We start from the raw sequence: 43,081 nt of genomic DNA on the forward strand, positions 1-43,081 counted from the left end.
TGCAGACGACGCAGGCGGCGGCTCGCACCTTTCCCCATGTCGCTGCGGCTTTCAGCGAATAGCTGGAATTCATTGGACATGATATGTCTCCATTTAGCTCTCGGGCTTCCCGCGACCAGGTCGGCCAGAGAGGTTGATATAACCACGGAGGATTCCGCGGGGGCGCGATTATGCAGGAAAAAGGCGCCGCGTGCCAGCAGAAAGGGCTTCAAGCCGCAAGCTACAAGCTGCAACACGGTTTGGGATTGGGGGTGGCCCGGAATGAAAGAGGCCGCGCACAGGAGCTGTGCGCGGCCTCAGGAGCTTCAATCTGGCAACAACGTGTTGAAGCTTGTAGCTTGTTGCTGATTTACACCAGCTCCAGCCGGTCGAACATGGCGCTCAGGGACTCTTCGTTGTTCACCCGGCGGATCGTTTCGGCCAGCATCGGGGCCAGGCTGAGTACGCGGATGTTGGCGCAGGCGCGGCCGGCCTCGGACAGCGGGATGGTGTCGGTGACTACCAGCTGGTCCAGAGCGCTGTTGGCAATGTTATCGATGGCAGGGCCGGACAATACCGGGTGGGTAATGTAGGCGTAGACCTTGGCGGCACCGTGGTCTTTCAGGGCCTGGGCTGCCTTGCACAGGGTGCCGGCGGTATCGACCATGTCGTCCACCAGGATACAGGTGCGACCTTCCACTTCACCGATGATGTGCATCACCTGGGATACATTGGCCTTGGGGCGACGCTTGTCGATGATGGCCAGGTCGGCATCGTTGAGTTGCTTGGCCAGGGCGCGGGCACGGACCACGCCGCCCACATCCGGGGATACCACCATCAGGTCATCGTGGTTCTGACGCTCGATATCCGCCACGATCAGCGGGGTGGCGTAGACGTTGTCCACCGGAATGTCGAAGAAGCCCTGAATCTGATCGGCGTGCAGGTCGACGGTGACAACCCGGTCGATGCCCACGGCAGTGATCATGTCGGCAACCACCTTGGCGGTGATTGGTACCCGTGCGGAGCGCACCCGGCGATCCTGGCGGGCGTAGCCGAAGTAGGGCATCACGGCGGTGATCCGGCCTGCAGAGGAGCGACGCAGGGCGTCGGCCATGACCAGCAACTCCATGATGTTGTTGTTGGTCGGGTTGCAGGTGGATTGCACGATAAAGACGTCTTTGCCGCGCACGTTTTCCTGGATTTCCACGGCAACTTCGCCATCGCTGAAGGTGCCCACATCGGCGTTGCCGATGGGCAGGTTCAGATGTTGAACCATGGCCTGGGCCAGTTCGGGATTAGCGTTACCGGTGAAAACGACGAGCTTGGACACTGGCGCCCCTCTTGAGTCGTGAATTTCGGGAGCCTCCGAGGAAAGGGGGGAGGGCTCCGGGCAAGAAAATGGCTGGGGTACCAGGACTCGAACCTGGGAATGACGGGATCAAAACCCGTTGCCTTACCAACTTGGCTATACCCCAACACTCGGTTTCAGGTCTGCACTATTTGCCTTTTCGTGCAGATTTGCCTGAATTCTGTGTCGCTCGAAACTTCGCCAGTGTCTCTCCCAGTATCTGGTGGAGAGGAGAAGTATTACAGCTTCGAGCAACGAAACCTGTCCAGTGTTGTGGCAACTGTTGCAGCAAATGCTGCCCCTGTTGCGGTCCGGTGAGGCGCGCAAAACAACAAGCGCCGGTGCCGGTCATACGGGCGTTACCCGTATGATGCCTGAGCCAGTGGAGCAATTCTCCGATTTCCGGAAAATGCCTGGTTGCTGCCGCTTCACAGTCGTTGCGAAAGTCGCGGGTCAGCACCACCTCAAGCGAGGCCGGTAATTTACTGACGGGGGTATCCCTTGTCAATTGCCGGTCGCCGAAAATTCGAGCAGTTGATACATGAATTCCTGGATGAACGACCAAAAAATCAGCATCCGGCAGAGAAACGGGGGTAATTTGCTCGCCAACACCTTCTGCCCAGGCACTTTTGCCGCGCACGAAGACCGGCACATCTGCACCCAGCGATAACCCCAGTTCCGCCAGGGTATCTTCGGACAGATTCAGCTCCCACAGTGAATTGAGCCCCAACAGGGTGGTGGCCGCATCGGAGGAGCCACCGCCCACACCGCCGCCCATGGGCAGGTGCTTTTCCAGGCGGATGCGGGCGCCGGCACGGCAGCCGGTATTAGTCTGGAGCAGACGGGCGGCGCGCAGTATCAGGTTGCTGTCGTCGGTGGGCACGTCGGCCTGGTCACATTCCAGGCTCAGGGTGTCTGCCGGGGCAAAGTGCAGGATGTCACCCTGGTCGAGCAGGGCGAACAGGGTCTGCAGTTCATGGTAGCCGTCCGGCCGACGGCCGGTAATATGCAGAAACAGGTTCAGTTTGCCAGGGGCCGGAAGGGTGAACATGGTCATTTTTCGGCGCCGGGCTGCCAGTCCTTGATCAACAGGGTGAAACGGTTGCCATTTTGCCGTGCCTTGATGCGATAGGGCAGGGTAATGCCGGCCACCGGCTGATAACGGTCGAATTCCAGGCTCCAGCCCAGTTGCTGCAGGGTTTGCAGTTGGCCGCTTTCGTCATAGTCGGCATCGCCACGAGCGCCGGGCCAGGGCAGCCCCCGGGCCCAGTACTGGAGGGCCGAGACCGGCAGCCAGAAGCCGGTCAGGTGCCAGGCCAGTTCCCCGGGGCTGCGTGCCTGATATTGGTCCTTGGCGGTAATCAGTTCCGCACGGCCACTGTCCCAGCGCAAATCGGCGCTACCGAATCCCAGGGGGCCGGAAAAGCGGATCTGGCCACGGTTGGGCTTCTGGGCCCAGTCGAAGGAGGCGCTGCCGCCGTCACTGGCGGTGCGGTAGCCAAGCTTGCCGCTCATTGTCCAGCGGTCGATCTGGTTCGGGTGCTCGAAGGTGCCAGTGACAGTGGGGCGCAGCTGGCAGGCACTCATGGCCAGAGTCAGCATGGCCAGGCTGATGATTCGGGTGGTGCTCAGGATCACAGGCGGGCTCCGAGTTTTTCCATGACTTCACGGATATGGGGGGCGTCGGGATTGGTTTCCAGGGTGTCGCGCCATACCTGGCGGGCCTGGTTCTGGGCACCCAGTACCCAGAGAACTTCGCCATAATGGGCGGCCACTTCCGGATCGGGGAATTTTTCATAGGCCCGGCGTAAATACTCGCGGGCGGCTTCCGGCTCGCCGCGCTTGTAGAGAACCCAGCCCATGGAATCCAGAATGGCCGGGTCATCCGGGCGCAACTCCAGAGCCCGGGAGATGTAATCGTAGGCTTCGTCCAGGCGCTGGGTGCGGTTGGCCAGGGTATAACCCAGGGCATTCAGGGTGCTGGCATCGTCGGGATTGATTGATAACACGTGCCGAAGGTCGGTTTCCATTTTGTCCAGATCGCCGATAGTTTCCGCGACCATCGCCCGGCTGTAGAGCAGCTCGGTATTATCGGGTTCTGCCTTCACCGCCCGGTCCAGCAGAGCCAGAGCTCCCTGGGGGTTGCCGGTGCTGCTACGCATTTCCGCTTCCGTAATGATCAGGCTGGTGCTCAGTTCCGGGTGCTTCCCGGCGAGGCTGGCCATCAGGGCGCTGGCTTGATCCTGATTGTCTAGCTGGTAAAGCAGGCGAGCGGCCTGAACGTTGGCGCGGACGGCTTGAGCGCCCTGGACTTTCAGGTAGTGATCCACCGCCTCATTCAGATTTTCCGCCTGTTCGGCGGCCTGCCCCAGGTAGAGGTGCATGTCGTCGGGACGATAGTTTTCAGACAACAGGGCCTGGAGTTCCTGACGGGCTGAGTTGGTGGCACCGGCTTCCAGCGCTAGCAGGGCCAAGGAGAAACGCAAATCCAGATCCTGAGGGTGCTGTTCAGCCAAGATGGATAGCTGCTTTTCTGCGTTTCTTGTGGCGCCGGTGGCCAGCAACATGCGGATATAGGTAATGCGAGGGCGCCGCGCATCCGGGTATTTGCGGACCAGTTTCTTGAGATGGCGAAGCGCTTTTTTTTCTTCGCCGAGTTTGTGTAGTAACTGAGCCTTGAGTAGCAGCGCATCTTCGTGCCGAGGCATCAGATCAAGTGCCCGTTCGTCAGCCTCCAGGGCGCCGGCATAATCGCCTTCCTGTTCAAGCCACAGTGCGCGGGCGTACCACAGCGGTGCCTGATCCGGATAACGGTCGGAGAGCTGTGCCAGCGCCTGGACCAGTTGCCGGTTGCCCTGGGCATCCAATCCTCGGGCTTGGCCGACCAGGCGACCCAGAGCTTCACCGCCGTGTTCGCCAAGCAGGGTGTCCAGGTAACGGCTGGCGGCGTCAATGTTGCCCAGCCGGATTTCCGACAGAATGGCCAGTTGCAGGGCCTCTTCGTTAGCAGGTTCCTGTTCCAGCCATAGCTCGCTCAGTGCCAGGGCCTGTTGGTGGTCTTCCAGGTAATGGGCCAGCTGGGCCGCCTGGCTGATCACTTGTGGATCGCCGGTGTTGTGGGCTGCCTGGCTGTAATAGGCCAGCGTCACCCCAAGAGATTGACGTTGGGCGGCCACTTCCGCCACCAGCAGGTCGGAAAGGGTCTCGCTATCGTAGCTCGGGGCGGCCCGGGTGGCCGCAGGGGGCTCGGGCTCGGCAGCTTTCGGGGCCGGTGACTTGGTGGCGCAACCGTTGAGTAAGAGGGCGCCGCAAAGTGGCAGAAAAAGGAATCGCGTCATTAAAGGGGGTATGCCTGTTTTATGGTCCGGCTATCATGGCACAGCGATCCGGGATTGCCCAAACCCGGGCTTTCTGTGCCGTTGATTCGCCGGCCCGTCATTGTTTTGGGGGGCGCTTTCACGCAAAATGCGTGACCCTTGCGTGGCCTGTTTTCACCGGGCTATTGCCTTCTGACGGGTGCGGCAGGCAGACAGTTCCATACTGATCGCTTCATGTACTGCCGCCCTTGTGTAAACCGGTGAGGAAAGTGGCCCGGGTCTGCTGCGGGCACGAGAGTCTATGAATCTAGTCGCTGTTGGCGTAAATCACACCACCGCGGATGTGGAGTTGCGTGAACGTCTGGCGTTTTCCACGCAGCAGGCGGAAGCGGCGCTGGCCAGCCTGCGAGACATGCCCGGGGTGCGCGAGGCGGCCCTGCTTTCTACCTGTAACCGTACCGAATTGTATTGTCTGGTTGACGAGACGGCGCCGGATTTTGCTGCCTGGCTGGCGCAAAGCCGCCATCTGCCGGTGGACAAGTTGGTGTCCGTGCTCTACCAGCACCAGGGCGAGCAGGCTCTCGAGCACATGATGCGGGTGGCCGGCGGCCTGGATTCGCTGGTCCTGGGTGAGCCGCAGATTCTGGGCCAGATGCGCGAAGCCTATGCCCGTGCCCATGAGGCGGGGTTGTTGAATGGCGAGTTGTCGCGGCTGTTCCAGGAAGTGTTTTCGGTGGCCAAGCGCATCCGGACAGAAACCGGAATCGGCGCCAATCCGGTATCCGTAGCCTATGCAGCGGTGTCCTTTGCCCGCCATATCTTTGCCGATCTGAAAAAGAGCCGTGCCCTGTTGATCGGGGCCGGTGAAATGATCGAACTGGTGGCCCGCCATCTGAGTGAGCAGCAGGTCAGCGAGATTATCATCGCCAACCGCACCCAGCAGCGTGCCGCGGAGCTGGCTGCCAGTGTTGGCGGGCGAGGAATCAGCCTGGAAGAGCTGCCGGTGGCTCTGGAACGGGCAGATATCCTGATTTCCTGTACAGCGGCGCCTCTGCCAATTCTGGGTAAAGGCATGGTGGAGCGGGCGCTGAAGAAACGTCGTCACAAACCCATGTTCATGGTGGATATTGCCGTGCCCCGGGATATCGAACCGGAGGTGGGGGATCTGGATGATGTCTATCTGTACACGGTGGATCACCTGCAGGAAGCCATTCAGGAAAATGTCCGAGCCCGTCAGCAGGCGGCCCAGGAGGCTGCCGAGCTGATCCGTGATGCCATAGTGCGTCACCGCCGCCAGCGCCGTGAGCAGGATGCAGTGAGCGTGTTGCGAGAGTATCGCCAGCAGCGAACCAGCCTTGCCGAGAGCGAGCTGGAGAAAGCGCTTCAGCAGCTGCAAAACGGCGCAGACCCGGAACAGGTGCTGCGCAAATTTCAGCACTCCCTGGTCAACAAGTGGCTGCATACGCCCAGTGTGACCCTGCGCAAGCTGGCTGCGGAGGGCCGGGCAGAATCATTGCTTTTGGCCCGCGAGTTGCTGCTTGACGACCCGGACTCCCCGTCCGAACCGAAATAAATCCCTCTGAGGGTCTTATGAAAGCGTCTTTGCAAGGCAAGCTGGAAAAGCTGGCCGACCGTTTTGAAGAATTGTCCGGTCTTTTGTCGGATCCGGAGATTATCGGTAACCAGAAAAAATTTCGGGACCTGTCCCGGGAATATTCGGAAATCGATCCGGTGGTGAAGTGTTATCAGGATTACCTGAAAGTCGCTGCCAATCTGGAGGCGGCCAGGGCAATGCAGGATGACAGTGATCCCGAGATGCGTGAAATGGGGCAGGAAGAAGCCCGTGAGGCGACGACCAGGATGGATGCGCTGGCCGACGAGCTGCAGAAACTGATGTTGCCCAAGGATCCTCGTGACGGCGCCAATGTGTTCCTGGAAGTGCGCGCCGGTACCGGCGGAGATGAGGCGGCGATTTTTGCCGGTGATCTGTTTCGCATGTACAGCAAATATGCCGAGCAAAATGGCTGGAAAGTCGAGTTGGTGAGCGCCAGCGAAGGTGAGCACGGCGGCTACAAGGAAGTGATTGCGCGGGTCATCGGTGATGGTGTCTATTCCCGCTTCAAATTTGAATCCGGTGCCCATCGGGTGCAACGGGTACCCGCGACGGAATCCCAGGGGCGCATTCATACCTCCGCGTGTACGGTTGCGATCATGGCGGAAGCCGAAGACCTCGGTGATATCCAGATTCGCACCGAAGACCTGCGTATCGACACCTACCGCTCCTCCGGTGCCGGTGGGCAGCACGTGAACACAACCGACTCCGCCGTGCGCATTACCCACTTGCCCACCGGCGTGGTAGTGGAATGCCAGGACGAGCGTAGCCAGCACAAGAACAAGGCCAAGGCCATGAGCCTGCTCAGCGCCAAACTGTACGATGCCCAGCAGAATGCGGCCCATGCGGAACAGGCGGCCGAGCGTAAATCCCTGGTGGGCTCCGGTGACCGTTCCGAGCGTATTCGTACCTACAATTACCCTCAGGGCCGGGTCAGCGATCATCGTATTAACCTGACGCTCTACCGGCTCGGTGAAATCATGGAAGGGGATCTGGATGAGCTGCTGGGTGCGCTGATGTCCGAACACCAGGCAGATTTGCTGGCGACACTGGGCGACAGCTGAGATGCGCATCGACACCGCGCTGCGCCAGGCCCGTGAGCGGCTGGCTGTTTCCCCCAGTGCGGATCTGGACGCCCAGATACTGCTTTGCCATGTGCTGGAGCGTCCTCGTAGCTACCTGTTTACCTGGCCCGAGCGGACGCTGAACGAGGAGCAACAGCAGCGTTTCGAATCACTGCTGATCCGTCGTGAGGCGGGCGAGCCGGTGGCCTTCCTGACCGGCCAGCGGGAATTCTTCGGGCACAATTTCCTGGTGACCGCCGATACGCTGATCCCGCGTCCGGACACTGAAACCCTGGTGGAGCTGGCTCTGCAACTGGGGCCGGCGGGCCCGGCCCGGGTGGTGGACCTGGGCACGGGTACTGGTGCCATTGGCTTGTCTCTGGCCCTGGAGCGTCCCCTGTGGCAGGTAACGCTGACCGACCTGAGTGCCGCCGCCCTGTCCGTGGCCGAGAGCAATGCCCGTCAGCTGGCCGCCCGCGTTACCTTGCAGCAGGGCAGTTGGCTGCAAGGTTGCGATGGCCCCTTTGACCTGATCGTCAGCAACCCGCCCTATATCGACCCGACGGATCATCATCTTCAAGAAGGCGATGTGCGCTTCGAGCCGCGTTCTGCGTTAGTGGCAGATCAGCGGGGCCTGGCGGACCTGGCCACCATCATCAATCAGGCCTCCACTCGGCTGGTTGCCGGCGGCTGGTTGCTGCTGGAACATGGTTACCAACAGGGTGGCGAGGTGCGTGCGCTGATGGAGGCGGATGGTTTTGACGCGGTGCGCACAGAGCGGGACCTGGGGGGGAATGAGCGGGTGACGTTGGGGAGGAAGTTGACAGTTGATAGTTGACAATTGACAGCGAAAAGCCAGAAAACCGAACCGTAGGGTGCACTGAGCCTAAGGCGAACTGCACCGTGGAATTCCAATACCTTCTCGGGCCTGCGAGAGAATCATGCTCAACGACGACCAGCTACTTCGCTACAGCCGCCAGTTGATGGTAGAGGAATTTGATCTGGCCGGGCAGGAAGCCCTGGCCGGGGCGAGGGTGTTGGTGGTGGGCTGTGGCGGGTTGGCCAATCCGGCGGCGTTGTACCTGGCCGGTGCCGGGGTTGGCGAGCTGGTGCTGGCGGATGATGATGCGGTGGAGCTGAGTAATCTGCATCGGCAGGTGGCTTTCCGGGGCAAGGATGTGGGCCAGTCCAAGGCCGAGGCCCTGAAGGCGCAATTGCAGGCGCTGAACTCGGACGTGTCGGTGCAGGCGCACACAGTGCGGGTGGATGCGGACTGGCTGGACCGGGAAGTGGCCTCGGCCACTGTGGTGCTGGACTGCACCGATAATTTCGCTACCCGGCAGAGTATCAATCAGGCCTGTGTGACTCACCGGACACCGCTGGTCAGCGGCGCCGCCATCCGCATGGACGGACAGTTGGCGGTATTCGATCTGCGCCAACCGGACAGCGCCTGCTACGCCTGCGTCTATGGTGACGGTACGGACGGCGACCTGGCCTGCAGTCAGGCGGGTATTGTCGGCCCGGTGGTGGGTATCGTCGGCACCTTGCAGGCCCTGGCCGCCATGCAGGTACTGCTGGGCAATCCAATGCCTGCCACCCTGCGATTGTTCGACGGGCGCACCCTGTCCTGGCGGGAAATGCGCTTCCACAAGGATCCGGCCTGCCCGGTCTGTTCCCGGCGATAGTTGCAGAGCAGGGGTGAACTGCGAGAAGCGAGCCTCAAAAGGCCCCCCACGACGCCCCCAGGTTTTGCTCCTCCCTCCTCGAAGCTGGAAGCTGTCACTTACACAGCGACACTGTTTCCCTTTTCTGCCCGGGCGTAGGCTTGAAAGTAGTCTACTGTGGAGGCTGAGGTGAGCGAGACACGAGCCCGACTGGCGTCCCTGCCCCTGTTTTCGGATCTTCCCGGTGCCGCTGTCACCGCCCTGGCGGATCTGGCGGAGCCTGTCTCCCTGCCTGTGGGAGAGGTGTTGTGCCGAGCCGGGGATACCCCGCGGTGGCTGTTCGTGCTGGTGAGCGGGCGGTTGCAACAAACGGTGGCTGATTCGACCGTGCCGATCAATCCCGGTGCCTTGATCGGTGCCAGTGAGTTGCTCGGAAATCACCCCTTTGCACAGGACATTCTGGTTCTGCGTGACAGCCAGTTGCTGCGTTTTCCTGCCGAGGCCCTGGAGCCTTTTCTTCTGGAGCATCCGCCGGTGCTGCTGGCACTGAGTCGCTACCTGTTACGTCAGCGGGAAGCATCGCGCCCCGGCCATGTTGCCCGCCAGGGGACTCTGTCTCTGGTGCCGGCCAGCCCCGGGGTGCCGGCAGCCACTCTGGGGGAGGAGCTGGTGGGGCGGCTAGGCGGTTGGCCTGGGGCGCGTATGGTCACCGAGGCCCATGTACTGGCGGAGCTGGGGCAGGACAGTCTTGCCGGGGATGATGATAGCGAACAGAAGCTGGAAACCTATCTGCATCGTCTGGAGGCGGCCCATCCCCATCTGGTCTATGTGGCCGATCAGGGGCAAGGCATCTGGGCCGAGCGTTGCCTGCGCCACGGTGACCGGGTACTGATGCTGGTGGAAGCCGGCGCCGAGCCGCGACCGGTGCCGGCCCTTGCCGGGTTGCCTGGGCCGTTGCTGGCACCGCTGGAACTGGTGTTGTTGTGTGCCCGGGGCGACGCCTCCCCGCATACCCGAGCCTGGCGGGAGCTACTGAAAGCGCGCAGCCATTATTATGTGCAGCCCTGGTACGGGCCGGATCTGGATGCCCTGGCCCGGCAGATTACTGGTCGTGGGCTGGGCCTGGTGCTGGGGGGTGGTGGCGCCCGCGGCTTTGCCCATATCGGCCTGATCCGGGCGCTGGAGCAGCTGCAAATGCCGGTGGACGTGATGGGAGGTACCAGCATGGGGGCCTTCGTCTCGGCCCTGTTGGCCTGCGGGTTCAGTGCGGTGGAAATGATGCAGGTGGCAAGGGATACCTTCGTTAGCCGCAACTACCTCAATGACTATACCTTGCCTCGGGTATCGCTGATCCGTGGCCGCAAATTCCATCAGCGTCTGCAATCGGTGTTTGGCGAGCGCACCATCGAATCCCTGTGGCGCAGCTATTTCTGTGTCTCCAGCAACCTGTCCAGCGGTGAAGCGGTGGTGCATGAGTTCGGTAGTCTGGCCACCTGGGTCGGCACCAGCATGTGTGTGCCCGGGGTGGCGCCGCCGGTGCTCTTTGAAGGTGAGTTGCTGTGCGATGGCGGGGTGGTGGATAACCTGCCTACGGATGTGATGCAGGCCATGGAGCGCGGTGCCATTATCGCCTCCAGTGTCAGCGCCCAGAGCGATATTGCCCTGGAAGAGATGAAATCCAGCCTGCCGGATCCGGGGGCGCTGTTGCGTCGCCAGCGTGGTGCCAGCTGGCCCGGCTTCGGCGAGATTCTCTTGCGTACCGCTACGCTCAACAGCGACACCGTGGTCTATCCTGCCTCGGTGGCGCGCTCCGATGTGTGTCTGCATATGCCGGTGACAGATGTGAATATGTTCGATTGGAAAGCCCTGGATGCGCTGGTGGAGCGTGGGTATCAGCATGCCTTGCAGGTACTGGAACCGCTGCGGGATGAGCTGTTGGGGGAGGGCTGAGTTTTTTTTGGTAGGGTGCACTGAGCCTAAGCGAACTGCACCATGTCGGCGGTGAAGATGGTGCAGTTCGCTTAGGCTCAGTGCACCCTACACAATAGGAAAAGCTTTGGTGGCGTCAGGTGAACAACGCCTGCAGCCCATTCTCTTTTGCCAGTGTCACCAGCCGCTGTCGTAGTGCCGGATCCACCTTGCCGTAGCCATCAATGATCTCGGCGATGTCCTGTTGCCGTTGTGCAGGAAGGTATTGGGCAACCCTGACCAGGGCATGCCACTGCTCTGTGGTCAGGGCGGCTTCCATGGCCCGTTCGATGGCAGCCCGGTCCAGCATGGCGGCTTGATTGCCCACTTCCTGCAGCAGCCCCGGGTCCATCATGCCGACCAGCGGCAATAACCGGCTCCACAGGCCATGCCGATCAGCGGCAGTGATGATATGACCGAGGATCTCCGGCTGCTGCCGAAGGACAGGCAGTTCCAGCAGCCGTTGCTGAGTAGCAGGCGACAGCTCGGCGATCACCGGAACCAGGTCTGGCCATAGCTGATGCTGTTCGGCCACCTTAATAATTCGCGCCAGCACGGTGGCGGGCTGGTTGGCCACCTGATCACCGAGCTGGTGTTTCAGTTCGTAGCCCAGGTTGCCGAGCAAGGCGATCACTTCCAGCATCAGGTCGTTGTCCGGGTCCGTGGCGAGCAGCACGGCCTGAGCCAGTCGTTCCCGGGGCAGTAATCGCACCAGGTGGTCCAGTCGGGTACGTGATTCCATGAACAGGGCAATGCGTAGCAGGTGGCCGTCGTCGTCCACCGCGTCCATGACGGCCCGGGTGGCGTCGTCGTCCAGGGCGTCGGCTACCCGGCCGAGCAGTATGAAGGCGCCCTCATCAATCAGTGCCAGGGCGGTGTCCACCAGCAGGGCCGCGGGCAGTTGGCGAATCAGTTCACGGCTGCGCTGGGGGTCAAGATGCTGGCAAACCCGGGCCAGAAACGAGGCAGGGAGGCGTTGGGCAATGGCTGCACCTCGATGGGACGGCATTTCTGTGGCGATACGGGCGGTGAGCAATGGTCCGGCACGGCGAGCCAGGGCAGCCATAAGAGGTGACGGTGCGATCGAGGTCCATTGCGCCCAGCGGCGGAACCGGTCTCGATCAGCGGTAAGGCACGTTTCCTCACAAAGATGGCGGAGCTGACGAAGGGCTTCCGGCGGGTAGACAGTCAGGTCCGCCAGTGACGACGCCGGCTGGTCCAGCAGGGCTGACAGTTTGCGCACCTCGATCTGGCTGGCCAGCATCTCAGTTCTCCCGGCCGGTAGCAGAACCCAGTAGCGGGCGCAGCAAGCGGGGCAGGGCAGCGCGTAGAGCCTGCTTCAGGGCCTGGTGCTGTCTTTGCTGACAGCCCTGAATCAGGGTCGCCAGCTGTTGCTGGCGGTCTCTGTCCAGCGTACCCAATTCCGCCAGGGTGCTTGGGGGGCAGCCCAGCGTGTCGGCCAGGGGGCCGGAATCGCTGTTGTCGCCGTTACTCTGCGGGTGTTTGCGTTTCACCATCATTGTCCTGGCGGATGGGAGGACTCTCCGGTGGGGTACTGTTTTGCTGTTCCGGTGTCAGGTTGAAACCGGGTTGGGTGATCTCTGGCTCGGAATCAGACAGGAAATAAACGGCCACCAGAATCAACAGGCAGATAATGATGGCGATGGAGAGAATATGGCGCATGGTCGGAACCTCCCTGGCTGAGCGCGAAGGTCGGCCTTGCAAGAAGCTGTGCTGGCCAACCTCTGTCACTCCAATATAGGCCCCTTTGTCGGGAGGGACAATGCGGGGCTCCCACGCACATGTTCAGGCAGACAGCTGAACAACCTGACTGTTTAGGTCCGTGATTTGCCGGGCCATGTCGGTAAGCAGGCTGTGAATCATGCCCGGGTTGGTGCGGATCAGGTCTTTGAACTGGTGCTTGGGCACCTTGACCACGGAGCAGCGTTGTTTTGCTCTCACCGTGGCGCTGCGCGGGGAGTGGGTGAGCAGGGCAATGGCGCCAAGCACCTCGCCTTCGCTGACACGGCCGACGACCACGTCATCCACCAGCACATCTGCCTGGCCTTCGAACAAGCTGAACACATAGTCTGCGGGCTCGCCCTGGCGAATGATCACGTCGCCGGGCTCGAAATAGGCAAAACCCGGTGTAGTGTGACTTTCTTCCGGTACATAGGCTGCCAGCAAGCGCACTAGCATGGCCTGCTGGATGGTGAGGATGCGGGTCCAAAGGCGTGCCAGCTGTTCATCGGCCAGTGCCGCTTCCACCAGTTTGACGGTGGGGTAGGCGGCCAGAAGCACGGCGCTTTCCGCGTAGTAGGTGACCTCATCGTTGCCAGCATCGGGGAGAATCATGTCCCCCTCGTCCCAGGTGAACAACTTGCGCTCCTGGCAGCGCATGCCCAGCATGCCGCCTTTCACCACATAGGTGGTATCGGCACACATACCCTGCTGGAAGGCATCCTCTGTGGGGGCCAGGGGAAAGGACTGGGGCTGTAGCGGGAGCTGCCCGATAAATTCATCGACCAGACGTTTGTACATGCGGGTCAGGGCGGAAAAGCCGCCACTGGCTTCGGCCACGGAAATCATGCAGTGCCTCAACAAACTCAGATTTTTGCCTGAGTATGCAGCAAGATGAGGCTACGAAACAGGGGTGAGTTGGCAGTTGCAGGGGGGCTATCTTGCTGTTTGATCAGGGAGCAACCCGCAGCGCGCTTGGCTCCCCGAGGTCATTGTTTTAGTAATCCCGTTCGCGGGAAGCAAATTTCGGTGGGGCTTTTTTCTGGTTGGCCTGCATGGCGCGGCGCTGGTTCTTGCTGCGTAACAGCTTGAATTGCAGCTTGCTTTCCACATCGAATGCCTGGGCTTCGGGGGCATTCCAGGTTTGCTGGAACAGACTTTTGGCGGCACTGATGCCGTCCGGTGAGCGACTCTTTATCGCCTCTGCCAGTTGTTCCGCCTCCGCCAGCGGGTCGTTGGCCACCCGTGTGACCAGGTTCAGGGTCTTGGCTTCTTCACCTTTGAACAGGCGGCCGGTCATGGTCAATTCCTTGGCCACATCCATGGGTACCAGCTCACGTAGGGTGACGCTGCCGGTCATGTCCGGTATCAGGCCCCACTTGATTTCCATGATGGACATTTCGCAGTCCGGGGTGCTGATACGGAAATCCGCGGCCAGGGCGATCTGCATACCGCCGCCGTAGCAGTAACCATGCAGTACTGTGATGACCGGAATGGGTAGTTCGCGCCAGCACCAGCAGACTTCCTGAAACAGGTTGGTTTTCTTGACGCCGTATTTGGTGAAACCTTTCAGCAATTTCAGTGGTTGCTTCATCACTGTGCCGAAATCCAGCCCGGCACAAAATGCCTTGCCGTCGCCTTGCATGATCACCACGCGCAGGCTCTTGTCTTTGCGCACGGCTTTGGCAGCTTCCACCAGACCCTCCATCATGGCGAAATCCAGGCCGTTGTACTTGTCGGCGCGGTTCAGAGTGACATAGGCAATGTCGTTTTTCTTTTCCAGGGTGACGCGGTTCTGGAATGTTTGAATGGTCATGGTTGGATCCTGTTAGGGGTCGGGCGTCTGAGGCCGGACGTCCGGCCCTGATCTTTATCCCAGTTTTTCCTTGAGCAACTGATTCAGTTGCTGCGGGTTCGCCTTGCCCTGTGTCGCTTTCATTGCCTGGCCCACAAAGAAACCGATTTTTTTCTTTTTCTTGGCATCATCAGAGTTGCGGTAATCCTCAACCTGGGGCGCGTTATTGGCGATGATGTCATCGACAATTTTTTCCAGCTCACCGCTGTCGCTCATCTGCTTGAGGCCCTTGGCCTCAATGATGGCATCCGGGTCGCCTTCACCGGCCCAGCAGGCTTCGAAGACCTGCTTGGCAATCTTGGAACTGATGGTGCCGTCTTTCAGGCGGGCAATCAGCTGGCCCAGTTGTTCGGCGCTGACCGGACTGTCGCTGATGTCTTTTTCTTCCGCGTTCAATCTGGCGGCCAGTTCGCCCATCACCCAGTTGGCTGCCAGCTTGGCGTCACCACCGGCGTTGGCGACTCCTTCAAAGAACGCAGAGGTGGCGATGGAGCCGGATAATAGATCCGCGTCGTACTCGGACAGCTGGTAGTCGTCCATGAACCGTGCCTTGCGCGCATTGGGCAGCTCCGGCATGGCCGCTTTCAGTGCTTCCAGGTCTGCGTCGGTGATGGCCACTGGCAGCAGATCCGGGCAGGGGAAATAACGGTAATCGTTGGCGTCTTCCTTGCTGCGCATGGAGCGGGCGGTGTGGGTGTCGCCATTGTACAAACGGGTTTCCTGCACAATCTCGCCGCCGTCTTCCAGCACATCAATTTGCCGTTCCACTTCCAGCTTGATGGCCCGTTCCATAAAACGGAAAGAGTTCAGGTTCTTGGTCTCCGTGCGGGTGCCCAGCGGGTCGCCAGGTTTGCGGATGGACACGTTCACATCGAAGCGCATGTTGCCCTGGGACATGTCGCCATCGCAGATGCCGATGGAGGTGACAATCGCATGGAGTTTGCGTGCAAAGGCTACGGCTTCTTCCGCATTGCTCATGTCCGGTTCGGTGACCACTTCGATCAGCGGTGTGCCGGCCCGGTTCAGGTCAATCCCGGTCATGCCATGGAAGTCTTCGTGCAGGGACTTGCCAGCGTCTTCTTCCAGGTGCGCATGATGAATGCGCACGGTTTTTTTCTCACCGTTTTCCAGCTGGATTTCTACCTCGCCGGCACCCACGATGGGCTCGGCCAGCTGGGTGGTTTGATAGCCTTTTGGCAGATCCGGATAAAAATAGTTTTTCCGTTCAAACACACTGTGACGGCAGATATCGGCATTGATGGCCAGACCAAAAAGCGCGGCTTTGCGCACCGCTTCCTTGTTCACCACCGGCAGGGTGCCGGGCATGCCCAGATCCACCAGCGATGCCTGGGTGTTAGGCTCGGCACCGGTGGACAGTTTGCTGCCGGAGAATAGTTTACTGACGGTGTTGAGCTGGACGTGAATTTCCAGACCGATCACGACTTCCCAACTCATTGCTCACCTCCAAAAACCGGAGCCTGTTTATGCCAGTCGGTGGCCTGCTGATACTTGTGCGCCACGTTGAGGATCTGACCTTCGCGGAAATAGTTACCGATGATCTGTGTGCCCGTGGGCAGGCCGTTGATAAAGCCGGTGGGCATGGACAGAGCCGGCAGGCCGGCCAGGTTAACCCCGATGGTGAAGACGTCGGCCATGTACATGCTTACCGGATCGTCTTTCTTGGCGCCCAGTTTGAAGGCGGTTTCCGGGGCGGTGGGGCCCATCAACACATCGACTTTTTCGAAGGCGCGTGCAAAGTCGTCACGGATCAGGCGGCGGACCTGTTGGGCGCGACGGTAATAGGCGTCGTAGTAACCGGCGGACAGGGCGTAAGCGCCGACCAGAATGCGGCGCTTAACCTCATCACCGAACCCTTCTGAACGGGAGCGTTTGTACAGGTCTTCCAGATCTTTGGGGTCGTCACAGCGATGGCCGAACCGCACGCCGTCGAAGCGGCTCAAGTTGGAGCTGGCTTCCGCCGGGGCGATTACATAGTAGGCCGGTACCGACAGTTTCACGCTGGGCAGTGATACCGAGACCACCTTGGCGCCCAGTTTTTCCAGTTCGCGAATGGCGTCGCGGCTGTTGTCGGCGATGGCGCCATCCAGGGTGTCCGGGAAAAATTCTTCCGGGATACCGATGGTCAGGCCACGGATGTCGTTGTTCAGGGCGCCGAGATAATCATCCACCTTTTCATTAAGGCTGGTGGAATCACGATGGTCGTGACCGGCCATGGCCTGCAGCATCAGCGCGCAGTCATCTGCACTCTGGGCCATGGGGCCGGCCTGATCCAGGCTGGAGGCAAAGGCAATCATGCCCCAGCGGGAAACGCGTCCGTAGGTGGGTTTGAGGCCGGTAATATTGTTCAGGGCCGCCGGCTGGCGGATGGAGCCGCCGGTGTCGGTGCCAGTGGCGCCGGGGGCCAGACGGGCTCCCAGACAGGCCGCCGCACCGCCGGAGGAGCCGCCTGGGACCCGTTCCAGGTCCCAGGGGTTCTTCACCGGGCCGTAGTAGCTGGTTTCGTTGGAGGAGCCCATGGCGAACTCGTCCATGTTGGTCTTGCCCAGCATGACGGCGCCTTCGGCGGCCATCTTTTCCACCACGGTGGCGGTATAGGGGGCAATGAAGGAATCCAGCATCTTCGAGCCGCAGCTGGTGCGCACGCCCTCGGTGCAGAAAATGTCCTTGTGGGCGATGGGCAGGCCGGTGAGGAGGCCAGTATTGCCGGTGGCAATGGCCTGATCAGCGGCATCGGCCTGGGCCAGGGCCTGCTCGGCGGTCACGGTAATGAAACTGTTGAGTTCACCGTCGTGTTGCTGGATACGGGCCAGGAAATGCTCGGTGAGCTCCCGGGAGGAGAAGTCCCCGGCAGCCAGACCGGCCTTGAGTTCTGTCAGTGTCTTGTTGTGCATGGCGTTGCTCATCACCTGTTTACTCAATCACCCGGGGAACCAGGAAACAGCCGTCTTCGGCGGCGGGGGCGATGTCCAGTGCCTTGTCGCGCACGTTGGGCTCGCTGACTTCGTCTTCTCGCAGGGGCTGGGTCACGTCCAGCGGGTGGGCCATGGGCGCCACATCAGTCACATCGGCCTGCTGCAGCTGGTCCACCATGGCCAGGATGTCATTGAGTCGGTCGGACAGGGCGGCGCTGTCTGCCTCGTCCACTTTCAGGCGCGCCAGATGGGCCACCTGGGCTACCACCTTGGAATCAATGGCCATGATTCTCTCCGTTGGGATTCTCTGCGGCGGGCAGAGATAAGCTAATGCGGGTCTGGAAAGCCGCAAAAAGTACCATAGACCGCCTGTCCGGGGCCACTGCCCACCAGCGTAAAAGCCGTAGTGTCAGCTTGCCCAATGCCCCTGCCGTTGCTAGAGTTGCGCCATCTTGTGAGATGCCCGGTTTTTTCCCGCCCGGTGTCGTTTTTTCGCGAAAATTTCAGGAAACACGCCAGAGATGTCCATGATCAAGCGTATTCGGGGGATGTTCTCCACCGATTTGTCCATCGATTTGGGGACCGCCAACACCCTTATTTATGTACGTGGCCGCGGCATCGTACTGGACGAGCCGTCCGTGGTGGCCATTCGACACCACGGTGCCCAGAAGAGTGTCGCTGCCGTGGGGGCCGACGCCAAGCGTATGCTGGGCCGCACCCCCGGCAACATTACTGCCATTCGACCCATGAAGGACGGGGTGATCGCTGACTTTGATGTCACCGAGAAAATGCTCCAGTACTTTATCAAGAAGGTTCACGATACCGGCTTCTTCCCGCCGGCACCGAGAGTGCTGGTCTGTGTCCCCTGTAAATCCACCCAGGTGGAGCGCCGGGCCATTCAGGATTCCGCTTACGGCGCCGGTGCCCGTGATGTCTATCTGATTGAAGAGCCCATGGCTGCTGCCATTGGTGCCGGCTTGCCGGTAGAGGAAGCGCGCGGTTCCATGGTGGTGGATATCGGTGGGGGAACCACCGAGATTGCCCTGATCTCGCTGAACGGTGTGGTCTATTCCGAATCCGTGCGTATCGGTGGCGACCGTTTCGACGAAGCCATTGTGGCCTTTGTGCGCAAGGAATATGGCTCGTTGATCGGCGAATCCACCGCGGAACGCATCAAGCATGAAATCGGTACCGCTTATCCGGGGTCCGAGATCCGCGAGATCGACGTTCGTGGTCGTAACCTGGCGGAAGGGGTGCCGCGCAGCTTCACCCTGAATTCCGAGGAAATTCTGGAAGCGTTGAAAGAACCGCTGGCGGCTATCGTCAATGCGGTGAAAAACGCGCTGGAAGCCTCCCCGCCGGAACTGGCCTCCGACATCGCCGAGCGTGGCCTGGTGATCACCGGTGGTGGTGCCCTGTTGCGTGATATCGACCGGCTGATCAGCGAAGAAACCGGCTTGCCAGTGATTGTCGCCGATGATCCGCTGACCTGTGTGGCACGTGGTGGCGGCAAGGCGTTGGAGCTGATGGACAGCCAGGGTTTCGATATGCTGGCCATGGGCTAGACCGGGTTTCCGGGCTAGATCATGACGGCACCTGCCAATCCCACCTACCGACTGCTGATTGCGCTGGTTCTGGCCATCGTCATGATGGTGCTGGACCAGCGCACGCCTTGGGCTGCGCCCGTGCGGCATGTGCTCGGCTATCTCACCGCCCCGATCCATTATCTGGCTCACCTGCCGGTGGATTCCGGTGAGTGGTTGTCCGAGCAGACCCAGACCCGCGGTTCCCTGATGGATGAAAACCGGCGCCTGCAGCGCCAAGCGTTGATTCTCGAGCAGAAGGTTCAGCGGCTGGCAGTACTGGAGGCGGAAAACGTGCGTCTGCGTGAGTTGCTCAACTCTTCGGCGGACCTGGATGCCAATGTGCTGGTGGCCGAGATCATCGGCGTGGATCCGGATCCGAACCGCCAGGAGCTGGTCATCAACAAGGGCAGGGGCGATAAGGTCTTGCGCGGGCAAGCGGTGCTTGATGCCCAGGGGCTGATCGGTCAGGTGGTGGATGCGGGGCCGCTTAGTTCCCGGGTGTTGCTGGTCACTGATGCCAGTCATGCCATGAGCGTACAGGTGAATCGCAACGGGGTGCGTGCGATTCTGGCGGGTACCGGTCAGTCCGATGGCTTGAAGCTCCTCTATGTGCCGGACACGGCGGATATCAACGAAGGGGATCTGCTGGTGAGCACCGGTTTAGGCCAGCGTTATCCGCGGGGTTATCCGGTGGCAACAGTCACCGCCGTACGCCATCAGTCTGGTGCGCCTTTCGCGGAAATCGCCGCTCGCCCTACCGCCAGAGTGGATCGTGCCAGTCACGTGCTGTTGGTGCAGTCCACTGATAAGCCCCTGATTCCGGTTCCTGACCCGGAGGCCGCCAATGATTCATGATCGTCCTGCCGGCACGGGCGTCATTGTCGTCACCTTGCTGATCGCCGCGTTGCTGGAAGTGGTGCCCCTTCCCGAGAGTGTCAACTGGGTGCGCCCGGAGTGGATGCTGCTGGTGCTGGTTTACTGGGTACTGGAATTGCCCAGTCGCATCGGTGTGCTGTGGGGCTTCTTCGTTGGCCTTTATCACGATGTGCTGGTGGGTACCACGCTGGGGCAATGGGGGCTGGCTTATGCTCTGGGCGCCTTTGTGATGCTGGCCGCCTATAAACGCATGCGGGTGTTCACCTCGCTGCAGCAGTGTGCCGTGGTTTTCCTGCTGGTAGGTACGGTCAGCCTGCTGGCCTTTCTGGTGCAGGAGTCCGTGGGTCGTACCCTGTATCCGCCCTACACCATTCTTTATGCTTCCCTGACCAGCGCAGTGCTTTGGCGTCCGGTTTGTGCGCTATTGCGCTGGGTACAGCTGCGTTTTCTAGTACGCTGAAGAGCAATTGACAGTTGATAATTGAGAATTGATAGCGAAAACCACCGACTGCTCGTAGTAATACGTGGGGTGCTCCGTCAGTTTCGTTATCAATTACCCATTATCAATTATCCATTTTTTCTGATCCTATGATTCTTTACCTCGCCTCAGGTTCGCCACGTCGGGCAGAGCTGCTACGGCAGATTGCTGTCCCCTTTTCCGTGCTACCCGCTCCGGATATCGATGAAACCCCGTTGCCGCAGGAGCTGCCCCTGGAGTATGTGTGTCGCATGGCCCGTGAGAAGGCCCAGGCCGGGGCGGCGGCAGCTCATGGCCAGCCGGCTGGCGCTGTGCTTGGTGCCGACACTGCGGTGGTATTGGGTGATGAGATACTGGGCAAGCCGGCGGATAAACAACAGGCGCTGGCCATGCTGAAGAGTCTTAACGGAGGGGAGCATCAGGTCATGTCTGCGCTTGCCTTGTTGCACCGGGGGCAGCTGGAGGTGCGGTACGCCATTACCCAGGTTCAATTCCGTGATCTTGATGAGGCGCAGTTGCAGGCTTATGTGGACACTGGTGAAGGCGCTGACAAGGCCGGTGGTTATGGGATTCAGGGGCTAGGTGCGGCGCTGGTGGCTTCGTTGACGGGCAGTTACAGTGGGGTAGTCGGCCTGCCGCTGGAACAGATGGTGGAATTGCTGGATCAGGTCGGCATCCGTTACTGGCAAACCAACTGACTATGGCCTCGACCCGATCTAATCGCTGGCATCGACTTTATCCGTCCCTCTGGTGGCTGACGGTGGCCTTGCTGCTGCTGATGGCGGCCTATGTCGTCGTCGGCCGCCAGTTGATGCTGCTGGTGCCGGATTATCGCGAACGGCTTGAAGTCCTCTTTGAAGAACGTATCCAGACACCGCTGACCATCGCCGAGTTGGACGGCAAGATGTCTGGCCTGGTGCCCCAGTTTGTGGCCCGTCAGATTCGTCTGCCTGCCCCGGAAGGGGATACCGCTTTGGAGCTGGACGAAGTGGTTTTGGGGATCGATGTTTTTCGTTCCTTGTGGCACCGGGATCTGGTGCTCAGGGAACTGCGCATTCATGGTGTGGAGCTGAATCTTGTGCGCGGCGAGGATGGCAGCATCCGTTTGCGCGGACTGGAAGCGCTGGGCAGCAAGGATCCGGAGCAGCGCCCGCCGCTGGAGCGTATCCTCACCCTGTTCTACCGCCAGCAGTTGCTGGCGATCAGTGATGCCCGTCTGACTCTGGAGTGGCCGGGGATGCCGCCACTGGCGGCATCTGAACTGGATGCCACCTTGATTAACCGCGGTGACGAGCACCGGTTGGCGCTGAACCTTGAAGCCCGTGACCGCCCCCTGTCCCTGCAGGCGCGGATTCACCTGCATGGAGATGCCTTTTCCCTGGAAGAGGTGGAGGCGGATCTCTATGCCAGCCTCAAGGGGGAGCGCCTACACGAGTGGCTGCCCGAGGAGCTGGGCTGGCCGGTGCAGGTGGCCGCGCTGGATGGGCGTATGAAAGTCTGGTCTACCCTGAAACAGGGGCAACCCCATGACGCCCGCATCAATCTGAACCTGCCCGCCCTGACACTACAGCAGGAGGGGCTGGTCTGGCCCATGACCGAGCTGTCTGCGCGGTTGGCTCTGGCCAGGGATGGGGAGAGGGCAACCCTGTCCCTGACTCGCCTGTCCGGTGATTCACCGGCCGGCGCGCTCAATTTAGGAGACATGGCGCTGCTTTGGCAGACTCGTGGCGAGCAGCGCCAATGGCAGTTCCGGGGCACTGAACTGCCGCTCCATGGACTCAATCAGCAGTTTCAGCAATGGCCATTTGCCTTGCCCGGTAGCCTGCAACAGGTCCGTGAACGTTTGGCGGTACAGTCGCCACGGGGGGTGCTGAATGGTGTCTATGTACGTGGCCGTGCACGGCAAGTAAAGAAGTTCCAGGTGCGCTTCACTGATCTGTCGAGCCAGGCGCAGGATCGAATACCGGGTGTGCAGGGGCTTTCCGGCTGGGTGTCCGGCAGCCCGTCCGAAGGCTTGGCGCACCTGCACAGCGATAATCTCAGCCTGCAATTTCCGAGGCTTTATGACCATGCCCTGGGAGGCCAGGTCAGTGGGTTGCTGGACTGGCGTCGGGACGGCGACCAGCTGCAGGTTCGTTCCGGGCGGTTGCGGGTGGTCAATCCTGATGCCCATGGCGAGGCGATGATGCAGCTCAGCCTGAGCCCCGAAAAGATTCCGCAATTGCGCCTGGCGGCAGAAATCTACGAAGGTAGCGGCGCCCGTGCCAGCCATTACATGCCGCTCAAACGGTTACCCGAGGGGCTGTCCGGCTGGCTCGCGCAAGCCATTCAGGGTGGGCACCTGCAACGTGGCCAGATTCTTTACCAGGGCCCGGTGAAAATCGACAAGAGCCGGCAACAGGATCGTACCCTGCAGATGCGTTATCAGGGCCGCGATGTGCGGTTGTCTTTCCTGCCGGATTGGCCGGTGGCCAGTGACGTGTCGGCGGATGTGCTGATCAATGGTCGCCAGGTTCGCGGGCTGGCTCACAGTGGCAAACTGTTGGGTAGCCAACTGAAAGATGTGCACGTGGATGTGGCCGATTTTGAAATCGGCGAGACGCCCCGGCTGGTTGTTTCCGGCCAGGCCCGGGGGCCGTTACAGGATCTGGATACGCTCTTTCAGGATACCCCGCTGCGTAAACAGCTCCCCGAAGAGTTGCTGGACTGGCGTTTCCGGGACGGCAGTATGTCTGGTTATCTGTTGCTGGATATTCCCTTGCAGAAAGATAACGACGCCCCTGTGGTCATTGTGGATGCACAGGTGGACGATGCCACGCTATACAATGCGCCGCGCAAACTTCGGGTCACTGAAGCCTCGGCGCCAGTCTATTTCCATTTGCGTGACGGCATGCAGATCGACCGGCTGCAGGCTCGTGCTCTGGGTGGAACGTTCGGCGGTCAGTGGCTGACCCGGGATGGTCGCAGTCGTTTGCAGCTCGATGGCCGTCTGCCCATGAAGCAAGCGGCAAACTGGCTGGGGTTTGCCTGGCTCGAGCCGCTGTCAGGGCAGTTGCCGCTGGGGCTGACCGTACAGATCCCCTGGCAGGGCACGCCGTTTTCCCTGCGTGCAGCATCGTCGATGAAGGGTGTGACCGTGGATGCGCCGGCACCACTGGGTAAGTCAGCCGGGTCAACCCGTCCGCTGGATATCCGTCTCAGCAACCCTGGCGGTCGCCTGGCGATGAATCTGGAGTATGGTGGATTGTTGCGAGGCGCTTTGCGCATCGACAAGCGTATACAGGGCGATCTGCTGCTGGGAAGCGGCACACTGCAAGTGCCGAGCGAGGGAATTCAGGTTCGCGGCCAACTGGCGGAAATCAGTGCGGAGCCCTGGATCGACTTTATCGGTAACCGTCTGGTGCCCTCATTGAATGCGGGCAGCGGCGGTGGTGTCGGTTCCGCCGAGGCTACACTGAGCAAAGTCAGCCTGCAGGTGGATCGCCTGGATCTGTTTGGCGTTGAAGTCGCTGACTCTCGGTTGTCTGTGCTGCCGGGGGATGCCGGGTGGGATATGGCGTTGAGTAGTCGTGCGGTGGCAGGGTCTGTGCGGATTCCCGACGGGTTTTCCGCTCGCGGTGAGGCGCCTCTGGAAATGTCGGTGTCCCGTCTCAATCTGACATTGCCTGAAGGGGCGCTTGGTGACGACGGAGAAACCCAGCCAGTGTCTCCGCTGATGCTGCCGCCTATGGATGCGGATTTCAGCAGCATCGTTATCAACGACGAGGATTACGGCCAATGGCGGGGCAAGGTACGGCCAGTGAAAGAGGGGGTACGTATTTCCGATCTGGATGGGCGTTGGCGGTCCAGTCGTTTTCAGGGCACGCTGGACTGGACTGAGCAAGCGGGTGAACAGTACAGCCGCTTCAATGGTAGCCTGACGTCGGACGACCTTGGGCATTCCCTGAAAGCCTGGGGGTTACCGGCTCTGATCGAGTCCGATGATGCCCGCGCCCAGGTGGTATTGGGCTGGGCTGACTGGCCGCTGGGGATGAATTATCTTGCTCTGGAAGGGCAAGCCCAGGTGGATATCGGTGAATGCCGGATTCCCGATACCGATACCAAAACCTCGTTCCTGCGTTTGCTGGGAATTCTAAATATCGGGACTATCCAGCGTCGACTGAGGCTGGACTTCTCTGACCTGTACAAGAAGGGCATGAGCTGCGACAGCATCACCGGCGATTTCTCTATCGATGGCTCTCGCGTGGCCACATCCAATCTGGCCATTGACTCGCCTTCTGCTGCGATTCGGGTGAAGGGTGCCATTGATCTGGAAAAGGAAACCCTGGATCACAACATGGAAGTCACGTTGCCATTGTCCAGTAACCTGTATGCAGGATGTCTTGCCGGGCCGGCAGCGTGCGCGGGCATCTTTGTCGTAGAGCGTATCTGGGGCGACCGGCTCGATAAGACTACTACCATGGAATATCGGGTAACCGGTAACTGGAGCAGCCCGCAGGTGAAAGAAACCGAGGGGATATTCGAATGACGGTGACACGCTATCCGATTGCCGCCATCCAGATGACCAGCGGCAAGGAGCCGGATGACAATCTGCGCCAGGCCGGCGCGCTGCTGACAGAGGCCCGGAAAAAGGGGGCCTGTCTGGCTGTGCTGCCGGAAAACTTCGCCGCTTACGGTGGGGACTATCGGGCTCTGGGTGAGCGCCATGACGAGCTGGTTAGCTGGTTGTGTGGTCAGGCCCGGTCTCTGGACATGGCCATCATTGGCGGTAGCCTGCCGGCCCTGCAGCGCCCGGACGGCCAGCCGGTACCATCTCCTCTGGTACGCACCTGTTCCATCGCAGTCAGTGCTGCGGGGGAGCCGTTGGCACGTTATGACAAGCTGCATTTGTTCGATGCGGATGTGCAGGATGCTCAGGGACGCTACCGGGAGTCGGATTTCTTTGAGCCCGGCCAGGAGGTGGTGATGACCTCTGTGGGTGACCTGCAGGTGGGTATGGCAATCTGTTATGACCTGCGCTTTCCCGCTTTGGCCCAACGGTTGGTTGCCGCCGGAGCCCAGTTGCTGGTGTACCCCTCGGCCTTTACTGCTGTCACCGGGGCTGCCCACTGGCAACTGCTGCTGCGTGCCACGGCGGTACAGACCGGTTGCTATGTGCTGGGTGCCAACCAATGCGGCCAGCATGGTCCGCGCCGGGCCACCTACGGGCATTCCATGTTGGTGGACCCCTGGGGCCGAGTGGTAGACAGTCTGGGTGATTCTCCCGGGGCTCTTGTGACCGAGCTGGACCTTGCTACCATGAATGAGCTTCGGCAAAGAATGCCGGTTCAACAGCATCAACGATTCCGAATTGAAGGACCCTATGACACATAACGACGCCCTATCCATTGCCGAGTCCGTATTGTTGGCACCGGCAAACCTGCACACCCCGCAATTGGCGTCGCTGCTGAACGGTAAGCTCACTGGCCGGGCAGATTATGCCGACATGTATTTCCAGCACAGCCGTCACGAGGCCTGGGTGCTGGAAGACGGTATTGTTCGCGATGCCAGTTTCAATACCGAACGCGGTGCCGGGGTGCGTATTGTCCAGGGCGACAAGACCGGTTTTGCCTATAGTGACGACATCACCCTGGACGCGTTGCAGCAGGCCAGCGGTGCGGCCCGGGCCATTACCCGCCAGGGTCAGGACCGGCAGATTCAGCTTGCCAGTAGGGCGGTGCCGGCCCGTTATGCGGCCATTGATCCTCTGTTGGGCTGGCCTGCAGAAGACAAGGTGGCTCTACTGCAACGTATCGATGCCCTGGCTCGTTCATTGGACCCGGCCATCGTGGAAGTCACTGCAAGCCTTAGCGCCGAGCAGGATGTGATCATGGTGGTGGCCAGTGACGGCACCCTGGCAGCGGATGTGCGGCCGTTGATCCGCTGCAATGTAAGCGTGATTGCCGAGCGCAATGGTCGCCGTGAGCGTGGTAGTGCTGGTGGAGGCGGTCGTGTGGCCTATGACTGGTTGTTGCAGGAAGAACGTATCGAGACCTGGGCCCGGGAAGCGGTGCGCGGCGCCTTGCTGAATCTGGACGCCGAAGCTGCACCGGCGGGCACCATGCCGGTGGTGCTGGGGCCGGGCTGGCCCGGTGTGCTGCTGCACGAAGCCGTGGGTCATGGCCTGGAAGGTGACTTCAATCGCAAGGGTACCTCCATGTTTGCCAAGAAATTTGGCCAACAGGTGGCATCCCCCCTGTGTACCGTGGTGGATGACGGCACTCTGGCGGATCGACGAGGTTCCCTGACCATTGATGACGAGGGTACGCCCACCGCCTGCAATACCCTTATCGAAAACGGCAAGCTGGTAGGCTTTATGCAGGACAAGACCAACGCTCGCTTGATGGGGGTGGCACCCACCGGCAATGGTCGCCGGGAGTCCTATGCCCACCTGCCCATGCCTCGAATGACCAACACCTATATGCTCCCCGGCGAGAGTGACCCGCAGGATATCGTTGCCAGTCTCGACCGGGGCATCTATGCGGTGAACTTCGGTGGTGGGCAGGTGGATATCACCTCAGGGCGTTTTGTATTTTCTACCAGCGAAGCCTATCTGGTGGAAAAGGGCAAAATTGTCTGCCCGGTGAAAGGCGCCACCCTGATTGGTAGCGGTGCGGAAGTGATGAGCCGCATCTCCATGGTGGGTAATGATCTGGCCCTGGATAGTGGCATCGGCGTGTGCGGCAAGGACGGCCAGTCCGTGCCGGTGGGGGTGGGGCAGCCCACTCTCCGCGTGGATGCTCTCACCGTGGGGGGCACTGCCTGATGTCCCAGGTACTGGACGTTCTGTCACGCATGCGCCTGTTTGCCGGGCTCAGTGATGATGAGCTGGCAGTACTGGAAAAACTGGTGTTTGTTAATCGCGTCCCTGCCGGGGAGCCTGTTTGCCGGGAAGGGGATCGCAGTGACTTTGTCTGTTTTGTGGTGCGCGGTTGTCTGGATATCGTCAAGAACAGCGAAGCGGGTGGAGAAGTGGTGATTGCTCATCTGCGCCCGGGTGATTCCATGGGCGAGATGGCACTGGTGGATCACGAGCCCCGTTCGGCGACGGTACGAGCTGCCGAAGACGCTACTCTGATCGTGCTCACCCGCAAGGGCGTCGAGCAATTGCGCAAACGCAGCCCCCATGCGGTCAGTCTGATCATGGAAAACATCGCCCGCTTGCTGTGCCTGCATTTGCGACGCACCTCGTCACAGCTGGCCCAGTTCAAACTGCCGGTTGGATAACGCCAATAAATACGCTGCAGGTTTGTCGATGAAAGTATGCTGTCTTGGAATGGTTCTTGTCGCGTTGGCTGGCTGTGATCCAGTGCAATGGCCGGCAGATGTGCGTTTGCCGGACGGGGCTGTCTACGATGGTGAAACCCGTAATGATCTCTTCCATGGTGAAGGCCGGCTCACCTGGCCCGATGGTCGTTACTATGAAGGAGCGTTTCGCGAAGGGCTTCTTGATGGCCATGGCAAGCTGGTAGACCGGCGCGGTTGTGTTCAGGAGGGTCAGTTTGTCGATGGCGTGTTGCATGGCGATGGGCAGTTCACCTGTGACGATGCCATCTGGCAGGGCCGGTTCGAACAGGGTGAGCTGGTAGAGGGCACCGTCAGCTATGCGGAAGGTGGCTCTTATCAGGGAGAGTTTCTGGATCTCGCACCCCATGGCCAGGGGCTCTGGGTCACAGAAGGTGGCGAGCACTATGAAGGCCGATTCGAGAATGGCGAGTTACTGGAGGGCAGTTACCGGGATGAGGAAGGTTACCGGTACGAAGGAGAGTTCCGCTATTTTTCCTACCATGGTCAGGGAGTTTTGACCCGGCCGGATGGTGTGGTGATCAAGGGTGAGTTTGAAAAGGGCTACGCCCATGGTAGCGGCACGCGCACTCAGCCGGCAGAGGGCGATGCTGAACCACAGGTAGAAAAAGGCTATTTCGTACGTGGTCGCTATTATGCCAGTGAGCAGGCCTATCGGGAAAACCGCCATGCCCGGGCGGCGCAAATTGAGGCACGTCTATACACTGAGTCCAGCCGCTTGCAGTCGGTATTGTCCTCCCTGGCCCCGCAGCGGCCAGGTGTTCGTGATGTGTACCTGCTGGTGGTGGGCGGTGATGGCACCGAGGCCGTGTTTGCCCGTGAAGTGGACTGGGTGACGGAACGGTTGGGGTCGGTGTTCGATCTCAAGCGCCGTCAGGTGCGTCTGATCAACGGTGGCAGTGATGACCTGCCCCTGGCTACCCGAACCAGTGTGCGTGAATCCCTGGAGGCACTGGATGCATTGATGGACCCGCAAGAAGACCTGCTCATGGTGCATCTGGTCAGTCATGGCTCCAAAGAGGGTGCCCTGTTGCTGGATGACCGGAACCTCAAGCTTAATGATCTGAGCGTGGCGGATGGCAAAAAGTGGTTCAACGCCCTGAAGGCGAAGCATCAGTGGCTGGTGGTGTCGGCCTGTTATTCCGGGAAATGGGTTGAAGCCCTGGCTTCCCCGCAGCGAGTGGTGTTCTCCTCCGCGGCATCGGATCGCACGTCCTTCGGTTGTGGTGACGACTCCGACCGCACCTGGTTCAGCAAGGCGTTATATGGTGAGGACATGGCTGCGGGCATTGATGACCCGGATGCCTGGTTTGCCGCGGCCAACCGCGAGGTGGCGCGGATGGAAGAAGAGCAGGGCATTGATGGGGAGGCGCACTCCATGCCGCAAAAAGCGGTGGGGGAGGCCTTTGTGCGCTGGTGGCAGGGTAAAGCAGTTAATAGTGAATAGTTAACAGTTGATAGTGAAACCCCTGAAGCGTGATGTGAGAGTAGGGTGCACTAAGCCTAAGGCGAACTGCACCAGCCGTTCATTGTTTCTCGGGCCAACGTTCATTGCTACAGGTTCAGTGCAGCACCTCTCAATACAGCGGCGCGGTTTTATCCAACTGGTTCAGGTAGCTCATCAGCTTGCGTCGCTCGCGTTTGAACTTGTCCTTTTCCGCTGCGGTGGCGGTGGCCGGGTCGGCCACCCGGGCCTTGAGGGCATTGCGGCTCAGGTTGCGTAATTGTTGCCGGTCCCCGTGGGGAAAGAACTCCAGGATCAGCTGCAGTGTGCTTTCGGCGTCCCGGGGTTGTTCGCAGGCCATGATTTGCTCTACCCAGTTGGTCAGCCGTTGCTGGCGGAATGGGTCATGAAACGCTTCCAGAGCCTGGATGATCTGCTCGCTGTTGGATTCGCGCATCAGACGGCCGATGTACTGGGCATGGCGACGACGCGCTTCGTGATGGTTGATGCGACTGGCTTCGTCCAGGGCCTTTTTCAGTTCATCGCCCAGGGGCAGCCGCTCGCGCTCTGCCGGCTTCATGTCCATTAACGAGAGTCCCAGCTCCTGCAAAGCACTGTCATCGCGTTTTTGTTGTGTCTTGCTGGTCAGCAGGTCGTCGTTATACTCGGTCATTACATTTTCTGATTCTGGTTACGGAACCGCTATTTTATGTCTGATTCCCCCGCAACGACAGCAGTACTGGATATTGCCCAATTACGCCAGGCAGAAGACACGGCTGCCTGGGTGCTGGAAGAGGCGAAACGTCAGGGCGCCGATGGTGTGGAAGTGAATGTGAGCCTGTCCCAGGGGTATTCGGTCAATGTGCGCCAGGGGGAGGTGGAAACCGTGGAATTCCATCGTGACCGTGGGGTGTCGGTGACCGTGTTCCGTGGCCAGCGCAAGGGTCATGCCAGCAGTTCTGACGACAATCGTGACAGCCTCCGCGATACCATTCAGGCGGCGGCCTCTATTGCCCGTTACACCGAGGAAGACCGGTATGCGGGTCTGGCGCCAGCTGACATGCTGGCTCGGGAGGTGCCCGACCTGGATCTGTATCACCCCTGGGCAATGGATACCCAGGCGGCCATTGACGAGGCATTGCGCTGTGAAACCGTGGCTCGCAATGATGCCCGCATCGTCAATTCCGAAGGGGCTTCCATCAACAGTGGCGCCAGTCTGCGGGTCTTCGCGACCTCTGAAGGTTTCTTGCACGGCTATCGCGGCACCCACCACAGCCGGGTCTGTAGTGTGGTGGCGGAAGATGAAAACGGCATGCAGCGCGATTACTGGTATGACGGCGGGCGTATCGGCGAGCGACTGGCCGCTGCCGAGGAGATTGGCGAGAAAGCCCGGGAGCGGACATTGGCCAGACTGGGGGCCAGCATTCCCGAAACTGGTGAATTACCGGTGATTTTTGCACCGGAGGTGGCCTCAGGCCTGTTGGGCCACCTGGTATCCGCCATCAGCGGTGGTGCCCTTTACCGGCGCAGTTCCTTCCTGCAGGACAGTATCGGTACCGCTGTGCTGCCCAAGGGATTTTCGCTCACAGAAAACCCGCATCTGTCTGCCGGTAATGCTTCCGCGCCCTTCGATGGGGATGGCTTGCCCACCCATGCACAGTCTTTTGTGGAGGATGGTGTGCTGCGCCAGTATGCACTGGGCCTGTATGCCAGTCGCCGTTTACAGATGGCGCCCACCGGCAATGGCGGCGGGGTGCGTAACCTGTCCATCACCGATACCGGCGAGTCGCTGGCGGCGTTGATGGCCCGGGTGCCGAAAGGCATCCTGGTCACGGAAGTCATGGGGCAGGGGGTAAATCTGGTGACCGGGGACTATTCCCGTGGTGCCAGCGGTTTCTGGTTTGAGAACGGTGTCATACAAGGAGCCTTGCAAGAGTTTACCATTGCGGGGCATTTGGGGGAGATGCTCAAGGGTATTCAGGGGAGCGGCACCGATGTGGATTATCGGGGTAACATTGCCAGCGGCTCTCTATTGCTGTCGCCAATAAAGATCGCCGGACGATAGCATATCCGGGCATTTTCAATGGATGAAAATTTTTTCGGGAAAGGAGCAAACCGTGAGTGAAATCAATCCGTATCAACAGCCGCAAGCCGAGCTGGTTGACGACAATAATCCACCAGCACAACCGCTCACCATTCTGGCTGAGCCACGCAAGGTGAGTGTGGGAGATGCGCTGGGCTGGATCGGTAGTGGACACAAGATGCTGCCGGGTCACTGGGGTGTCGTGTTGGGGGCCTTGGTGGTTACTGTGCTGATCACCTCCGCTTTCCAGATTATTCCGCTGCTTGGCATGATCGCGCAGGTGTTGGCCACGCCCCTGCTATACGCCGGGATCGTGAAAATCTTCCATCGCATGGAAACCGAAGGTACGTCGGATTTTGCCGACCTGTTCGCTGCTTTCTCCGAGCGGACCGGCCCTCTTATTCTGATGGCCCTGGCTCAGCTCGGCGTGATGCTGCTGCTCGGGATTATCTTCGGGGGGCTGGGGTATGCAATGGGTGCTGGAGGCGGCGCTACTACAGGAGCCATGGTGGTGATCGGGCTGCTGGGGGTGGTAGCCGTGTTCGGTTTCGTATACCTGTTCTATTTCACTGTGCCACTGATCTTTCTGGGCAATAAGGGGGTAGGCGAAGCCATGAAACTGAGCCTCGGCGGCTTCACCCGTAATGTGATCCCCTTGATCGTTTACCTTCTGGTGACCATGGTGATCGTGCTGGTAGCCGCTTTGCCACTGTTGCTGGGGTGGCTGTTCGTTATGCCGATTCTTGCCGGCGCCTACTACGTGTCCTTCCGGCAGATTTTTGTGGAGTAAATCCCGCTGGAAAGCATGACCCAAAAAGGCGCCATTGATTGGCGCCTTTTTTGTGGGCGAATGAAAAATCAGACCAGCAGATGCGCGTAGAGCACGGTGGCCAGACCCAGGAAGGCAAAGAAACCCACGATATCGGTGATGGTGGTAAGCACCACGGAGCCGGCCAGAGCCGGATCGATACCCATCTTCTTCATGATCATCGGCAGCATGGCGCCGGCACAGGCGGCCATGATCAGGTTGATGATCATGGCGGCAGCGATGACCATGCCGATACTGGGGTCGTCAAACCACAGTGCTGCCGTAATGCCGATCACCGTGGCCCAAAGCAGGCCGTTCAGTGCGCCAACGGACAATTCCTTGACCAGCAGATAGCGGGTATTACTGGACTGGATCTGTCCCAGTGCCATGGCCCGGATCACCAGGGTCAGGGTCTGACTGCCAGCGATACCGCCCATGCTGGCAACAATGGGCATCAGAATGGCCAGCGCCACCACTTTTTCCAGGGTGGCTTCAAACAGACCGATCACGGCGGAGGCAGCCAGGGCGGTAAGCAGATTGATGCCCAGCCAGACAGCCCGACGCCGCGCCGTTTGCCAAACGGAACCAAAGGTGTCCTCGTCCTCATCCAGACCGGCCATGCTCATCAGTGAGTGGTCGGCTTCCTCGATGATCACGTCTACCACGTCATCAATGGTAATCCGGCCGACCAGCATGCCGTCTTCGTCCACCACCGGGGCGGTTACCAGATCCTGGCGCTCAAAGATCTTGGCCACTTCGTGAGCAGGCAAGTTGGCGGGAATGGATTCGGTATCAGTGATCATGGCCTCGCGCACGGTGGTGCCGGGATCGCTGATCAGAACCTTGGTCAGTGGTAACAACCCGATAAACTGATTACGGCGATTGACCACTGCCAGGTTATCGGTGGTGCGAGGGATTTCCCCCCGACGGCGCAGGTAGCGTTGCACCACTTCGAAGGTGATTTCCGGGCGGATGGTAATCACATCCGTGTTCATCAGGCCCCCGGCGGTATCCTCCGGGTAGCTCATCACCTGTTCCAGCCGGTCGCGATTCTGCTCGTCCAGGCTGGCCATGACCTGGCTGGTCACATGATCAGGCAGCTCCTGCAGCAAGTCGGCAAGGTCATCGGTGTCCAGCTCTTCCACCAGAGAGACCAGCTCATCAGTGCTCAGGTTGCGCAGTAGCTCAACCCGCACTTCCTCACCCAGATACTGGAGAACCTCGCTTTCCTGGTCCTTGCTGAGCAGTTGCCAGAGAATCTCCCGTTCCCGGGGCGGAAAGGATTCCAGCAAATGCGCCGCCTCAGCACCGGGCAGATTATTGAACAGCTGTCGAACCTGCGTATAGGTGCCGCTGGACAAGGCGCGGTTGATGACTTTGTGGTGTTGCTGGCTACGGCTGGTATCGGCGGGCATGGAATATAATGAATAGTTAATAGTGAATAATGAATAACTCTCTGGATGGTACCCCAAATCCTGCGCTATTAATTATTCATTATTAATAATTCATTGCCTTTTACTCTTCTTCATCAAAGCGACGGGCGAACAGATCGGTGAGTTCTTCCATGGCAGCGGTTTCATCATTCCCCTCCACCTGAAAGGTAATGCTGCTGCCCTTGGCCGCGCCAAGCATCAGCAGACCCATGATGCTCTTGGCATCTATCGGGTTGCCATTGTGAAGAACATGGATGCGACTTTCATAGCGAGAGGCCACGCTGACCACCTTGGCGGCAGCACGGGCATGGAGGCCGAGTTTATTGATGATATCCAGTTGTTTTTCGATCATTGAGTGGCGTTGCCCTTAGTCCAGTTCGCGGTGGCGGACCTGGAGGGGAGTGCCCTCATCGCGCAGCCGTTTTGCCAGCTGCTCGGTAATGAATACCGAACGATGGCGGCCACCGGTGCAGCCGATGGCGACAGTCACATAGCTGCGATCACTTTCGGCAAACGCCGGCAACCAGCGTTTTACGAAATGATGAATATCCTCAAGCATGTCGTGGCTGGCCTCATGCTGCTGGAGAAAATCGATGATGGCGTCATCGCGGCCGGTAAAGGGTCGCAGGTCGGCCCGCCAGTGAGGGTTGGGCAGTACCCGTACGTCAAACACCAGGTCAGCATCATTGGGCAAACCGTTCTTGAAGCCGAAGGATTCCAGTTGCAGCGACAGGGTGGCACTGCGATTGGCTACCCGCTCGCGCATCAGGTTGCGGAGGCTGTGAACGTCGTAGTTGCTGGTGTCGATCACCAGGTCGGCACGCAGGCGGATGTTGGCCAGCAATTCCCGTTCGTGCTGTATGGCCGCTTCCAGAGAGCCTTGCTGGGCGCCCAGTGGGTGACGACGACGGGTGGCGCTGAAGCGTTTCAACAGGGTGCTGTCGTCCGCATCCAGATAAATGATCTCGGTCTTCACCTGCTGCTGGTGCAGGGCATCCAGGATGGCATCAAAGGCCAGCAGCTGGGTGGGTAGATTGCGGGCATCAATGCCCACCGCCGCACGCTCTATTGGGAGCTCACCCTGGTCAAGCTGTTCCGCGAGTATCGGGAGCATGCCCACTGGCAAGTTGTCGACGCAGTAGTAGTTCTGGTCTTCCATGGCTTGCAGGGCGGTGGTTTTGCCCGAGCCGGAACGGCCGCTGATGATGGTGAGTTTCATGGTTGCACCGTTTGCATGCTAATTGCAGCGCGTTGGCACGTAACATTGATAGACGAGGCAATACCGTGGGTGTGTGCGGTGATGCCTGAAAGCGTGTTGCGTTCCTTCATGAGGCCAGTCGCAACTCCGCTTCGGATTCTACGGCGGTGTGATAAAGGTGGTGGTCGTTCTTGCTCAATCGCAGCTCGGCACGGTAATCGTCGTCGTTGAACAGGGAAGCCAGGTGACTGAGCGTTTTCAGGTGCTGTTCCGGGTTTTCCTGGGGAACCAGCAGTACAAAAACCAGATCTACCGGGCGGCCGTCAACGGCGTCAAAATCGATGGGGGTAGAGAGTTTCAGCAGCAGCCCGATGGGTTGCTGGCAGTGACCAAGACGGCAGTGAGGAATGGCTATGCCTTCACCGATGCCCGTGGAGCCCAGCTTTTCCCGGGCTACCAGGGCATCGAAGACCTCCTGTTCGTTTAGGCTGTCGCAGCCGGCCGCGGCCAGCTGCGCAACCTGGTCCAGCAGCTGTTTCTTGCTGCTGGCCTGCACCTCGCTATGGGTGCGTGCTTCGGTGAGTAGTTCGCGAACTCGCATAATTGTCGCTTTGGGTTCAGTGGCCGTGTTTGTGGCTGACGGCCTTTTCCTTGTGTTTGAGGATCTGGCGGTCGAGCTTGTCCGTCAGCTTGTCGATGGCAGCGTACATGTCCACTGCCTCAGCGGTGGCGAAGACGTCGGCCCCGGAGATATGGATAGTGGATTCCGCCTTGTGGGTCTTGGGTTCCGGGGAAAGAATCACCTGGACACTGGTAATCTGGTCGAAATGCCGTTCAAGACGGGAAAACTTGTCTCCCACATAGGCTCGCAAAGCGTCGGTAATTTCCAGGTGATGACCGCTGATATTAATTTGCATGTCTGGCTCCTTTACCTGCTCTTGGGCCGTCCCGGCGCCTACACCAAACGCTTGCGGGCGCTGGATGACGGTATTCTCATCGCCTCTCTGTACTTGGCGACTGTCCGGCGCGCCACGTTGATTCCCTGCTCGTTCAGCAAGCTTGCCAGCTTGTTGTCGCTGAGCGGCTTGCGGGGATTCTCGGCAGCGACCAGCTTCTTAATAATGGCACGAATAGCGGTGGAGGAACACTCACCGCCGCCGTCTGTTCCCACGTGACTTGAGAAGAAATATTTCAGCTCAAAGACGCCGCGGGGTGTCATCATGTATTTCTGGTTGGTGACCCGACTAATGGTCGATTCGTGCATCTCGACGGCATCGGCAATGTCGGCCAGAACCAGGGGTTTCATGGCCTCCTCTCCATAATCGAAGAAGTCCTGCTGGACTTCAACAATGCGGGTGGCCACCTTCAGCAGGGTGTCGTGGCGGCTTTGCAGGCTCTTGATGAACCACTTGGCCTCCTGCACGCAGTTGCGCAGGTACTGACCATCCTCTCCCCCGGCTTTGCGGGCCATGGCGGCGTACTGCTGCTGCAGGTTGACCTTGGGCAGCACCTCCTCGTTCAGGCTCACCTGCCAGTGGCCCTGATGCTGGCGCACGATCACGTCCGGCACCGCATAATCTACCTGGCTTTCACCGATCTGCTCCCCGGGTGCCGGGTCCAGGGTGCGTAGCAGCGAGAGAGCGTCGAGCAGGTTTTCCTCGCTGATCTGCAGTACCCGGCGCAGGGCGGCATAGTCGTGCTTTTCCAGTAGCTCCAGATGCCCCAGCAGGGCCAGGGCATAGTCCAGAAAGGGGGTGTCCGTGGGCAGTTGGCGCAGCTGCACCTGCAGGCAGTCGGCCAGATCCAGACTGGCGACTCCTACCGGGTCGAATTGTTGCAGGCGGTGCTGGACAGCCAGGACTTCATCGGCTTCCAGCTCGTCACCTTCGGTGAGCAGGTCATCCTGGGCGTTCATCATTGCCACAATGTCGTCCACGGTGACGGTCAGATAGCCGCGATCGTCCAGGGATTCGATGATGGTCATGGCGATAATGCGGTCCACATCGCTCATGGGGGTCAGGTTCAGTTGCCAGAGCAGATGGTCCTGCAGGTTGCCGGCCACGCTATGGCGTTGCTGCCAGTCGTCGGCGTCGTCGGGGAGGGCGGCGGAAGTGCTGCTGGTCTGACCGGAATAGACATCGTCCCATTCCGTTTCGATGCCCGGCTCGTCGTCCACGAACTCTTCCAGGGCATCGTCCCGCTCGGTATCCAGCTCCTGGTCGTCCTGACGTTCTTCGTCAGCGTCGGGCAGGGATTCGTCACCAAAATCGTCGGCCAGCTCCAGCAATGGATTGCTTTCCACGGCCTGCTGAATCTCCTGACGCAGGTCCAGCGTGGAGAGCTGCAAAAGGCGGATAGCCTGCTGCAGCTGCGGTGTCATGGTCAGCTGCTGGCCGATTTGTAGTTGTAGGCTTGGCTTCATACTGCTCAGGCTGATGTCGTCCCCAAAACCTGAGAATAGCAGTCTATCTGCAATACAAGCAATATTTGTGCCAATGGTGGTTCTGTGCTAAGGGAGGCAATTAATAGTTAATAATGAATAATTAATAACGTCGCGGAATAGCTTGTCTTTTTTTCAAGGTAAGAGGCCGCGCTCATGCTTTGGGCGCGGCCTAATCGCTTGCAAACAGTGCAAGCGGCTGTCGCGTAGCTATTCATTATTAACTATTAATTGCCTTTTACAGCCTGAAGTCCGCCCCTAGATACACATCCCGTACCTGCTGGTTGCCGAGGATAGTGTCTGCATCGCCGGAGGCAATGATGTGGCCGGCGCTGACGATGTAGGCAGTGTCGCAGATATCCAGCGTTTCACGCACGTTGTGGTCGGTGATCAGTACGCCGATGCCCCGTTCTTTCAGGTGGCGAATGATGCCCTTGATGTCGTTCACGGAAATCGGATCCACCCCGGCAAAGGGCTCATCCAGCAGAATGAAATCCGGGTCGGTGGCCAGGCCGCGGGCGATTTCCGCCCGGCGCCGTTCGCCGCCGGACAGGCTCATTCCCAGGGAATCGCGAATGTGAGTGATATGGAATTCCTTGAGCAGGCTTTCCATGCGCTCGTGACGTTCCGCCTTGCTCAGTTCCTTGCGGGTTTCCAGGATCGCCATGATGTTTTCTTCCACGGTCAGGCGGCGGAAGATGCTGGCTTCCTGGGGCAGATAGCCGATGCCGCGCTGAGCGCGGCCATGCATGGGCAGATGGGTGATGTCTGCCTCATTGATATCGATCCGTCCGGCATCCGCTTCCACCAGGCCCACGATCATGTAGAAACAGGTGGTCTTGCCGGCCCCGTTGGGGCCGAGCAGGCCGACGATCTGGCCGGCTTCCACGTCCAGGGAGACATCTTCGATAACCCGGCGGCCCTTATAGCTTTTTGCCAGGTGGTGGGCGCGTAAATGGCTCATTGGGTGTTTGGCTCCGCCTCGGGGGAGGGCTCTTCGGGCGCCTCGCCGTTTTCATTGTCGTCTGCGGGTGGGGCTTGCTCGGGTGTCTGGTTCTCGGCCGGGATCACCAGTCGCACCCGCTTGTCGCCTTCACTACTGGCGTCCACCCGCTTGGAGTCCAGACTGTATTCCACCTTGGCGCCTTCGAAGGTGTTGCCCAGGTGCTCAATATAGGCGTCTCCGGTGAGGACCAGGGTGCGTTTGCGGATATCGTAAACCAGGTTGTTGGCGTGGGCCTGCAGGTCCTTGCCTTCTTCCATGCGTACCGGGGTGCCGGAGGCTTCCACGCGGGTCAGTTCGCCATTGCGTGTATACAGACGCATTTCGTCGGCAAACAGTTTGCGTTTTCCCTGTATCAGCTCCACGTTGCCGCGATACAGGCCGCTGCCTGCATCCTGTTCGAAGCGGCCGGAGTCAGCGGTGACAGACACCGGCATTTGCGGCGGAGCGGCCACAGCGCTTACGGGCAGGGTAACTGCCAGGGCGATGATGTTAAGAAGCCGGCGCGTCAAACTCACTCTTTACTCCTTTTTCAAGGGTCAGGATGCCCTTGTCGAGATCGGCCTCCAGCGCTCCCGCGCGGGTTTTACCGGATTCAAATTCCAGGTCCACACTGCCGGGAGAGCTGGCGATATTGGTGTCGCTACGAAAGCGCAACTCCTGGGTATCCAGGGTGATTTTCTGTTGCTGGTTACGGGCTTTTACATCGCCGGAGAATACAATCAGATCGCCGTTTTCCTGGACCACTCCCTGTTCGCTAACAATGGTCCAGCTGCCTTTGTCGTTGGCCATTTCCAGCTCGGGTTGCTGCATTTCCGTGAGCGGGTTGTGATCATACTGGGTCAGGGTCTCGGCGGTCAGATAGTACTGGAGACTGCCGTCCTCTTCACTAAAAGCCCGTGCCGTTATGCTTTTGGCGACAATTGCGGGCGCGGTGAGGATGCCGTCTTCCTGCCCGGGGAGGGTGTCATCCCACTCATGCAGAGTCATCAGCATGACCAGCCCCAGCATCAGGATGCCGGTGGCACTGAGCAGGCCCTGGCGCTTCATGCCGGGCTCCGTTGCGCAAGGATAGCGTCGCAGATTTCACGAACCGCGCCTTCGCCGCCGCGCCGTTCGGTAATGTGATCGGCAGCTGTCTTGGCGCAGTCATGGGCATTGGCAGGGGCAAAGCTGAGCCGGGCCCAGTCCAGGGCGCTCACGTCCGGTTCGTCATCGCCGGCATAGCCGGTCTCGCTGGCGGCGATGCCCAGCTTTTCCGCCAGATCCGCCAGGGCCACACCCTTGTCTTCGCGACCCTGTATCACATGGGTAATGCCCAGGTCGGCGGCGCGCTTGGCCACCATGGGCGTGTTGCGGCCGGTGATGATGGCGAGGGTGACGCCGCTGGCAGCCAGTTTTTTCAGGCCGTGGCCGTCCAGGGTGTTAAATACCTTGATGGCTTCGCCTTCAGGGCTGAAGTAGATGCGCCCGTCGGTCATCACCCCGTCCACGTCGAAGGCCATCAGGCGTAGATTCTGTGCATCAATGGACGACAGTTGCATGGGCATTTACACCACCCCCGCGCGCAGCAGGTCCTGCATGTTGAAGGCGCCCAGGGGCTTGTGGTCCATGTCGCAGACCATCAGGCCGTTGATTTTGCGGGTTTCCATGATCTGCAGGGCCTCTGCGGCCAGGTGGCCGGGTTCGATGGTGATCGGCTGAGCCACCATCACCTCATCGATGGTGGCCTTGCGGATGTCGATGTCGCGATCCAGCATGCGACGCAGGTCGCCATCCGTAAAGATGCCGGCCAGGGTGCCGTCGTCATGGGTGATGGCAGTCATGCCCAGGCCCTTGCGGGTCATTTCCAGCAGGGCTTCGCTGAGAGAAGTGCCGCTGGAGACTACCGGCAGTTGCTCGCCCGCATGCATGATGTCATCCACCTTCAATAGCAGGCGCCGGCCCAGGCTGCCGCCTGGGTGGCTCATGGCGAAATCTTCAGGGGTGAAGCCACGAGCTTCCAGCAGGGCGATGGCCAGGGCGTCGCCCATGGCCAGGGCGGCAGTGGTGGATGAGGTGGGGGCCAGATTGTGCGGGCAGGCTTCTTCGCTGACCGCCACGGTCAGGTGCACATCAGAGAGTTGTGCCAGGGCAGATTGCGGGCGGCCGGTCATGCCGATCAGCGCGGTACCCTTGCGCTTTATCACCGGCAAAATGGCCAGCACTTCGGCGGTTTCGCCGGAATTGGACAGGGCCAGCACCACATCGTCGGGGGTGATCATGCCCAGGTCGCCGTGGGAGGCTTCGCCCGGGTGAACAAAGAAAGAGGGCGTGCCGGTGCTGGCCAGGGTGGCCGCCAGTTTGCTGCCCACATGGCCACTTTTCCCCATGCCGGTGACGATGACACGCCCGCGGGCGCCGAGCATAAGGTCGCAGGCGGCGGAAAAACTGTCATCCAGGCTGTCTTTCAGGGTCTCTACGGCTCTGGCTTCAATGTCCAGTACCCGCCGGCCTACGCCGATGTGGTCATGACTCATTCAACTCTCCTCTGGTCGGGGCTGATTATACATTGCTGAACCGGCCACGTTGACCCGAATTGTGTTAAGGCGATTTTGAATAACACTAATGACAGCTGTTATCGGTCTTTACGGGTGGGACGCCTGCTTGTGGTTTCGTAATGCTTTGCAAAATAGGCGCAACAGATCCGGAACCGTTATGGGCTTTGTGACTCCAATAAACCAGACGCGGTTCAATGTGTTACTGGACAGCAGCGGTATAAAACCGTAAAACCGCCGGACATCAACAGGGAGTTTTCTATGCATTTGCAGCGTGTTATCCGGATCTGGCTGGCGATGGTGCTTACCGCCATGACCTCTTTGGCGGCGGCGGAAAATGATCCGCGACAGGTGGTGATGGAGGCGGTGGAACGCATGACATCACGCATTGAGGCAGAGCGGGAGCAACTGGAAGCGAATCCGGACCGGGCCAAGGAACTGGTGCGCGAGGAGCTTGGCGACCTTGTGGATTTCAAGCGCATCACCCGCATGGTGATGGGCGATTACTTCGGGCCGTCCAGCAAGGAGCAGAAGTACCGCTTTCTGGATGTCTTCAAGAACAGCCTGATCAACACCTACGCCTCCGGTATCACCCTTTATGAAGGTCAGAAGATTACCACCCTGCCCATGCAGGAAGGGGATCGTAAGGGTGACTATGCACGGGTACGCATGGAGGTGAAGACCAATTCAGGCAAGACTGTGCCGATCTATTACACCCTGTTCTTGCGTGATGGTCAGTGGCGGGTGATCAATGTTTACGTCAACGGTCTGGATTTGCGTGATACCTTCCAGAGTCAGTTCGCCCAGGGTATGCAGCAGTACAACGACATCGACAAGGTGATCGACAACTGGTCCGCGGACGCCAAGATCGATGCTGGCATCAAGGGCGAAGACCCGAAGGGCTGATTGTTAGGCCGCCGCCGCCGTGGCAAGGGGGCGCCGGCTCGCGTATTATTGGCGTTTTTACCAAGGAGCGGGTTTGTCCCGCTCCTTGCTGTTCGGGCCGCTGTCGGCCCTGATGAGGAGCGAACATGAATCCGGAAGAGGTAAAAGCGCTGGTCGAAGCCGGTTTTGATGATGCCGACGTGGCGGTAGAAGGCGGCGGTGACCGGTTCCAGATTCGCGTGATATCCAACGCCTTTGAGGGTCTGATGCCGGTGAAGAAGCAGCAGCTGGTGTACGCGACCATCAACGAGCAGATCCAGAGCAACACTATCCACGCGGTGCAGATCATTACCTATACACCGGCCGAGTGGGAAAAAGCCCAGAAAATGGGTATCGGCTGAGGCATTGCGCCCGGCCTTCTGACAAGCCTAGAGACAGTTCATGGATAAATTGATCATCACCGGCGGTCGGCGTCTGGACGGCGAAATCCGTATTTCCGGCGCCAAGAACGCAGCACTGCCGATCCTGGCCGCCACCCTGCTGGCCGACGAGCCGGTCACCGTGGGCAATCTGCCGCATTTGCAGGATGTCACCACTCTGATCGAGCTGCTGGGCCGTATGGGTGTCCACGTGGTGATCGACGACCGCATGAACGTGGAAGTGAACGCTACCACCATCAAGGAACTCACCGCGCCCTATGAGCTGGTGAAGACCATGCGTGCCTCTATCCTGGTGCTGGGGCCCATGGTGGCCCATTTTGGCAAGGCGTCGGTGTCCCTGCCTGGTGGCTGTGCCATTGGTTCTCGGCCGGTGGATATTCACCTACGTGGCCTGGAAGCCATGGGCGCTGACATTGAAGTGGCGAACGGCTATGTCCATGCCTCCGTGGAGGGTCGCCTCAAGGGCGCCCGCATCGTCATGGATACGGTTACCGTGACCGGCACCGAAAACCTGATGATGGCCGCTGCGCTGGCGGAAGGCACCACCTACCTGGAAAACGCCGCCCGGGAACCGGAAGTGGTGGATCTGGCTGACTTCATCAACACCATGGGCGGCAAGGTCAGTGGCGCCGGTACCGATACCATCACCATTGAAGGGGTGGAGCGTCTGCACGGCGGTCATCATGAAGTGATCGCTGACCGGATCGAAACCGGTACCTACCTGATCGCTGCTGCTATCACCGGTGGCCGTATCAAGACCAAGGACACCGTGCCCGGTATTCTCGATGCGGTGCTGCAGAAACTGGAAGAAGCCGGGGCAAAAATCACCACCGGTGACGACTGGATCGAGCTGGACATGGAAGGCCGTCGGCCCAAGGCAATCTCGCTGCGAACCGCGCCGTATCCGGCCATGCCCACGGACATGCAGGCCCAGTTCATGGCCCTGAACCTGATCGCCGAAGGCACCGGCACCATCGTGGAAACGGTCTTTGAAAACCGCTTCATGCACGTGCAGGAAATGAACCGCATGGGCGCCGACATCGAAG

Annotated in this window: 43 protein-coding genes and 1 tRNA gene; 19 read left to right on the forward strand and 25 right to left on the reverse strand. The window is 59.9% G+C overall.

Going from position 1 to position 43,081, the window contains the following annotated elements; translation table 11 throughout:
• Positions 1-349: 349 nt before the first annotated feature.
• The 5 genes from HUJ17_RS10345 to HUJ17_RS10365 form a co-directional block, all read right to left on the reverse strand.
• Complete coding sequence (locus HUJ17_RS10345) at positions 350-1,309, reverse strand: ribose-phosphate diphosphokinase (protein ID WP_290510618.1); 960 nt, start codon at positions 1,307-1,309, stop codon at positions 350-352.
• A 69-nt stretch (positions 1,310-1,378) separates the two neighbouring features.
• Positions 1,379-1,454: transfer RNA gene (locus tag HUJ17_RS10350), tRNA-Gln, on the reverse strand.
• A gap of 21 nt (positions 1,455-1,475) precedes the next feature.
• Positions 1,476-2,384 (reverse strand): 4-(cytidine 5'-diphospho)-2-C-methyl-D-erythritol kinase, encoded by a 909-nt coding sequence (gene ispE, locus HUJ17_RS10355; RefSeq protein WP_290510619.1) that lies wholly within the window; start codon positions 2,382-2,384, stop codon positions 1,476-1,478.
• Positions 2,381-2,965 carry a lipoprotein insertase outer membrane protein LolB gene (gene lolB / locus HUJ17_RS10360; RefSeq protein WP_290510620.1) on the reverse strand — a complete coding sequence of 195 codons (585 nt, stop codon included), beginning with the start codon at positions 2,963-2,965 and terminating at the stop codon, positions 2,381-2,383. The genes ispE and lolB overlap by 4 nt, the downstream gene beginning before the upstream one ends.
• Positions 2,962-4,665, reverse strand: coding sequence for a tetratricopeptide repeat protein (locus tag HUJ17_RS10365; protein WP_290510621.1), 1,704 nt, complete (start codon positions 4,663-4,665; stop codon positions 2,962-2,964). The genes lolB and HUJ17_RS10365 overlap by 4 nt, the downstream gene beginning before the upstream one ends.
• 280 nt (positions 4,666-4,945) lie before the next feature.
• Here HUJ17_RS10365 and hemA point away from each other — a divergent pair, with 280 nt between their 5' ends.
• The 5 genes from hemA to HUJ17_RS10390 all read left to right on the forward strand — a co-directional run bounded on the left by hemA (position 4,946) and on the right by HUJ17_RS10390 (position 10,934).
• On the forward strand, positions 4,946-6,217 hold the full coding sequence (hemA, locus tag HUJ17_RS10370) for a glutamyl-tRNA reductase (RefSeq protein ID WP_290510622.1): 1,272 nt from the start codon (positions 4,946-4,948) through the stop codon (positions 6,215-6,217).
• Between the two features lie 17 nt (positions 6,218-6,234).
• Positions 6,235-7,320, forward strand: coding sequence for a peptide chain release factor 1 (gene prfA, locus HUJ17_RS10375; RefSeq protein WP_290510623.1), 1,086 nt, complete (start codon positions 6,235-6,237; stop codon positions 7,318-7,320).
• Between the two features lies 1 nt (position 7,321).
• Complete coding sequence (prmC, locus tag HUJ17_RS10380) at positions 7,322-8,158, forward strand: peptide chain release factor N(5)-glutamine methyltransferase (RefSeq protein WP_290510624.1); 837 nt, start codon at positions 7,322-7,324, stop codon at positions 8,156-8,158.
• Between the two features lie 103 nt (positions 8,159-8,261).
• Positions 8,262-9,005, forward strand: a complete 744-nt coding sequence (moeB, locus tag HUJ17_RS10385) for a molybdopterin-synthase adenylyltransferase MoeB (RefSeq protein WP_290510625.1) — start codon at positions 8,262-8,264, stop codon at positions 9,003-9,005.
• Between the two features lie 168 nt (positions 9,006-9,173).
• A complete protein-coding gene (locus HUJ17_RS10390) occupies positions 9,174-10,934 on the forward strand; it encodes a patatin-like phospholipase family protein (RefSeq protein ID WP_290510626.1) in 1,761 nt (586 codons plus the stop codon).
• 115 nt (positions 10,935-11,049) lie between these two features.
• On the opposite strand, the gene HUJ17_RS10395 is transcribed toward HUJ17_RS10390, so the two are convergent.
• From HUJ17_RS10395 to gatC, 8 genes are all read right to left on the reverse strand, one after another.
• Positions 11,050-12,216, reverse strand: coding sequence for a hypothetical protein (locus HUJ17_RS10395; protein WP_290510627.1), 1,167 nt, complete (start codon positions 12,214-12,216; stop codon positions 11,050-11,052).
• A gap of 1 nt (position 12,217) precedes the next feature.
• Positions 12,218-12,466, reverse strand: a complete 249-nt coding sequence (locus HUJ17_RS10400) for a hypothetical protein (protein WP_290510628.1) — start codon at positions 12,464-12,466, stop codon at positions 12,218-12,220.
• Positions 12,441-12,635, reverse strand: coding sequence for a hypothetical protein (locus HUJ17_RS10405; RefSeq protein ID WP_290510629.1), 195 nt, complete (start codon positions 12,633-12,635; stop codon positions 12,441-12,443). The genes HUJ17_RS10400 and HUJ17_RS10405 overlap by 26 nt, the downstream gene beginning before the upstream one ends.
• A gap of 123 nt (positions 12,636-12,758) precedes the next feature.
• The gene (locus HUJ17_RS10410) at positions 12,759-13,541 is read right to left on the reverse strand and encodes a cyclic nucleotide-binding domain-containing protein (RefSeq protein ID WP_290510630.1); all 783 of its coding nucleotides are present in this window, start codon (positions 13,539-13,541) and stop codon (positions 12,759-12,761) included.
• 148 nt (positions 13,542-13,689) lie between these two features.
• Positions 13,690-14,508 (reverse strand): crotonase/enoyl-CoA hydratase family protein, encoded by an 819-nt coding sequence (locus HUJ17_RS10415; protein ID WP_290510631.1) that lies wholly within the window; start codon positions 14,506-14,508, stop codon positions 13,690-13,692.
• 54 nt (positions 14,509-14,562) lie between these two features.
• Complete coding sequence (gene gatB / locus HUJ17_RS10420; protein WP_290510632.1) at positions 14,563-16,002, reverse strand: Asp-tRNA(Asn)/Glu-tRNA(Gln) amidotransferase subunit GatB; 1,440 nt, start codon at positions 16,000-16,002, stop codon at positions 14,563-14,565.
• Positions 15,999-17,459 (reverse strand): Asp-tRNA(Asn)/Glu-tRNA(Gln) amidotransferase subunit GatA, encoded by a 1,461-nt coding sequence (gene gatA / locus HUJ17_RS10425; RefSeq protein ID WP_290510633.1) that lies wholly within the window; start codon positions 17,457-17,459, stop codon positions 15,999-16,001. Before gatA ends, gatB begins: the two co-directional genes overlap by 4 nt.
• A 19-nt stretch (positions 17,460-17,478) precedes the next feature.
• A complete protein-coding gene (gatC, locus tag HUJ17_RS10430) occupies positions 17,479-17,766 on the reverse strand; it encodes an Asp-tRNA(Asn)/Glu-tRNA(Gln) amidotransferase subunit GatC (protein WP_062816665.1) in 288 nt (95 codons plus the stop codon).
• A 241-nt stretch (positions 17,767-18,007) separates the two neighbouring features.
• Here gatC and HUJ17_RS10435 point away from each other — a divergent pair, with 241 nt between their 5' ends.
• The 9 genes from HUJ17_RS10435 to HUJ17_RS10475 all read left to right on the forward strand — a co-directional run bounded on the left by HUJ17_RS10435 (position 18,008) and on the right by HUJ17_RS10475 (position 29,211).
• Positions 18,008-19,045: a rod shape-determining protein gene (locus tag HUJ17_RS10435; protein ID WP_035248243.1), complete on the forward strand. Its 1,038-nt coding sequence runs from the start codon at positions 18,008-18,010 to the stop codon at positions 19,043-19,045.
• A gap of 21 nt (positions 19,046-19,066) precedes the next feature.
• Positions 19,067-19,921: a rod shape-determining protein MreC gene (mreC, locus tag HUJ17_RS10440; protein WP_290510634.1), complete on the forward strand. Its 855-nt coding sequence runs from the start codon at positions 19,067-19,069 to the stop codon at positions 19,919-19,921.
• Positions 19,911-20,402: a rod shape-determining protein MreD gene (gene mreD, locus HUJ17_RS10445; protein WP_290510635.1), complete on the forward strand. Its 492-nt coding sequence runs from the start codon at positions 19,911-19,913 to the stop codon at positions 20,400-20,402. The genes mreC and mreD overlap by 11 nt, the downstream gene beginning before the upstream one ends.
• Before the next feature lie 128 nt (positions 20,403-20,530).
• Entirely contained in the window at positions 20,531-21,118 is a 588-nt protein-coding gene (locus HUJ17_RS10450) for a nucleoside triphosphate pyrophosphatase (protein WP_290510636.1), read from the forward strand.
• Positions 21,119-21,120: 2 nt separating this feature from the next.
• On the forward strand, positions 21,121-24,948 hold the full coding sequence (locus HUJ17_RS10455; RefSeq protein ID WP_290510637.1) for a YhdP family protein: 3,828 nt from the start codon (positions 21,121-21,123) through the stop codon (positions 24,946-24,948).
• Positions 24,945-25,793, forward strand: a complete 849-nt coding sequence (locus HUJ17_RS10460) for a carbon-nitrogen hydrolase family protein (RefSeq protein ID WP_290510638.1) — start codon at positions 24,945-24,947, stop codon at positions 25,791-25,793. The genes HUJ17_RS10455 and HUJ17_RS10460 overlap by 4 nt, the downstream gene beginning before the upstream one ends.
• Positions 25,783-27,225 carry a metalloprotease TldD gene (tldD, locus tag HUJ17_RS10465; RefSeq protein WP_290510639.1) on the forward strand — a complete coding sequence of 481 codons (1,443 nt, stop codon included), beginning with the start codon at positions 25,783-25,785 and terminating at the stop codon, positions 27,223-27,225. Before HUJ17_RS10460 ends, tldD begins: the two co-directional genes overlap by 11 nt.
• Positions 27,225-27,686 carry a cyclic nucleotide-binding domain-containing protein gene (locus HUJ17_RS10470; protein WP_290510640.1) on the forward strand — a complete coding sequence of 154 codons (462 nt, stop codon included), beginning with the start codon at positions 27,225-27,227 and terminating at the stop codon, positions 27,684-27,686. The genes tldD and HUJ17_RS10470 overlap by 1 nt, the downstream gene beginning before the upstream one ends.
• An 82-nt stretch (positions 27,687-27,768) precedes the next feature.
• A complete protein-coding gene (locus HUJ17_RS10475; protein WP_290510641.1) occupies positions 27,769-29,211 on the forward strand; it encodes a C13 family peptidase in 1,443 nt (480 codons plus the stop codon).
• Positions 29,212-29,341: 130 nt separating this feature from the next.
• On the opposite strand, the gene yjgA is transcribed toward HUJ17_RS10475, so the two are convergent.
• Positions 29,342-29,881, reverse strand: a complete 540-nt coding sequence (gene yjgA / locus HUJ17_RS10480) for a ribosome biogenesis factor YjgA (RefSeq protein ID WP_290510642.1) — start codon at positions 29,879-29,881, stop codon at positions 29,342-29,344.
• Positions 29,882-29,917: 36 nt separating this feature from the next.
• Between yjgA and pmbA the strand changes: the two genes are divergently transcribed.
• Complete coding sequence (gene pmbA, locus HUJ17_RS10485; RefSeq protein ID WP_290510643.1) at positions 29,918-31,273, forward strand: metalloprotease PmbA; 1,356 nt, start codon at positions 29,918-29,920, stop codon at positions 31,271-31,273.
• Between the two features lie 52 nt (positions 31,274-31,325).
• The gene (locus HUJ17_RS10490; protein WP_290510644.1) at positions 31,326-32,081 is read left to right on the forward strand and encodes a BPSS1780 family membrane protein; all 756 of its coding nucleotides are present in this window, start codon (positions 31,326-31,328) and stop codon (positions 32,079-32,081) included.
• Between the two features lie 68 nt (positions 32,082-32,149).
• On the opposite strand, the gene mgtE is transcribed toward HUJ17_RS10490, so the two are convergent.
• The 11 genes from mgtE to HUJ17_RS10545 all read right to left on the reverse strand — a co-directional run bounded on the left by mgtE (position 32,150) and on the right by HUJ17_RS10545 (position 40,692).
• On the reverse strand, positions 32,150-33,514 hold the full coding sequence (gene mgtE / locus HUJ17_RS10495; protein WP_290510645.1) for a magnesium transporter: 1,365 nt from the start codon (positions 33,512-33,514) through the stop codon (positions 32,150-32,152).
• Positions 33,515-33,614: 100 nt separating this feature from the next.
• Positions 33,615-33,884, reverse strand: a complete 270-nt coding sequence (locus tag HUJ17_RS10500) for an HPr family phosphocarrier protein (RefSeq protein ID WP_290510646.1) — start codon at positions 33,882-33,884, stop codon at positions 33,615-33,617.
• A 15-nt stretch (positions 33,885-33,899) separates the two neighbouring features.
• On the reverse strand, positions 33,900-34,751 hold the full coding sequence (gene rapZ / locus HUJ17_RS10505) for an RNase adapter RapZ (RefSeq protein WP_290510647.1): 852 nt from the start codon (positions 34,749-34,751) through the stop codon (positions 33,900-33,902).
• A 106-nt stretch (positions 34,752-34,857) separates the two neighbouring features.
• Positions 34,858-35,331 (reverse strand): PTS IIA-like nitrogen regulatory protein PtsN, encoded by a 474-nt coding sequence (gene ptsN / locus HUJ17_RS10510; RefSeq protein WP_290510648.1) that lies wholly within the window; start codon positions 35,329-35,331, stop codon positions 34,858-34,860.
• A 16-nt stretch (positions 35,332-35,347) separates the two neighbouring features.
• Positions 35,348-35,647, reverse strand: coding sequence for a ribosome-associated translation inhibitor RaiA (raiA, locus tag HUJ17_RS10515; protein ID WP_062816681.1), 300 nt, complete (start codon positions 35,645-35,647; stop codon positions 35,348-35,350).
• Between the two features lie 38 nt (positions 35,648-35,685).
• Positions 35,686-37,152 (reverse strand): RNA polymerase factor sigma-54, encoded by a 1,467-nt coding sequence (locus HUJ17_RS10520; protein WP_290510649.1) that lies wholly within the window; start codon positions 37,150-37,152, stop codon positions 35,686-35,688.
• 256 nt (positions 37,153-37,408) lie between these two features.
• Positions 37,409-38,134, reverse strand: a complete 726-nt coding sequence (gene lptB, locus HUJ17_RS10525) for an LPS export ABC transporter ATP-binding protein (RefSeq protein WP_290510650.1) — start codon at positions 38,132-38,134, stop codon at positions 37,409-37,411.
• Positions 38,131-38,691 carry a lipopolysaccharide transport periplasmic protein LptA gene (gene lptA, locus HUJ17_RS10530; RefSeq protein ID WP_290510651.1) on the reverse strand — a complete coding sequence of 187 codons (561 nt, stop codon included), beginning with the start codon at positions 38,689-38,691 and terminating at the stop codon, positions 38,131-38,133. The genes lptB and lptA overlap by 4 nt, the downstream gene beginning before the upstream one ends.
• A complete protein-coding gene (gene lptC, locus HUJ17_RS10535; RefSeq protein WP_290510652.1) occupies positions 38,666-39,223 on the reverse strand; it encodes an LPS export ABC transporter periplasmic protein LptC in 558 nt (185 codons plus the stop codon). The genes lptA and lptC overlap by 26 nt, the downstream gene beginning before the upstream one ends.
• Positions 39,220-39,723: an HAD hydrolase family protein gene (locus HUJ17_RS10540; protein ID WP_290510653.1), complete on the reverse strand. Its 504-nt coding sequence runs from the start codon at positions 39,721-39,723 to the stop codon at positions 39,220-39,222. Before HUJ17_RS10540 ends, lptC begins: the two co-directional genes overlap by 4 nt.
• Positions 39,724-40,692, reverse strand: a complete 969-nt coding sequence (locus HUJ17_RS10545; RefSeq protein WP_290510654.1) for a KpsF/GutQ family sugar-phosphate isomerase — start codon at positions 40,690-40,692, stop codon at positions 39,724-39,726.
• 279 nt (positions 40,693-40,971) lie between these two features.
• Here HUJ17_RS10545 and HUJ17_RS10550 point away from each other — a divergent pair, with 279 nt between their 5' ends.
• From HUJ17_RS10550 to murA, 3 genes are all read left to right on the forward strand, one after another.
• Positions 40,972-41,616 (forward strand): phospholipid-binding protein MlaC, encoded by a 645-nt coding sequence (locus HUJ17_RS10550; RefSeq protein ID WP_290510655.1) that lies wholly within the window; start codon positions 40,972-40,974, stop codon positions 41,614-41,616.
• A 125-nt stretch (positions 41,617-41,741) separates the two neighbouring features.
• A complete protein-coding gene (locus HUJ17_RS10555) occupies positions 41,742-41,996 on the forward strand; it encodes a BolA/IbaG family iron-sulfur metabolism protein (RefSeq protein ID WP_290510656.1) in 255 nt (84 codons plus the stop codon).
• A gap of 40 nt (positions 41,997-42,036) precedes the next feature.
• On the forward strand, positions 42,037-43,081 hold a 1,045-nt coding region (gene murA / locus HUJ17_RS10560; protein ID WP_290510657.1), incomplete at its 3' end, for a UDP-N-acetylglucosamine 1-carboxyvinyltransferase.

The organism is Alcanivorax sp. (assembly GCF_014762765.1).
Lineage (GTDB): Bacteria > Pseudomonadota > Gammaproteobacteria > Pseudomonadales > Alcanivoracaceae > Alcanivorax.

What these genes read in the sequence shown, in the direction of transcription:
- ispE (WP_290510619.1), bottom strand. Translation starts at nt 2,384, where the DNA reads ATGACCATGTTCACCCTTCCGGCCCCTGGCAAACTGAACCTGTTTCTG.
- HUJ17_RS10365 (WP_290510621.1), bottom strand. Translation starts at nt 4,665, where the DNA reads ATGACGCGATTCCTTTTTCTGCCACTTTGCGGCGCCCTCTTACTCAAC.
- hemA (WP_290510622.1), top strand. Translation starts at nt 4,946, where the DNA reads ATGAATCTAGTCGCTGTTGGCGTAAATCACACCACCGCGGATGTGGAG.
- prfA (WP_290510623.1), top strand. Translation starts at nt 6,235, where the DNA reads ATGAAAGCGTCTTTGCAAGGCAAGCTGGAAAAGCTGGCCGACCGTTTT.
- prmC (WP_290510624.1), top strand. Translation starts at nt 7,322, where the DNA reads ATGCGCATCGACACCGCGCTGCGCCAGGCCCGTGAGCGGCTGGCTGTT.
- moeB (WP_290510625.1), top strand. Translation starts at nt 8,262, where the DNA reads ATGCTCAACGACGACCAGCTACTTCGCTACAGCCGCCAGTTGATGGTA.
- HUJ17_RS10395 (WP_290510627.1), bottom strand. Translation starts at nt 12,216, where the DNA reads ATGCTGGCCAGCCAGATCGAGGTGCGCAAACTGTCAGCCCTGCTGGAC.
- HUJ17_RS10405 (WP_290510629.1), bottom strand. Translation starts at nt 12,635, where the DNA reads ATGCGCCATATTCTCTCCATCGCCATCATTATCTGCCTGTTGATTCTG.
- HUJ17_RS10410 (WP_290510630.1), bottom strand. Translation starts at nt 13,541, where the DNA reads ATGATTTCCGTGGCCGAAGCCAGTGGCGGCTTTTCCGCCCTGACCCGC.
- HUJ17_RS10415 (WP_290510631.1), bottom strand. Translation starts at nt 14,508, where the DNA reads ATGACCATTCAAACATTCCAGAACCGCGTCACCCTGGAAAAGAAAAAC.
- gatB (WP_290510632.1), bottom strand. Translation starts at nt 16,002, where the DNA reads ATGAGTTGGGAAGTCGTGATCGGTCTGGAAATTCACGTCCAGCTCAAC.
- gatA (WP_290510633.1), bottom strand. Translation starts at nt 17,459, where the DNA reads ATGCACAACAAGACACTGACAGAACTCAAGGCCGGTCTGGCTGCCGGG.
- gatC (WP_062816665.1), bottom strand. Translation starts at nt 17,766, where the DNA reads ATGGCCATTGATTCCAAGGTGGTAGCCCAGGTGGCCCATCTGGCGCGC.
- HUJ17_RS10435 (WP_035248243.1), top strand. Translation starts at nt 18,008, where the DNA reads ATGATCAAGCGTATTCGGGGGATGTTCTCCACCGATTTGTCCATCGAT.
- mreC (WP_290510634.1), top strand. Translation starts at nt 19,067, where the DNA reads ATGACGGCACCTGCCAATCCCACCTACCGACTGCTGATTGCGCTGGTT.
- mreD (WP_290510635.1), top strand. Translation starts at nt 19,911, where the DNA reads ATGATTCATGATCGTCCTGCCGGCACGGGCGTCATTGTCGTCACCTTG.
- HUJ17_RS10450 (WP_290510636.1), top strand. Translation starts at nt 20,531, where the DNA reads ATGATTCTTTACCTCGCCTCAGGTTCGCCACGTCGGGCAGAGCTGCTA.
- HUJ17_RS10455 (WP_290510637.1), top strand. Translation starts at nt 21,121, where the DNA reads ATGGCCTCGACCCGATCTAATCGCTGGCATCGACTTTATCCGTCCCTC.
- HUJ17_RS10460 (WP_290510638.1), top strand. Translation starts at nt 24,945, where the DNA reads ATGACGGTGACACGCTATCCGATTGCCGCCATCCAGATGACCAGCGGC.
- tldD (WP_290510639.1), top strand. Translation starts at nt 25,783, where the DNA reads ATGACACATAACGACGCCCTATCCATTGCCGAGTCCGTATTGTTGGCA.
- HUJ17_RS10470 (WP_290510640.1), top strand. Translation starts at nt 27,225, where the DNA reads ATGTCCCAGGTACTGGACGTTCTGTCACGCATGCGCCTGTTTGCCGGG.
- yjgA (WP_290510642.1), bottom strand. Translation starts at nt 29,881, where the DNA reads ATGACCGAGTATAACGACGACCTGCTGACCAGCAAGACACAACAAAAA.
- pmbA (WP_290510643.1), top strand. Translation starts at nt 29,918, where the DNA reads ATGTCTGATTCCCCCGCAACGACAGCAGTACTGGATATTGCCCAATTA.
- mgtE (WP_290510645.1), bottom strand. Translation starts at nt 33,514, where the DNA reads ATGCCCGCCGATACCAGCCGTAGCCAGCAACACCACAAAGTCATCAAC.
- HUJ17_RS10500 (WP_290510646.1), bottom strand. Translation starts at nt 33,884, where the DNA reads ATGATCGAAAAACAACTGGATATCATCAATAAACTCGGCCTCCATGCC.
- rapZ (WP_290510647.1), bottom strand. Translation starts at nt 34,751, where the DNA reads ATGAAACTCACCATCATCAGCGGCCGTTCCGGCTCGGGCAAAACCACC.
- ptsN (WP_290510648.1), bottom strand. Translation starts at nt 35,331, where the DNA reads ATGCGAGTTCGCGAACTACTCACCGAAGCACGCACCCATAGCGAGGTG.
- raiA (WP_062816681.1), bottom strand. Translation starts at nt 35,647, where the DNA reads ATGCAAATTAATATCAGCGGTCATCACCTGGAAATTACCGACGCTTTG.
- HUJ17_RS10520 (WP_290510649.1), bottom strand. Translation starts at nt 37,152, where the DNA reads ATGAAGCCAAGCCTACAACTACAAATCGGCCAGCAGCTGACCATGACA.
- lptB (WP_290510650.1), bottom strand. Translation starts at nt 38,134, where the DNA reads ATGAGCCATTTACGCGCCCACCACCTGGCAAAAAGCTATAAGGGCCGC.
- lptC (WP_290510652.1), bottom strand. Translation starts at nt 39,223, where the DNA reads ATGAAGCGCCAGGGCCTGCTCAGTGCCACCGGCATCCTGATGCTGGGG.
- HUJ17_RS10540 (WP_290510653.1), bottom strand. Translation starts at nt 39,723, where the DNA reads ATGCCCATGCAACTGTCGTCCATTGATGCACAGAATCTACGCCTGATG.
- HUJ17_RS10545 (WP_290510654.1), bottom strand. Translation starts at nt 40,692, where the DNA reads ATGAGTCATGACCACATCGGCGTAGGCCGGCGGGTACTGGACATTGAA.
- HUJ17_RS10550 (WP_290510655.1), top strand. Translation starts at nt 40,972, where the DNA reads ATGCATTTGCAGCGTGTTATCCGGATCTGGCTGGCGATGGTGCTTACC.
- HUJ17_RS10555 (WP_290510656.1), top strand. Translation starts at nt 41,742, where the DNA reads ATGAATCCGGAAGAGGTAAAAGCGCTGGTCGAAGCCGGTTTTGATGAT.